This window comes from Rhodopseudomonas pentothenatexigens (assembly GCF_900218015.1).
In the GTDB taxonomy this organism is placed as follows: domain Bacteria; phylum Pseudomonadota; class Alphaproteobacteria; order Rhizobiales; family Xanthobacteraceae; genus Rhodopseudomonas; species Rhodopseudomonas pentothenatexigens.
In genome coordinates this window covers 1-44,406 of sequence record NZ_UFQQ01000034.1, presented here as the reverse complement: position 1 = coordinate 44,406, position 44,406 = coordinate 1, and the positions used below count along the sequence as shown (strand labels likewise).

Annotated in this window: 38 protein-coding genes and 2 pseudogenes; 24 read left to right on the top strand and 16 right to left on the bottom strand. The window is 65.3% G+C overall.

Features of this window, described 5'->3' with window-relative positions; genetic code table 11:
* Positions 1-320 precede the first annotated feature (320 nt).
* Complete coding sequence (locus DWA33_RS22300) at positions 321-824, bottom strand: GNAT family N-acetyltransferase (protein ID WP_114360703.1); 504 nt, start codon at positions 822-824, stop codon at positions 321-323.
* A gap of 343 nt (positions 825-1,167) precedes the next feature.
* Between DWA33_RS22300 and DWA33_RS22295 the strand changes: the two genes are divergently transcribed.
* The 5 genes from DWA33_RS22295 (at position 1,168) to DWA33_RS22275 (ending at position 6,729) form a co-directional block, all read left to right on the top strand.
* A complete protein-coding gene (locus tag DWA33_RS22295; protein WP_114360695.1) occupies positions 1,168-1,752 on the top strand; it encodes a hypothetical protein in 585 nt (194 codons plus the stop codon).
* 232 nt (positions 1,753-1,984) lie between these two features.
* A complete protein-coding gene (locus DWA33_RS22290) occupies positions 1,985-4,315 on the top strand; it encodes a TonB-dependent siderophore receptor (protein WP_114360702.1) in 2,331 nt (776 codons plus the stop codon).
* A 4-nt stretch (positions 4,316-4,319) separates the two neighbouring features.
* Positions 4,320-5,483 carry a PepSY-associated TM helix domain-containing protein gene (locus DWA33_RS22285; RefSeq protein ID WP_114360694.1) on the top strand — a complete coding sequence of 388 codons (1,164 nt, stop codon included), beginning with the start codon at positions 4,320-4,322 and terminating at the stop codon, positions 5,481-5,483.
* Between the two features lie 93 nt (positions 5,484-5,576).
* Positions 5,577-6,125, top strand: coding sequence for a glycosyltransferase (locus tag DWA33_RS22280; protein WP_114360693.1), 549 nt, complete (start codon positions 5,577-5,579; stop codon positions 6,123-6,125).
* Positions 6,126-6,186: 61 nt separating this feature from the next.
* Positions 6,187-6,729, top strand: a complete 543-nt coding sequence (locus DWA33_RS22275; RefSeq protein ID WP_114360701.1) for a methylated-DNA--[protein]-cysteine S-methyltransferase — start codon at positions 6,187-6,189, stop codon at positions 6,727-6,729.
* Positions 6,730-6,747: 18 nt separating this feature from the next.
* Here DWA33_RS22275 and DWA33_RS22270 read toward each other — a convergent pair whose 3' ends face one another.
* From DWA33_RS22270 to DWA33_RS22260, 3 genes are all read right to left on the bottom strand, one after another.
* On the bottom strand, positions 6,748-7,365 hold the full coding sequence (locus DWA33_RS22270) for a glutathione S-transferase family protein (protein WP_114360692.1): 618 nt from the start codon (positions 7,363-7,365) through the stop codon (positions 6,748-6,750).
* A 134-nt stretch (positions 7,366-7,499) separates the two neighbouring features.
* Positions 7,500-8,342 (bottom strand): fumarylacetoacetate hydrolase family protein, encoded by an 843-nt coding sequence (locus DWA33_RS22265; protein ID WP_114360691.1) that lies wholly within the window; start codon positions 8,340-8,342, stop codon positions 7,500-7,502.
* Positions 8,343-8,447: 105 nt separating this feature from the next.
* Positions 8,448-9,296, bottom strand: a complete 849-nt coding sequence (locus DWA33_RS22260; protein WP_114360690.1) for an MBL fold metallo-hydrolase — start codon at positions 9,294-9,296, stop codon at positions 8,448-8,450.
* A gap of 140 nt (positions 9,297-9,436) precedes the next feature.
* Here DWA33_RS22260 and DWA33_RS22255 point away from each other — a divergent pair, with 140 nt between their 5' ends.
* From DWA33_RS22255 to DWA33_RS22245, 3 genes are all read left to right on the top strand, one after another.
* The gene (locus tag DWA33_RS22255; protein ID WP_114360689.1) at positions 9,437-9,850 is read left to right on the top strand and encodes a DUF3775 domain-containing protein; all 414 of its coding nucleotides are present in this window, start codon (positions 9,437-9,439) and stop codon (positions 9,848-9,850) included.
* A gap of 158 nt (positions 9,851-10,008) precedes the next feature.
* Complete coding sequence (locus DWA33_RS22250) at positions 10,009-10,674, top strand: Crp/Fnr family transcriptional regulator (protein ID WP_114360688.1); 666 nt, start codon at positions 10,009-10,011, stop codon at positions 10,672-10,674.
* Between the two features lie 309 nt (positions 10,675-10,983).
* A complete protein-coding gene (locus DWA33_RS22245; protein ID WP_114360700.1) occupies positions 10,984-12,522 on the top strand; it encodes a class I adenylate-forming enzyme family protein in 1,539 nt (512 codons plus the stop codon).
* 153 nt (positions 12,523-12,675) lie between these two features.
* Here DWA33_RS22245 and DWA33_RS22240 read toward each other — a convergent pair whose 3' ends face one another.
* A complete protein-coding gene (locus DWA33_RS22240; RefSeq protein WP_114360699.1) occupies positions 12,676-12,891 on the bottom strand; it encodes a SlyX family protein in 216 nt (71 codons plus the stop codon).
* A 248-nt stretch (positions 12,892-13,139) separates the two neighbouring features.
* Between DWA33_RS22240 and ggt the strand changes: the two genes are divergently transcribed.
* Positions 13,140-14,726, top strand: coding sequence for a gamma-glutamyltransferase (ggt, locus tag DWA33_RS22235; protein ID WP_114360686.1), 1,587 nt, complete (start codon positions 13,140-13,142; stop codon positions 14,724-14,726).
* Between the two features lie 90 nt (positions 14,727-14,816).
* Here ggt and DWA33_RS22230 read toward each other — a convergent pair whose 3' ends face one another.
* On the bottom strand, positions 14,817-15,032 hold the full coding sequence (locus DWA33_RS22230; protein ID WP_114360685.1) for a CsbD family protein: 216 nt from the start codon (positions 15,030-15,032) through the stop codon (positions 14,817-14,819).
* Between the two features lie 378 nt (positions 15,033-15,410).
* On the opposite strand from DWA33_RS22230, the gene DWA33_RS22225 reads away from it, so the two are divergent.
* The 6 genes from DWA33_RS22225 (at position 15,411) to DWA33_RS22200 (ending at position 24,277) form a co-directional block, all read left to right on the top strand.
* The gene (locus DWA33_RS22225) at positions 15,411-18,032 is read left to right on the top strand and encodes a hybrid sensor histidine kinase/response regulator (protein WP_114360684.1); all 2,622 of its coding nucleotides are present in this window, start codon (positions 15,411-15,413) and stop codon (positions 18,030-18,032) included.
* A 105-nt stretch (positions 18,033-18,137) separates the two neighbouring features.
* Positions 18,138-18,617 (top strand): VOC family protein, encoded by a 480-nt coding sequence (locus DWA33_RS22220; RefSeq protein WP_114360683.1) that lies wholly within the window; start codon positions 18,138-18,140, stop codon positions 18,615-18,617.
* A 129-nt stretch (positions 18,618-18,746) separates the two neighbouring features.
* Positions 18,747-19,853, top strand: a complete 1,107-nt coding sequence (locus tag DWA33_RS22215) for an efflux RND transporter periplasmic adaptor subunit (RefSeq protein WP_114360682.1) — start codon at positions 18,747-18,749, stop codon at positions 19,851-19,853.
* Between the two features lie 21 nt (positions 19,854-19,874).
* Positions 19,875-23,009: an efflux RND transporter permease subunit gene (locus DWA33_RS22210; RefSeq protein ID WP_114360681.1), complete on the top strand. Its 3,135-nt coding sequence runs from the start codon at positions 19,875-19,877 to the stop codon at positions 23,007-23,009.
* A 17-nt stretch (positions 23,010-23,026) separates the two neighbouring features.
* Positions 23,027-23,644 (top strand): TetR/AcrR family transcriptional regulator, encoded by a 618-nt coding sequence (locus DWA33_RS22205; RefSeq protein ID WP_114360698.1) that lies wholly within the window; start codon positions 23,027-23,029, stop codon positions 23,642-23,644.
* A gap of 15 nt (positions 23,645-23,659) precedes the next feature.
* On the top strand, positions 23,660-24,277 hold the full coding sequence (locus DWA33_RS22200) for a flavin reductase family protein (RefSeq protein ID WP_114360680.1): 618 nt from the start codon (positions 23,660-23,662) through the stop codon (positions 24,275-24,277).
* A gap of 1,495 nt (positions 24,278-25,772) precedes the next feature.
* Here DWA33_RS22200 and DWA33_RS25630 read toward each other — a convergent pair.
* Positions 25,773-25,907 carry a hypothetical protein gene (locus DWA33_RS25630; RefSeq protein ID WP_283808615.1) on the bottom strand — a complete coding sequence of 45 codons (135 nt, stop codon included), beginning with the start codon at positions 25,905-25,907 and terminating at the stop codon, positions 25,773-25,775.
* A 48-nt stretch (positions 25,908-25,955) separates the two neighbouring features.
* Here DWA33_RS25630 and DWA33_RS25560 point away from each other — a divergent pair.
* From DWA33_RS25560 to DWA33_RS22155, 9 genes and pseudogenes are all read left to right on the top strand, one after another.
* Positions 25,956-26,097 (top strand): annotated as a pseudogene (locus tag DWA33_RS25560) (flavin reductase family protein); the annotation flags it as partial.
* Between the two features lie 270 nt (positions 26,098-26,367).
* Positions 26,368-27,165 (top strand): DeoR/GlpR family DNA-binding transcription regulator, encoded by a 798-nt coding sequence (locus DWA33_RS22190; protein ID WP_114360678.1) that lies wholly within the window; start codon positions 26,368-26,370, stop codon positions 27,163-27,165.
* Between the two features lie 188 nt (positions 27,166-27,353).
* A complete protein-coding gene (gene glpD, locus DWA33_RS22185; protein ID WP_114360677.1) occupies positions 27,354-28,895 on the top strand; it encodes a glycerol-3-phosphate dehydrogenase in 1,542 nt (513 codons plus the stop codon).
* Positions 28,892-29,971: an ABC transporter ATP-binding protein gene (locus DWA33_RS22180; RefSeq protein ID WP_114360676.1), complete on the top strand. Its 1,080-nt coding sequence runs from the start codon at positions 28,892-28,894 to the stop codon at positions 29,969-29,971. Before glpD ends, DWA33_RS22180 begins: the two co-directional genes overlap by 4 nt.
* 12 nt (positions 29,972-29,983) lie before the next feature.
* A complete protein-coding gene (locus DWA33_RS22175; RefSeq protein WP_114360675.1) occupies positions 29,984-31,084 on the top strand; it encodes an ABC transporter ATP-binding protein in 1,101 nt (366 codons plus the stop codon).
* A complete protein-coding gene (locus DWA33_RS22170) occupies positions 31,084-31,986 on the top strand; it encodes a carbohydrate ABC transporter permease (protein ID WP_114360673.1) in 903 nt (300 codons plus the stop codon). Before DWA33_RS22175 ends, DWA33_RS22170 begins: the two co-directional genes overlap by 1 nt.
* Entirely contained in the window at positions 31,986-32,792 is an 807-nt protein-coding gene (locus tag DWA33_RS22165) for a carbohydrate ABC transporter permease (protein WP_011159940.1), read from the top strand. Before DWA33_RS22170 ends, DWA33_RS22165 begins: the two co-directional genes overlap by 1 nt.
* Before the next feature lie 10 nt (positions 32,793-32,802).
* The gene (locus DWA33_RS22160) at positions 32,803-33,129 is read left to right on the top strand and encodes a DUF2160 domain-containing protein (RefSeq protein ID WP_114360697.1); all 327 of its coding nucleotides are present in this window, start codon (positions 32,803-32,805) and stop codon (positions 33,127-33,129) included.
* 118 nt (positions 33,130-33,247) lie between these two features.
* Positions 33,248-34,990: an ABC transporter substrate-binding protein gene (locus DWA33_RS22155; RefSeq protein ID WP_167443263.1), complete on the top strand. Its 1,743-nt coding sequence runs from the start codon at positions 33,248-33,250 to the stop codon at positions 34,988-34,990.
* A gap of 254 nt (positions 34,991-35,244) precedes the next feature.
* On the opposite strand, the gene DWA33_RS22150 is transcribed toward DWA33_RS22155, so the two are convergent.
* The 9 genes and pseudogenes from DWA33_RS22150 to DWA33_RS22105 form a co-directional block, all read right to left on the bottom strand.
* Positions 35,245-36,345 carry an alkene reductase gene (locus DWA33_RS22150; protein ID WP_114360669.1) on the bottom strand — a complete coding sequence of 367 codons (1,101 nt, stop codon included), beginning with the start codon at positions 36,343-36,345 and terminating at the stop codon, positions 35,245-35,247.
* Positions 36,346-36,600: 255 nt separating this feature from the next.
* Positions 36,601-36,909 carry a reaction-center light-harvesting complex 1 protein PufW gene (pufW, locus tag DWA33_RS22145; RefSeq protein WP_114360668.1) on the bottom strand — a complete coding sequence of 103 codons (309 nt, stop codon included), beginning with the start codon at positions 36,907-36,909 and terminating at the stop codon, positions 36,601-36,603.
* A 371-nt stretch (positions 36,910-37,280) separates the two neighbouring features.
* The gene (locus DWA33_RS22140) at positions 37,281-38,348 is read right to left on the bottom strand and encodes a branched-chain amino acid ABC transporter permease (RefSeq protein ID WP_167443262.1); all 1,068 of its coding nucleotides are present in this window, start codon (positions 38,346-38,348) and stop codon (positions 37,281-37,283) included.
* Positions 38,345-39,370 carry a branched-chain amino acid ABC transporter permease gene (locus DWA33_RS22135; protein ID WP_430707908.1) on the bottom strand — a complete coding sequence of 342 codons (1,026 nt, stop codon included), beginning with the start codon at positions 39,368-39,370 and terminating at the stop codon, positions 38,345-38,347. The genes DWA33_RS22140 and DWA33_RS22135 overlap by 4 nt, the downstream gene beginning before the upstream one ends.
* 145 nt (positions 39,371-39,515) lie before the next feature.
* The gene (locus DWA33_RS22130; RefSeq protein WP_114360665.1) at positions 39,516-40,238 is read right to left on the bottom strand and encodes an ABC transporter ATP-binding protein; all 723 of its coding nucleotides are present in this window, start codon (positions 40,236-40,238) and stop codon (positions 39,516-39,518) included.
* A 193-nt stretch (positions 40,239-40,431) separates the two neighbouring features.
* A complete protein-coding gene (locus tag DWA33_RS22120; protein WP_114360664.1) occupies positions 40,432-41,196 on the bottom strand; it encodes an ABC transporter ATP-binding protein in 765 nt (254 codons plus the stop codon).
* Positions 41,197-41,453: 257 nt separating this feature from the next.
* Positions 41,454-42,638, bottom strand: coding sequence for a substrate-binding domain-containing protein (locus DWA33_RS22115; RefSeq protein WP_114360662.1), 1,185 nt, complete (start codon positions 42,636-42,638; stop codon positions 41,454-41,456).
* Between the two features lie 81 nt (positions 42,639-42,719).
* Positions 42,720-44,051: a lytic murein transglycosylase gene (locus DWA33_RS22110; RefSeq protein ID WP_114360661.1), complete on the bottom strand. Its 1,332-nt coding sequence runs from the start codon at positions 44,049-44,051 to the stop codon at positions 42,720-42,722.
* Between the two features lie 255 nt (positions 44,052-44,306).
* Positions 44,307-44,406 (bottom strand): annotated as a pseudogene (locus tag DWA33_RS22105) (IS481 family transposase); the annotation flags it as partial.

The window sequence follows — 44,406 nt, the reverse complement described above, 5'->3', positions numbered from 1 at the left end:
AACTCCTCAGCGCCAATGGTACTCCGTCTCAAGACGCGGGAGAGTAGGTCGCCGCCAGGCCTGCAAAGAACAAGAGATCCTCAAACACCACGATGACAAACACACACAAAACGCCGCCTCAAAACCGAGGCGGCGTTTTTGCGTTCGGCGATGCGCGCGTCTCTCGGGCACAGGCCTCGTGGCGAGGAGGCGCCAAGCGCCGTCTCGAACCGTGAGACACCGCATCCCGGATCTTTTCATCCGCCGAGACGCCAGGCCTCGCCTCGCTCCCCGGTGCTCGGGATCCTCCGGTCGTTGCCGACCGTGGTGTCCTGGCCGGTTCAGAACTCCAGCATCATCGCAACGCGCCGCAGCGGGTCGAGCCCATTTTCGATCTCGGTCTCCAGGATCCGGCGCAGGCGGAGCGAAGCGTTCTGCTGCTCGATGAGGCGGAATCCCAACGTCGCGTAGAATGGTGCATTGAACGGGACGAGACGATCCGTGGTCAACGTGGCCCCGTCGAGCTTCCGGGCTCGCCCCTCAGCCAGCAACGTCGTCACCAGCACCCGACCCAGGCCCTGTCGCTGATAATCGGGATGAACGTCCAGCTCCCCGATGTGCAGAAAACCGTCGGCGATGTAACCGCCACAGAAACCGACGGCAGCGTCGTTCCGATCGCCAGCCAGATAGAGCAAGCCGTGGTCGAGATAGTGCTGCAAATCCTGGTGGGCGCTGGCCGACGCCGGGCCGCGAACCGCGCCGGCCTTTCGCAGGGTCTCGAAAGCGGCGAGCTCGACTTTCCGAAGCGCGTCAAAATCCTCGGACGTCGCCGGTCTGATGTGCATTCCGTCCACCGGTTAGTGCGCCGCCTGGGACTGCGACGCGATTTCCCGAGTAGAATGCGACATCATCCGCTGCGCGCAAGACGTCCTCCAACATCCACGACAGCAGACCGGGCGAGTCACCGCGGCATCAAGACGATGCGGCCGCTTTCACGTGCGAGGAGTTGGATGGCGCCAGTTCCTTGTGGGTTCTGCGCGGCATTTCGCAGCGGTTCATCTCGATCAGTCTAGTCTCGCCCCCGTTCCGACTCGATCCGGCGCCAGATTGGCTCGTGAACCGCGACGCCTGCGCCGACGACTCACAGCGGTTGCTGCGCGCGCCTTGGTCCCACTCGAGGAGACAGTCATGCCCCTTAGCTTTCGTCCGGTCGTCGTTGCTCTCGGCGTCGGTGTGTTCGCGGTCGCAGTCGCGTCGGTGTCCAGTTCTGCCGTGTTCGCTCAGGCCAACAAGGCGGCGCCGGCTGCACCGGCCGTCGCCGAGCCGGCGATGAAAGAGATCACGCTCACCGAGAAGCAGGTCCAGGGCGTCCTCGCCGCGTACAAGGACATCGATGCTGTCGCGGCCAAGCTGCCGGATGATCAGGACACCAAGCCGGATCCGAAGGTGCTGAAGCAGCTCGACGATGTCGCCAAGAAGCACGGCTTTGCGTCCTACGACGAATACAGCGACGTGATCGAAGCGATCGGCATGGTCCTTGCGGGCGTCGATCCCAAGACCAAGACCTATGTCGGTCCGGCCGCAGCCCTGAAGGATCAGATCGCGGCGGTCGAGGCCGACACCAAGATGTCTGCCGACGACAAGAAGCAGGCGCTGGCCGACCTCAACGAGGCGGCGAAGGACCCCGGACCGGCGGTGACCAACAAGACCAATATCGAGTTGGTGCTGAAGAACTACGATGCGCTGTCCCAGGCGCTGGATGACGACGAATAGCCCGTCACCGGAAAATTCGAGCTCGCTCAACGCCGCCCCTCATCCGAGAGGCGGCGTTGTCGAGTCGGGTGTCCGCGCACTGGTTGCAAAGGTTGGGTCGCTGGGCTGGCGGTGACCTGTGCCGAGACGTCGCGGCCGGTGCCCTTAGACCGATTCCACGCCCGCGCGAATTCTCTTGGTGGACTGCTTCTGCTAGGCGATCGCATCTATTGCGATGCAGCAGAAGAGCCAGATGTCACACCGATCCACTGCCTGCCGCCGAGCCCATCGGGCTCTCCTGACCAGTTGCGGCGCTGTCGTCGTCCGTGTCGCATTCGGCTCCGCGGTGTTCTGGGTGGCGATGCTGCCGCGAGTCGCGGACGCGCAGGCGCAAACTCAGCAGTTGCCGAGCGTCACCGTCGAGGCGCCGAATCGTGCGGTCGCGACGCGGCCGGCGCCCGCCTCGCAGCGGAACACCCGCGCTCCCGTCCGAAGGCAGGCCCGCCGCACCCCGGTTGCGGCGCCGCCGAGCCCCTCCGAGCGGCCCGCGGCCGCCGCCGCGCAACTGAACGAAGCCAAACTCGGCTACCGCGCGATGCCGAGTCCGACGACGCTGCGGACCGGCGCGTCGCCCCTCGACTCGTCGCAGGCCGTCGCGGTCGTCCCCGAGCAGGTGCTCAAGGATCAATTGCCGCGCAATCTCGACGATGCGCTCGCCAATGTCAGCGGCGTCACTCAGACCAATACGCTGGCAGGCTCGTTCGATGCCGTGATCCGCCGCGGCTTTGGCGAGAACCGCGACGGCTCGATCATGCGCAACGGCATGCCGCTGGTGCAGGGACGGAGCCTAGGCGCGACCGTCGAAAGCGTCGAGGTGCTGAAGGGACCAGCGTCGCTGCTGTACGGGATTCAGTCGCCGGGCGGAGTCGTCAACACCATCAGCAAGCGGCCGGAGCTGTATCAGCACGGATCGCTCACCGTGATCGGTTCGACTTTCGGCGGCGGCCACAATGGCGCCAATGCGATCTTCGACCTCACCGGCCCGCTCGGCACCCAAGGCCTCGCCTATCGGGTGATCGGCTCGGGGCTCGACGAGGATTACTGGCGCAACTTCGGCGCCAACCGCGAACGGCTCTTGGCGCCGTCGCTGGCCTGGTACGGCGAGTCGACCACGGTGCAGTTCTCCTATGAGCACCGGGATTTCAGCTATCCGTTCGATCGCGGCACCGCCTTCGTCAACGGCGCTCCACTGGCGATCCCGGCGACGCGCCGGCTCGACGAGCCGTTCAACCGCACCTGGGGCCAATCGGATCTGCTGCAGGCATCGGTCGAGCAGCGCCTCGACGATACCTGGAAGCTGACCGCCGCCTACAGCTACAACCGCGAGATCTACGAAGCCAACCAGCTTCGCATCACCGCCGTCGATCCGGTCACCGGTGTCGAGAAGCGCAGCAACGACGGCACCCATGGCGCGCTCGCTTATGTCGGCTACGGCACGTCCTATCTGCGCGGCGATCTCTGGATCGGCGGGGTGCGCCACGAAGTGCTGATCGGCGGCGAGGCGCAGCGACGGCTGATCTATCGCCAGGACCTGATCCGCCAGGCGACGCCGACCTTCAATTTCTACGATCCGGTCTATGGCCGTGTCGGCCCGGGCACCACGGTGTCGGCATCGGACAGCGACCAGACCGACCGGCTGGAAACCCGCGCGGTGTTCGCCCAGGACACGCTGCACCTCACCGACCGGCTTTCGCTGGTCGGCGGCCTGCGCTGGATGGACTATGAGCAGCTTGCAGGCCGGGGACGGCCGTTCAGCGCCAACACCGACCTCAGCGGCAACAAGCTGCTGCCGCTCGGCGGCGCCGTCTTCAAGCTCACCGATCAGGTCTCGCTCTACGCCAGCTACACCCAGTCGCTGCAGCCGACCTCGACCATCGCACCGCTGAGCGGCGGCTACGTGATCGGCTCCAGCGTCGCGCCGGAGGAGGGCACGCAGTACGAAGCCGGCGTCAAGTTCGACCTCGACAAGCGTCTCTCCGGCACGCTCGCATTCTATGACATCGAGAAGAAGAACGTGCTGGTATCGCAGTTCAACGCCGCGACCGGCCTCAACGAATATCGCGCCGCAGGCAAGGTCCGTTCGCGCGGTGTCGAGTTCGACGTCACCGGCCGGCTGAGCGAGCATTGGAGCACGATCGCGAGCTATGGCTACACCGATGCGATCGTCACCGACGATCCGGTGCTCACCGGCAAGCGCCTGCAGAATGTCGCAATGAACACGGCGTCGCTGTTCCTGGTCTACGATTTCGGCACAACGCTGCCTGGTCGGCTCCGGCTCGGCGGCGGCGCTCGCTACGTCGGCGACCGGCCCGGCGACAGCACCAATTCCTTCGTGCTGCCGTCCTACACGGTGGCCGATCTGTTCGCAACCTACGAGGTCAAATACGGCCGCACGCCGGTGATCTACCAGTTCAATGTCAAGAACCTGTTCGACACCGTGTACTACCCGTCGGCGGTGAACACCCTGAACGTCGCGCTCGGCGACGCGAGGCGCTTCTCGCTGGCCGCTACCGTCAAGTTCTAGCCCGATGCGGGCGCCGGCGCTCAAAGCCATCCTGCTGCAACTCCATTCCGTCGCGGGATTGGTGCTCGCGGCGGTGCTGGTGCTGGTGGCAGTGACCGGCGCGGTGATGAGTTTCGAGGATGAGATCCGCGGGGCGTTGGATGCCGGCCGCGTGCAGCTTGTATCGGACGCCGCGCCGAGGATGCTGCCGGACGCGCTGATCGCGAAACGGCAGGCCGGCGGCGATCCGGTCGCATCGATTACGATGCCGCGGGTTGCGACGTCCGCCATCGAGGTTCGGTTCGCCCGCAAGCCGGATCACACCCGGCCGGCGCCGCTCTATCTCGATCCCTACACCGGCGACAGTCTCGGTCATCCTGCCGCCGACGCGTTCTTTGTGACGGTCCGCAAGCTGCACCGCTGGCTGCTGCTGCCGGGCGACGGCAACGGTTACGGCCGGATCGTCACCGGCGTTGCCGCGCTCGGATTGCTGACCATGCTGCTCACCGGCCTGGTGCTGCGATGGCCGCATCGGCCCGGCAGCATCAAGGTGTGGCTGAAACCGCACTGGCAATTGCGCGGACGCGGACTGCACCGGTCGCTGCACGCCGTCATCGGAACCTGGGTGTTGCTAGTCTACCTGATCATGACGCTGACCGGTCTGTGGTGGTCGTTCGACTGGTACAAGGCCGCCGCAACCTGGCTTCTGGCGCGATCGCCGGTCACGACACAGCGTACGCATCGTCCCGCGGTGCCCGCCCCGCCGTCCGCAGAGGTCTCGCTGGATCGCGTCTGGGCGGCGTTTGTGACCGAGCGTGGGGACAGGTTCGCCGCCGCCCGGCTGACGCTGCCGTCTGGACGCGACAGCACCGTCCGGGTCCGCGCCTGGCTGACCGACGCCCGCGACGGCGTGCATGACGATTTCCGGATCGACGGTCGGACCGGCCAAATCCTGTCCGCTGACCTCTATGTCGACAAAACGATCGGCGAAAAGCTATTGGCGCGCCTGCTCGACATTCACCGCGGCAGCATTTTCGGCTGGCCCGGTCAGCTGGTGTTCATGCTGGCAGCGGCGGCGATGCCGTTGTTCGGTGTGACCGGCGTGCTGCTGTATCTGTCGCGTCGGCGTCACAAGCGGATGCAACTCGCCGCCCGCGGCACCGCCGGCCAGCGCCGATGTCGGGGATGAGCCCGGCGGCCGAAATGTTGCGCCGCGCCGATCTGCCGCGTTATAAGCCCTCGGTCAAATCACCCCGACCCGTCGCGAACCAACCGCCGCGTCATGAAAATTCTGCTGGCGGTCTTCCAACTCGAAAAGCAGAGCGGCAAGGAGCGCGATTGCCTCGCTATCGCGAGCCATCTCGCAGGTCGCGGCCACGACGTCACCATCGTCACCACGAGCCCGTCGCCCGAACCGCTCGAGCGCATCGCGGTCGTTCAAGTGAAGGCCCGCGGCCTGACCAATCATCGGCGGGCGCGCAATTTCGCCCGCGCGGTCCGCGAGCACCGCCGCCAACAACAACCGGACGCGCTGCTTTCGTTCGAACTGGTGCCGGGAGCGGACTTCCACTACGTCGCCGACGATGCGGCGATCCTGCGTGATAGGCTGTGGGCTTGGCCGCCACGACAGCGGATCCGGCTGGCGCTGGAGCGCGGCGTTTTCGCCGCGGCCTCGCGCACCGAGCTCTGGTTCCTGCGGCAGGACCAGCACGATGCCTATCATATCGCTTATGATTTCGATCCCGCGCGCGCCGTGGTGCTGCCGGCCGATCCGGACAAGCTGCTCGCGACCGTCGCCGCGCGCCTCGAGCAGCACGTTCCGGCGTCGTGAATCGGGTGGCCTCGCCACGCTACGCCGCGTAGGCTCGTCCGCCTGGCACCGGATGGTCACGATGAGCGAGTACCGCTACGCATTGTTCGACACAGCGATCGGTCGCTGCGGCATCGTCTGGGGGCCGCGCGGGATCGTCGCCGTGCAGCTGCCCCAGCCGACCGAAGCGCAGACCCGCGCCCGCATTACCCAGCGGCATGCCGACAGCCTCGAAATAGCGCCGCCGGCCGACGTGCAGCGCGCGATCGACGGTATCGTTGCTCTGCTTGAAGGTGCCGCGTTCGATTTCGCGGGCATTCAGCTCGATCTCGACGGCACCTCGGCGTTTCAGCGCCGGGTCTACGACATCGCGCGCGCCATTCCGGCCGGCAGGACGCTGACCTATGGCGACATCGCCAAACAGCTCGGCGGCGTCGAACTGTCGCGCGAGGTCGGACAGGCTCTGGGGCGCAATCCGTGCCCGATCATCGTGCCGTGCCACCGCGTTCTCGCCGCCGGGGACAAGCCCGGCGGCTTTTCGGCCAATGGCGGAGTCGCCACCAAGCTGAAGCTGCTGGCGATCGAAGGCGCGGCGGTCAACTACACGCCGAGCCTGTTCGACTGATCTCGATCAGGCGGCGGCTCAGGCCGCCGGCGGCACCGACACCTTCACCGACTCGCGCTCCGACATCCGCTGGAAGAACGCGTCGAGATTGGGATAGGCCGCACGCCAGCCGCAGTCGGCAAAACGGAAATCGGCGTAGCCGAGCACGCAGGCGAGCGCGATCTGCGCGATCGTGAGCGGTCCGTTCAGCATCGCGGTGTCGCGATCGAACCGCGCCATGCCGGCCCAGGCGCGCGCCCAGTGGTCGTCGTACCAGCCCTGCCAGAACAGCTCCTTCGGACGCACCAGCTTCTCGTAGCGGCACAGCAGCATCGAATCCAGCATGCCCTGCAGCAGCGAGTGGTCGCTCTTGACCCGCCAGCGCTCCTGGCCAGAAGCCGGGATCAGTCTGCCTCCGCCGGCGAGCTCGTCGAGATATTCGGCGATCACGTAGGAGTCGACGATCACCTGGCCATTGTCGAGGATCAGCGCCGGCAGCTTCTTCAGCGGGTTGACCTCGCGCATGTACTGCTCGTTGGCCTGCGCCGGGATCACGGTCGCGGTCACGAACTCGATCTGGTCGATCAGTCCGAGTTCGATCGCCGCGATCCGCACCTTGCGGGCGAACGGCGAGGCTTGGGAGAAGGTGAGTTTCATCAGATAAGGTCCTCAGGGACGAAGCGTTGTTTGCTTTCGCCGTCATTGCGAGGAGCGAAGCGACGAAGCAATCCAGTCTCGCTCGAATGGCCCTGGATTGCTTCGCTTCGCTCGCAACGACGGCGTGGATAACCTTACGCCGCGACGATGGTCTGTTTCTGCTCGCCAAGGCGGTCGATGCCGAGCGTGACGACGTCGCCGACTTCGAGGAACTGCGGCGGCTTCTTGCCCATGCCGACGCCGGGCGGCGTGCCGGTGGTGATGATGTCGCCGGGCATCAGCGTCATCAGCTCCGACAGATACGATACGATCTTCGGCACCTTGAAGATCATGGTCGCGGTCGAGCCGGTCTGGCAGCGCCGGCCGTTGACGTCGAGCCACATGTCGAGCTTGTGGACGTCGGCGATTTCGTCCTTGGTGACGACCCAGGGACCGAGCGGGCCGAAGGTGTCGTGCGACTTGCCCTTGGTCCACTGCCCGAGCCGTTCGATCTGAAAGTGTCGCTCGGAGACGTCGTTGCACACCGCATAGCCGGCGACGTAGTCCAGCGCATCCGCCTCGCTGACATATTTGGCGCGGCTGCCGATGATCACCGCAAGCTCGACTTCCCAGTCGAGCTTGGTCGAGCCGCGCGGCTTCTCGACGTCGTCGTTCGGCCCGCACAGCGCATTGTTGGCCTTCATGAATACGATCGGCTCGGCCGGAATCGGCATGTTGGATTCCGCCGCATGATCGGCATAGTTCAGTCCGATCGCGATGAATTTCGGCGCACCGCCGACCGGTGCACCGAGGCGCGGCTGACCGGGCACCACCGGCAGGCCGTCGACGTCGAGGGCGCCGAGCCTGGCGAGGCTCGCGGGCGAAAATGCATCGCCTGCAAGATCGGCGATCTGCCCCGACAGATCGCGTAGCTGGCCGGACCTGTCGATCACCCCCGGCTTTTCGTGGCCGACCGCACCATAACGAACGAGCTTCATCCCGCTTGTCCTCCGCAGTTTTGCAGGCTGTCCCAACCGATGGATCAATGGTGGATTGAATTCAACACATGCCGGCGCCGGCGCCCCATGCGTGGCGCGGCTGAGTCATTGCAGCGGGACGAGGCGGAAGGCGTCGCCGTCGCGGACGATCCGGCCCGGGCCGAAATGCCCGCCGAACAGCAAAGCGGGTGTCTCGGCGAAGCGTGAGAACAATTGCCGCCGGCTTTCGATCGATTGCAGCGGATCGGAGTCGAAGCTCGACGACCAATCCAGCCGCGCCATCTGGCAGGGATGATGTGCGACGTCGCCGGACAGAACCGCTTCTTCGCCGTCGGAGCGAATGTGCAGCGCGACATGGCCGGGGCTGTGGCCGGGCGTCGGAATCAGCGTGATCTCGTCGGCGATCTGCGCCTCGCTGCCGACCAACTCGACGACGCCGGCCTCGATCACCGGCTGTACCGAGTCGGCGAACACCGCGGCGTGCACCGGATCGGTCGAATGCGTCTTCCAGTACTCGTACTCGATGCGGCCGAACAGATAGCGTGCGTTGGGGAAGGTCGGCACCCACTGGCCGTTTACCAGCCTGGTGTTCCAGCCGACGTGATCGACGTGCAGATGGGTGCAGATCACCGTGTCGATGCTGTCCGCCGCATAGCCGGCGTTCGCCAAGTCCTGCAGAAACGGTTTGTCCAGGCCGTTCCAATGCGGCACGCCGCGGCCCTGTTTGTCGTTGCCGAGGCCGGTATCGACCACGATGCGCCGGGTCGGCGTTTCCACCACCCAGCTGTGGATCGACATCGTCAGCCGGCCTTCGGCGCTGGCGAACTGCGGCGTCAGCCAAGGCATGGTCTGGATTTCCTGAGGGGGCGCTTGCGGCAGGATGAACCGGGTGCCTCCGGTCATTTCCATCTCGACGATTTTTGTGATTTTGACCTTGCCGATCGTCCAGGCCATCCCACGTTTCTCCCGGGCTCTTGCTGTTTTGCCCGAACATGCGGGTTTTGCGGTGGCGGCGCAATGGATCATCTCGCGCCGCGACGCGTTGGCTTGCTCGCGGAGCGTGCCGTGAGCGGCGCGAAGACGGAGGAACGACGATGCCCGAGCTCGCGATTTCGACCGACAAGGTCGCGTTTCTGATCGAGAAGGCGCGCGAATTCGACGTCAAGGAAGGCGTCAGCGACGCCGATTCCGGCTCGAACGCCGCCGACGACAACATGATCGACGTGCTCGAGGACACCGGCAACGACCCGGTCGTTCAGGAGATCACCAGTTTCATCAACGCCATGACCGAAGAGGAGCAGATCGACCTGGTGGCGTTGATGCGGCTCGGCCGCGGCGACGGCAGCATCGAAGAATGGGACGACCTGCGCCGCGAGGCGGCCGATGGCCGCAACGGCCGCACCGCGCGCTATCTGCTCGGCGAGCCGCTGCTCGGTGATTACCTCGCCGAGGGGCTCGAGGCGTTCGGCCTGTCCTGGAACGACGAGCGCACCACACCCGTAGTTTGAGCGCGAAGCCGCAATCACGACGGGTGCTGCGCGCGGCAGCCGCGCTCCCGTAGCATTCCGAGGGAAACCGATTTACCAGCGATTTCAGCGCTGTGCGGTCTAATCTGGGGGCGACTTGACCGGCACGAGCGGATGCCGGTCGACCCGTGGAGGCGACCATGAAGCAGGAGGCTGGTTTCGATCCCCGTGACCTGTTGCGCAAGCTTGGTCAGGGCCATTCGATCGCCAAATTCGCCAAGAACCAGACGATCTTCGCGCAAGGCGATCAGGCCGACAGCGTGTACTTGCTGCTGCAGGGACGTATCAAGGTCGTGGTTCTGTCGGCGGAGGGCAAAGAGGCGGCGACCGGGATGGTTGCGCCCGGCCAGTTCTTCGGCGACGGCTGTCTGGTCGGGGAGGCGATACGCACCACCACTACGATCGCGATGCAGGATTGCCTGGTCGCTTCGATCGCCAGTGCGCGACTGATCGAGATGTTGCGGGCCGAACCCGACTTCGCCGAGCTGTTCGTGCGGCATTTGTTGCTGCGCAATCGGCGCATTGAAGAGGATCTGCTCGATCAGCTGCTCAACTGCAGCGAGAAGCGGCTGGCGCGGCTGTTGCTCCGCCTCGCGGAATTCGAAGAGGGAGGTCGGCCACAGCCGATTGGGCCGCACATCAGCCAGGAGACGCTGGCAGAGATGATCGGCACCACCCGCTCGCGGGTCAGCTACTTCATGAACAAGTTCCGCAAGCTCGGCCTGATCAGCTACGACCGCACCATCGAGGTGCATCCGGCGCGGCTCGCTGCCGTGCTGCACGATCGGGCAGAGGCGCGAAGCTAGCTTTCCGCCGCTAGCAGTCCCGTGCTGGAGAACGTTGCACCGCAACGTCGCGATGCTGTTCTGCGGAATGATGCGCCTGATGCAAGCGTTGCGCCGTCTGCCACACAGAATACGCTGTCCCGACAGTCTCCGATCGAACGAAAAGCCGAACTCGACAGGCGATTCCCTCGAACGTCTGTACGCGAGCGGCGCGAAGTGGTTGAAAGGCGAGCGCTGGATCGCTGACGCCAACTGCGTCAGTGGTCCTTTCGCTCCTCGCAACGACGCGCACTTATTCGAGTTCGATAACCAAGAAACGTGGAGACCGAAATGCCCGACTTCATCACTCTTCCTGCCCTGGTTCGCGACACCGCGCAGGCGCGGCCGGACCGGATTGCGGTGATCGACGGGGAACGGCAATTGCGCTACGCGGAATTCGATGCGCTGATCGATCGCATCGCCGCGACCTTCCAGCGCGACGGTCTGAAGCCGACCGACACCATCTCGATCTGCGCGCTGTCCTCGATCGAATATGCGGCGACTTTCCTCGGTGCGCTGCGCGCCGGTATCGCGGTCGCGCCGCTGGCGCCGTCGTCCACCGCCAAGGACTTCTCCGCGATGGTGCGGGACTCCGGCGCCAAGATCCTGTTCACCGACGACTTCGCCGCCAATGCGATGAAGGATGCCGAGATCGATGCTGCCGTGAAGCGCGTTGCGTTCGACGATGGCACGAGCGGCGAAGCGTTCACACGCTGGCTGGCGCCGGAAGGTACCAAGCCCGCACCGGTAACGATCGATCCGGAATGGGTGTTCAACATCATCTATTCGTCCGGCACCACCGGGACGCCGAAGGGCATCGTGCACAGCCATCAGATGCGCTGGGCGCAATATGGCAAGCTCGATCCGATCGGTTATGGACCAGACGCGGTGACGCTGTTGTCGACGCCGCTCTATTCCAACACCACGCTGGTCTGCTTCAACCCGACGCTCGCCGGCGGCGGCACTGTCGTGCTGATGAAGAAGTTCGATGCCCGCGGCTTCCTGGAGCTGGCCCAGAAGTATCGCGTCACCCACGCGATGCTGGTGCCGGTGCAGTATCGCAGGATCATGGCGCTGCCGGAGTTCGGTCAGTTCGACCTGTCGTCCTTCCAGATGAAGTTCTGCACGTCTGCGCCGTTTGCGCCGGAGTTGAAGGCCGACATCCTGAAGCGCTGGCCCGGCGGTCTGACCGAGTATTACGGCATGACCGAGGGGGGCGGTTCGTGCACGCTGCTCGCACACGAATTTCCGAACAAGCTGCACACCGTCGGCCAGCCGCGGCCCGGCCATGAAATCCGGATGATCGACGAGGACGGCAACTTCCTGCCCAATGGCGAGGTCGGTGAAATCGTCGGCCGCTCCGACACCATCATGAAGGGCTATCTCAATCAGCCGGAGAAGACCGCCGAAGTGTTCTGGACCGACAAGGACGGTAACCTCTGGGTGCGCAGCGGCGACGTCGGTCGGTTCGATGCCGACGGCTTCGTCACGCTGATGGACCGCAAGAAGGACATGATCATTTCCGGTGGTTTCAACATCTATCCAAGCGATATCGAGGCCGTGGCGGCCAAGCACCCCGACGTGCTCGAAGTCGCTGTGGTCGGCATGCCGTCGGAAGAGTGGGGCGAGACCCCGGTTGCATTCGTGGCGGCGCGCCCCGGCCGCAGCATCGATCCGGCCGAGCTGAAGAGCTGGACCAACGGACAGGTCGGCAAGACTCAGCGCCTTGCCGACGTCGTCCTGGTCGACTCGCTGCCGCGCAGCGCAATCGGCAAGGTGCTGAAGCGCGAACTCCGCGACCAGCGCCTCGGCATGAAGGCGGCGTCGTAACTCCTCGGCTCAACGTCATTCCGGGGCGCTCACGAAGTGAGTGAACCCGGAATCTGGAGCTTGTGGAAATGCGGTGCCCGCTAATTCGAGATTCCGGGTTCGCCGCTACGCGGCACCCCGGAATGACCAAGCGGAGAGGCCGGAGGCCTTTCCTCAATAATGCGGCGGGCGCTCGTTGGCCGGAGCGCCGGCGCCGCTCTCGGCCTGGTCGAGCCGTTCGCTCAGCGCTGCGAGTTGCCGGGTCAGCGCGTCGATCTGCTTCCACTGCGTGGTGACGGTCTGGTTCAGCGCCTCGATCGTCTCGTCCTGGTATGCCAAGCGGACTTCCAGCGCCTCGACGCGTTCGTTCAGATCCTTCTCGCCGGCCATCGCCCGCTCCATTTCGGCTCGGTCTTCCCGCTCACGGCCGGCAAGACGCAGGTTGTTGCCGGCCCGAATACGCGAGCGCGGCATTGCACGGGCGGTTTAACAGCGCGGGTGCCGGCGGGAAACCGACGCTTTCCGGGCAAATCACGGCCGCCCACTCCGGGCGCGGCGAGGATTGCTCGGCGGCCGTGGAATATGCCAACTAGGCCGGCGCCGGAGCGCGGCGTAACCAACCCAACGAGCTTGTGCCTATGAGGAATTTCCATCTCGCCGGCCGGTCCACCGTGCACGCCCGCAACGGCATGGTTGCGACCTCGCACCCCCAGGCGGCGCTGGCCGCGATCGAAATCCTGAAGGCCGGCGGCACCGCCGCCGACGCCGCGATTGCCGCGTCCGCCCTGCTGGCGGTGATCGAGCCGCAATCCACCGGCATCGGCGGCGATTGCTTCGCGCTGATCCAGCCCAAGGGCACCGGCAAGATCACCGCCTATAACGGTTCGGGCCGGGCCCCGGCAGCCGCCAAGGCCGAGTGGTTTTTGGAAAACGGCATCGACGCCATCCCGCTGACCAGCCCGCATTCGGTGACAGTGCCCGGTGCGATCGACGCATGGGCGACGATCCTGCGCGATCACGGCCGTTTCGGGCTCGACAAGGTGCTGCAGCCGGCCATCAAGGCCGCGGCGGAAGGCTACGTGGTGGCGCCGCGGATTGCGTTCGACTGGGCCAACGGCTTCGCCAAGCTGAAGAAGGGCGCCAACACCGAGCGCTACCTGCTGCCGCACGGCGCGGCCGCCAAGACCGGCGACGTGATCACCCAGCCCGAGCTGGCCAACACGCTGAAGCTGATCGCCGACAAGGGGCCGGATGGCTTCTACAAAGGCCCGGTCGCTGAAGACATGGTCGAGACGCTGCGTGGGCTCGGCGGTCTGCACACGCTGGAAGACTTCGCCGAGCACTGCACCGAAACCACCTCGCCGATCGGCACGATCTACAAGGGCCTCGACGTCTGGCAGTGCCCGCCGAACGGCCCGGGCATCACCATGCTGGTGATGCTGAACATCCTCAGCCGGTTCGATCTCAGCAAATTCGATCCGCTCAGCGTCGAGCGCTTCCATCTGGAAGCCGAGGCGGCTCGGGTCGCCTACATGATGCGCGAGCAGCACATCGGCGATCCGCAGCATGTCGAGGTCGATGTCCTGCGCATCCTGGCCAAGGAATTCGCCGACGAGCACTGCAGCAAGATCGCGCTCGACAAGCTGCTCGACCTGCCGCACGTCGCGCCGCCGATGAATCCGTCGACGGTGTACATCACCGTGGTCGACGAAGAGCGCAACGTTTGCTCGTTCATCAACTCGATCGCGCATTCGTTCGGCTCGGCGATCGTGTCGAACAAGACCGGCGTGCTGCTGCAGAACCGCGGCGCCGGCTTCCGCGTCCAGCCCGGCCATCCGAATTGCATCGCGCCGAAGAAACGCCCGCTGCACACCATCATTCCGGCACTCGCGACCGAGAACGGCCGGGCCCGGATGTCGTGGGGCGTCATGGGCGGTCAGTACCAGCCGGTCGGCCAGGTGCATGTGCTGACCAACATCCTCGACTACGGTCTCGACGTGCAGGAGGCGATCGACCTGCCGCGCGGGCTGCACTACGAAGGCGAGTATCAGCTCGAGGACGGCGTACCGTCCGAAACAGTGGAGGGCCTCAAGGCGCTCGGTCACAAGGTCGTGCCGATCGGCACGCCGCACGGCGGCGGCCAGGGTATCTGGATCGATTGGGACAAGGGCACGCTCACCGGCGGCTCCGATCCGCGCAAGGACGGCTGCGCGCTCGGCTACTGAGCCGCTGGCGAACTGCCGCAGCCGGACTCCAGACATGCGAAGACCGGCCCGAGGGCCGGTCCTGCATTGATCTGACGCTTGCGCAGCGGATCACAGATTCTTGTGCGCGGCGCCGGCCGCCTTGTCGGCGGTATCCTTCACGGCTTCCTTGGCATCGCCGAGCGCCTGCTGGCCGTGACCCTTGGCTTCCTGCATCACGCCTTCGCCCTGCAGCTTGTCAGAACCTGTGGCTTCGCCGAGGCCCTGCTTGCCCTTGCCGGCGAGTTCGTTGGCCTTACCCTTGACCTTGTCCATCGTGCTACCCATCGGATGTTCTCCTTTGCTTCGTGAGCTTCGCAGGGACAACCGGTTGGAGCCTGGGATGTTCCGGCTGTTTCGGGTTGCAACAAGTCGTGACCACGTCTCTCCATCGGAATACTAATTTACCGTAAGGTAGGGTGTTTCGCGGATTGTTAACCGAGGCGCCGTCGTGCTGTAGCTTCCGCAGTCGAGTTAACGGTCGCTAAGCACCCGCGCAGCATGGTCGATACCAGTCTTGTGCCGGTCATCGATCACCAAGGAGGCGGCACAGGGGGCCGCATGCGAGCGAGACTCGGTCTTCTCGGGCGGTTACACTGTCCGGGCGAGGCCGCGCTCGAGATGGCGACGACCTGGATCTGACGACGGCCGAGAGAGCGCTTCGAGATGTCCGGCCTGTGGCAATCGATGACAACGGCCTGGCTGTCCCGAACCGACGGGGCCGCATTGTTGGACTTCTGGCTCGGTGGGCGCGGTGCCGGTACGCTGGTCCAGCAAACCGATATCGACGAGCACGAGATGCGGCGGATTCGCGCCGCACAGGTCGACAGCGTCACCCGCCTTACGCCGGTGACGATGAGTATCAACGTCGCCAATGCATCCCTGATCCTGTTCACCTTCTGGGGCAGCGAGGCGCGCCCGCAGTTGTTGGCCTGGATGGCGATGATCGTATTCGCCGCCGCCATGGCGGTGAGGTCCTGGCTGCAGACCAGGCACGAGCCGAGAATGGAAGCTTCGGCTCATGCGATCCGGCGGATGACGTTGCACGCATTGCTGCTCGGTCTGATCTGGGGGGCAATGCCGGTGATGGTGTTCATCACCGCCGAACCGGGCGACCAGCTGATCGTCGCCTGCGTCGCGGCTGGCATGATCTCCGGCGGCGCGTTCACGCTGTCGACGGTGCCGCGGGCCGGCCTCGCCTACACCTGGGCGCTGGCGGCCGGCTCGGCGTTGTCGCTGGCGCTCAGCGACGGTACGGCGTACCGCATCACCGCGGTTTTCCTGCTGCTCTACGCCGGCTTCATGTCGCGTAACCTGATCTCGCACGGCGAGATGTTCTTCGACAATCTGCGCGCGAAGTTCGAACTGGAACGGCAGACCGAGATCATCTCGCTGCTGCTGAAGGATTTCCAGGCCAACGCCAGCGACTGGCTGTGGCAGACCGACGCCCAGGGCCGGCTGGTGCATGTGCCCGAGCGGTTCGTCGAGGTCGCCAAGCTGCCGCCGGCGCTGATGACGGGCGCGCTGCTGTCGGACGTGATCGGCATGCTGTGCTCGGAGGATGGGCGCTGCGCGATGGGCGTCGCGGCGAAGATGGCGCAGCGCGAGCCGATGAACGATCTCGTCGTGCACGTGGTGATCGGCGGCGGGGTACGGCTGTGGTCGCTCACCGCCAAGCCGATGTTCGATTCGAACGGCGAGTTCACCGGCTATCGCGGCGTCGGCCGCGACGTCACCGAGCGCTGGCGCGCCGAGCAGGCCGAAGCCGAGAACCGCGCCAAGTCCAGCTTCCTGGCGATGATGAGCCACGAAATCCGCACCCCGATGAACGGCGTGCTCGGCCTCGCCAACTCGCTGCTGGAGACCAAGCTCGATCCCGAGCAGCAACAGGCCGTCACCACCATCCGCGATTCCGGCGACGATCTGCTCCGCATTCTCAACGACATTCTCGACCTGTCGAAGCTGGAATCCGGGCGGCTCGAGTTCGAGCAGGCCGATTTCTCGCCGGCGACGCTGGTCGAATCGGTTCGCGCCATCATCGAGCCTGAGGTCAGGGGCAAAGGCATCGAGCTGAAGATCGACATCGATCCGCGGCTGCCGCCGTCGCTCAGCGGCGACGCGGCGCGAATTCGCCAGGTCCTGCTCAACCTCGCTTCGAACGCCGTGAAGTTCACCGAGCACGGTTCGATCGCGATCGTGCTGACTTGCGTCAAGCGCAACGACAGCCACGCCACGGTCGAGTGGCAGGTCACCGACACCGGAATCGGAATTTCGCCGGACCGGGTCGGCAGCCTGTTCACTGACTTCGCCCAGGCCGATGTGTCGATCAATCGAAGGTTCGGTGGCACCGGACTCGGCCTGGCGATCAGCCGGCGGATCGTCGAACAGATGGGTGGCGACATCGCCGTCACGTCGCGCGAGGGCGCCGGCTCGACCTTCCGTTTCAGTCTCGACCTGCCGTGGAGCAACGCCTGGATCGCCGACCACCGGCTCGACCGGCTCGGCAGCGACGATCTGCGCACCCGCATCGTCATGCTCGGCCGGCCGCTGCGTGTGCTGATCGCGGAGGACGACGCCACCAATCAGATGGTGGTGAGGAAGATGCTGCAGGAATTCGCCGCCGAGATCACCATCGTTTCGGATGGAGCCGATGCAGTGCAGGCCGCCGGCGAGGGCGAGTTCGACGTGGTGCTGATGGATGTGCGGATGCCCAACATGGACGGCCTCGCCGCCACCAGCGCGATTCGCAACAAAGGCGGCGCGCTCGCCAAGCTCCCGATCATTGCTCTGACCGCAAATGCGTTCCCGGACGACGTCAAAGTCTGCCGCGAAGCCGGAATGAACGACTTCCTTGCCAAGCCGCTGCGCAAGCCTGCGCTGGTTGCGGCGGTGTTGCGCGCGTTGCGCGGTGCGCCGACGCCCGCCAAGGTGGTGGCGCCGCCAATGCAAATCGATCTCGACACGCTGGCGGAGCTGACCGAGGAGATCGGCCGCGATCAGGTCAACGAGATGGTGACCCTGTTCTTCGCGGAAACCGAGCGGCGGATCGCGCTGTTTCGGCGTTGCGTCGACCACCTCGACCGCGAGGCCGTCGAGGTCGAGGCGCATTCGATGAAGGGCGGCGCGCTGACGCTCGGCTTCCACGCGATTGCCGAGATCGCCCGCACGATCGAGCGCGAGTCGGGTTCGCTCTCGGCGGAGGCGCTCGATTCCCTGGTCGGCCAGTTGGCCAAGACCCTGGCCGAACTCCGCCGGCAATGTGAAGGCGGCTTGAAGCTGGCGAGCTGAAGCTCACCGATCGCCACATTCGCAATATTCGGCGCTGCCTGTCGGCTGGCGGCGCTCGAGATCGTCCTTGGTGCAATGCAGATGCATTGTGCGGGAGGATGTGGGATGTCGAAGATCGTTCCTTGCTTGTGGTTTGCCGGCGACGCGGAGCAGGCGGCCGAGTTCTACGTGTCGTTGCTGCCGGACTCGCGGATCGACAACGTCCAGCGCAGCGTCGTCGACACCCCTGGCGGACCGGAAGGCTCGGTGCTGGTCGTGGAGTTCACGGTCGCCGGCCAGCCGTTCATGGCGCTGAACGGCGGCACGCCGCTGCCGTTCAATCATGCGGTGTCGTTCAAGATCGATTGCGTCGATCAGGCCGAGGTCGACCGGCTGTGGGACCGGCTGCTCGCGGATGGCGGCGAACCGGTGGTGTGCGGCTGGCTGCGAGACCGCTACGGCCTGTCGTGGCAGATCGTCCCTGCCGCCGCCCTCAAGCTGTTCGCCGGCCCCAACCGCGAAGGCGCCAAGCGCGCGATGCAGGCGATGATGCAGATGGTGAAGCTCGACGTCGGCGCCCTGCAGCGCGCCTATGAGGGGGCGTAGCCAGGCAGCGACCGAGCCGGAGCGGAGTCCCGGGCGCAGCTCCATCCATCACGAACACATGATTTCTGACGATTATTGACAATCGTCAGAGATCATTCGACAGTTCCGGTGGTCGCAACGGAGGCTGTCATGCGGGCGATTCCACTTTTTGACGGACTTTTCAGACTGTTGGCGGGTGCGCTATTGGCCGTCGCGTTGGTCGGCCTGGCCGGGTGCAACGGAAAGGACGCCAAGCAGGAGCTGTCCAAGCGTCCGGTCCTCGTCACCGCCGTCCATTACGTCCCGCAGGCGCCGGAGCGCAGCTTCGTCGGCACCATCAAGCCGCGCACCGAGACCGATCTCGGCTTCCGGGTCGGCGGCAAGGTCGCCAAGCGCCTGGTCGACGTCGGCCAGAGCGTCGAAGCCGGCCAGAAGCTGGCGGTCCTCGACCAGACCGATCTGAAGCTGCAGGCGGAGCAGGCGGAGGCGGAGCGCAGTGCCGCCAAGGGCGTGCTGGCGCAGGCGATCGCTTCCGAGAACCGCGCCAAGGACCTGCGCGCCAAGGGCTGGGCGACCGACGCCCAAATGGACCAGGCCCAAGCCGCAGCGGACGAAGCCCGCTCCCGTTTCGCCCGCGCCGAGCGCTCTGTCGAACTGACCCGCAACGCGCTGTCCTACGCGACGCTCGAAGCCGACGGCCCCGGTGTCGTCGCGGCCGTGATGGTCGAACCCGGGCAGGTGGTGGCGGCCGGTCAGGCCGCGTTCCGTCTCGCCCGGATCGGCGAGAAGGAGGCCGTGGTGGCGATCCCGGAGACGCTGATCACGCGCGCCACCAAGGGGCTGGCCGATGTCACGCTGTGGTCGGAGCCAGGCCGGCACTATGCCGCCAAGCTGCGAGAGGTCGCGCCGCTCGCCGATCCCGCGACCCGCACATTCCTCGCCAAGTTCTCGCTGCCCGATGCCGATGACCGTGTGGTGCTCGGCATGACCGCGACTTTGACCCTCACCGACCCGGACAAGATCCGTATCGCGCGGGTGCCGCTGTCGGCGCTGTTCAACCAGGGGAGCCAGCCCTCGCTTTTCGTCGTCGATTCCACCGGCGAGGTGAAGCTGAAGCCGGTCGCGGTGAAGGCCTTTGAGAGCGAAGACGTCCTGATCGCCGGCGGCGTCGATGAAGGCGAGCAGGTCGTCACGCTCGGCGTGCAGAAACTCGATCCTGCCGAAAAGGTGCGGGTGGTGTCGGCTCTGACGTTCTGATCTGCGCTGGGGAGTGCGGCGATGCGTTTCAATCTGTCGGCCTGGGCGGTCCGACATCCGGCGCTGATCCTGTTTCTGATCTGCGCGCTCGGGCTCACCGGCATCTATTCGTATCAGCGGCTCGGTCGCGGCGAAGACCCGTCGTTCACCGTCAAGGTCGCGGTGGTGTCGGCGATCTGGCCCGGCGCCACCGCCAAGGAGATGCAGGAACAGGTCGCCGACCCGATCGAGAAGAAGCTGCAGGAACTGCCGTACTTCGAAAAGGTGCAGACCTACTCGAAGGCGTCGTTCACCGCCATGCAGGTGACGTTCCGCGACTCGACCCCGCCGGCGGAAGTGCCACATTTGTTCTATCTGCTGCGCAAGAAGCTGTGGGACGTCGCGCCGCAACTGCCGGACAATCTGATCGGGCCGTCGATCAACGATGAATACGGCGACGTCGATTCGATCCTGTACATGATCACCGGCGACGGCGCGAACTATGCGCAGCTCAAGAAAGCCGCGGAAGGGCTGCGGCAGCGGCTGCTCAAGGTCGCCAACGTCACCAAGGTCAATATCTACGGCACCCAGGACGAAAAGATCTACGTCGAGTTCTCGCACGCCAAGCTGGCGACGCTCGGCCTGACGCCGCAGGCGATCTTCGATTCGCTCGCCAAGCAGAACGCGGTGGTGCCGGCCGGCACGGTCGAAACCTCGTCGCAGCGCGTGCCGCTGCGTGTCACCGGTGCGCTCGACGGCGTCCAGGCGGTGGCGGAGACACCGGTCGAGAGCGGCGGCCGGGTGTTCCGGCTCGGCGACGTCGCCGAGATCCGCCACGGCTATGTCGACCCGACCGACTACCAGGTCCGTCAGAAGGGCAAGCCGGCGATCGGCATCGGTGTCGTGACCGCCAGGGGCGCCAACATCCTGCAGCTCGGCGAGCAGGTCGGCGCGGCGACTGCATCGTTCATGGCCGACGTGCCGCAGGGTATCGACATCGAGCAGATCGCCGACCAGCCCGAAGTGGTGAAGCACGCGGTCGGCGAATTCATGCGCTCGTTCGTCGAGGCGCTGGTGATCGTGCTGTTCGTGTCGTTCCTGGCGCTCGGCTGGCGCACCGGCATCGTGGTGGCGCTGTCGGTGCCCTTGGTGCTGGCGATCGTGTTCATCGTCATGAACGCGATGTCGCTCGACCTGCACCGGATCACGCTCGGCGCCCTGATCATCGCGCTCGGCCTGCTGGTCGACGACGCCATCATCGCGGTGGAGATGATGGTGGTGAAGATGGAGCAGGGCTGGGACCGCGCCAAGGCGGCGTCGTTCGCCTGGGAGTCGACCGCATTTCCGATGCTGACCGGCACGCTGGTCACCGCGGCCGGCTTCCTGCCGATCGGCTTCGCCAATTCGGGCGTCGGCGAATATGCCGGCGGCATCTTCTGGATCGTGGCGATTGCGCTGATCGCCTCGTGGTTCGTCGCGGTGATCTTCACGCCGTATATCGGCGTCAAGCTGCTGCCGGACTTCGCCGGCAAGAAGGGCCACAATCCGGACGAGGTGTATCACACCCGGATCTATCGCGCGCTGCGTGCCGCGGTGACGTGGTGCGTGCGCTGGCGCGGCACGGTGGTGATGGCGACGGTTGCGATCTTCGTCGCCGCGGTGGTCGGATTCGGCCACGTGCAGCAGCAGTTCTTCCCGCTGTCGGAGCGGCCCGAGCTGTTTCTGCAGCTGCGCCTGCCCGAAGGCACCGCCTTCGACGTCACCATGAAATCGGTGAAGGAGGCGGAAACGCTGCTGAAGGACGACGGCGATATCGCGACCTACACGGCCTACGTGGGCAAGGGCTCGCCGCGGTTCTGGCTCGGCCTCAATCCGCAGCTTCCGACCGAATCGTTCGCCGAGATCGTGATCGTCGCCAAAGACGTCGCGGCGCGCGAGCGGATCAAGGCGCGGATCGAGCAGGCTGCGCACAGCGGCCGGCTCGCGGCAGCGCGAGTGCGGGTCGACCGCTTCAATTTCGGCCCGCCGGTCGGCTTCCCGGTGCAGTTCAGAGTGATCGGTCCGGACACCGCGAAGGTCCGCGAGATCGCCTATCAGGTCCGGGACGTGGTGAAGAAGAACGCAAACGTCGTCGATCCGCATCTCGATTGGAACGAGCAGTCGCCGTACCTGAAGCTGGTAGTCGACCAGTCGCGTGCCCGTGCGCTCGGCCTGACGCCGCAGGACGTCTCGCAGGCGCTGGCGATGCTGATTTCGGGTGCTCAGGTCACCACGGTGCGGGACGGCGTCGAAAAGATCGGCGTCGTTGCGCGCGCGGTGCCGAACGAGCGGCTCGATCTCGCCCGGATCGGCGAACTCACCATCACGGCCCGCAACGGCATGGCGGTGCCGCTGTCGCAGGTCGCGAAGGTCGAGTATTCGCACGAGGAGCCGATCCTGTGGCGGCGCAATCGCGACATGGCGATCACCGTGCGCGGCGACGTCGTCGACGGTGTTCAGGCGCCGGACGTCACCAATGCGATCTGGCCGCAACTCGAGAGCATCCGCGCCAATCTGCAGCCGGCCTACCGGATCGAAACCGGCGGCGCGATCGAGGAATCGACCAAGGGCAACGCCTCGATCTTCATCCTGTTTCCGGTGATGGTGATCGCGATGCTGGCGCTGCTGATGATCCAGTTGCAGAGCTTCCCGCGGTTGCTGCTGGTGTTCCTCACCGCGCCGCTCGGCATCATCGGCGCCTCGCTCGGTCTCAACGTCGCGGCCGCGCCGTTCGGCTTCGTGGCGCTGCTCGGCCTGATCGCGCTCGCCGGCATGATCATGCGCAACGCGGTGATCCTGGTCGACCAGATCGAGAGCGACGTCGCGCACGGCTCGACCCGGCGCGAAGCGATCGTCGAGGCCACGGTACGCCGGGCGCGGCCGGTGGTGCTGACGGCGCTGGCGGCAATTCTGGCGATGATCCCGCTGTCGCGCTCGGCGTTCTGGGGCCCGATGGCGATCACCATCATGGGCGGCCTGTTCGTCGCCACCTTCCTGACGCTGTTCTATCTGCCGGGCCTGTACGCGCTGTGGTTCCGCAACAGCCTGGACGAGCGCGGTGCCGGCGATATCGATCTTGCGCCGCAACATGGCGCCGATCTCCAGAGCAGCTTTCCGCTTGCCGCTGCGGCGGAATAATTGAATATCGGGACATGATGACTCTTGTGACTGACGCCACCGAAGCCGACATGCGCCGCCGTATCCTGGTGGTGGCCGAGCGGCTGTTCCGCGAGATCGGCTACCAGAAGACCACGGTGGCCGATATCGCCAAACTGCTGCAGATGAGCCCGGCCAACGTCTATCGCTTCTTCGATTCGAAGAAGGCGATCCACAAGGGCGTGGCGCGGCACCTGATGGGCGAGGTCGAGCAGGCGGCGGAAACGATCGCGCGGGCGCCCGGCTCCGCCCGGCAGCGGCTGTGTGATCTGCTCACGACCGTGCACCGGATGAACTGCGAGCGCTACATCGGCGACGCCAAGTTGCACGAGATGGTGGCGATCGCGATGGAGGAGAACTGGGATGTCTGTATCGCCCATATGGAGCTGGTCACCGGCACCATCGGCGAGGTGATCGCCCAGGGAGTCGAGAGCGGCGAATTCGAAGTGTCCGACGTGCCGCAGGCGGCGAGCTGCACCTGCGCGGCGATGGTCCGGTTCTTCCATCCGCAGATGATCGCGCAGAGCTTCACCAAGGACCGGCCGACGCTGGAGCAGATGATCGATTTCGTGCTGACCGCACTTGGTGCTAAGAAGCGCGCTCCGTCTTCCCCGTAAAGCAGGGACCCTAGCGTGAGCGATCTGCATTCCTACCAGCCCGCGAGCGGCCACGGCCTCAAGCACGACCCCTTCAACGCCATCATCGCGCCGCGGCCGATCGGCTGGATTTCGTCCTGCGATGCCGAGGGCCGGGTCAACCTCGCGCCCTACAGCTTCTTCAACGCGTTCAACTACACCCCGCCGCTGATCGGATTCTCCTCCACCACCTGGAAAGACACCGTCGCCAACATCCAGCGCACCGGCGAGTTCGTCTGGAATCTGGTGACGATGGATCTGGCGCAGGCGATGAATGCGACCTCCGCCACCGTGCCGCACGACGTCGATGAATTCGCGCTCGGCAATCTCACCAAGCTCGATAGCAAGCTGGTCAAGCCGCCGCGCGTTGCCGAGAGCCCGGTGTCGTTCGAATGCAAGCTGTCGGAAATCGTCCGGCTGAAGGGTGCCGACGGTGTCGAGGTCGACGCCTGGCTGACGATCGGCGAGGTGGTGATGGTGCACATCGACAAGCGCTTGATCCAAGACGGCGTCTATCAGACCGCGGCGGCACGGCCGATCGTGCGCGCCGGCCGGCGCGGCGACTATTTCGAGATCCGCCCCGACGCCATGTTCGAGATGCCGCGGCCGGCCTGATCTGCCTTCCGATTCCAGCAAAGAACTTCGCTTACGTCATGGCCGGGCTTGTCCCGGCCATCCACGCCTTTTCTAAACTCTATATACCTGTGTGACCCGTTGACGGCGGATGTTTTCAGTAGTTCGATTTCATTTGGATGATCGATTCGGTCGTCGAATAAGTCGATAGCTGCCAACTAGGGAAAACGCATCATCCAATCAGCCACGTTGGGAGACACCCTTGGTGCCGCCCAAAGTGCGAAGCTTTTGCCAGTGCTCGGGTGCGCCTTGATGCTCGCCTGATGTTGGCGGGTGCTTGCAGGTCCACGACCGCAGCAACCGCTTACGCCTGCCGGCCTATTGGGCGGGGCACAACACCCGGTTTTGGGTGATTGGGAAATGTTGCCCGAAAGGAGGCATATCGGACCTTTAGAACTTCAGTGCCGTCCCCGGCCACTCCTAATGTCACCAGCACATGCTGGCTCTCGGCGCCGGTCTGCATATGGGCAGACGAGCGGCGGAATAACCGCCTGACAGAAGGAGCCGATGCCATGGGCAAGATCCACGGCAAAGGGCCCAGAGACGTGTTTGTTCGTTCGTATTCGCGTTGGAGAAACGGTAAGAGGCATAAGGTGCCCTCTGGGCGCCGGTCCAATCGCCTCACCACCAGCCTGCGTAGATCGAAAGACCAGCTCGACTTTGGGTTCTGACCTATCAGCCCCGGGCTGAGAGGGGTCCGGGGACGGCGCTGATCCTTGTTTACGTAGAGAACCATCAAATCAGGTGATGGCACGCCACGCGAGTTAGCGTCCCGTGCCAAGACCGAACAGATCAAGTTTCAATGCCCCGCTGTGCGGGATTCCTACCTCTAGTCTGTTCGGCGGCGATGAATATCGCTCACCAAAGGCGGAAGCCGCGTAAAGAGCGGTTTCGGCCATTTGGAGAGAATTGCCTAAAAGAAACGGTGTGTAAGGGCACCCACTTTGGAGTCCGTGCCCTGAGATCGAACAGGACGGATCGACCCCGCGATCTTCGAACTATTCGACGGCAGGGAGACTTGCTCACCAGGGTGAGTGGATCTGACCGATCCAGTTGCCCGAAAGCGAAGCTATCCCCGTCGTTTTAGCGCTAGTTTCCCAAAAGCCCGGCCTTGTGCCGGGCTTTTTCATTCAAGGATCAGGAGGCTTTGCCGCTGACACGGCACACCTCCGAAAGCCCTCAAAATTAGTTCCGAGGCCGCACGGTGCACTGGTCCACCAACGATCAGATGCGCCGTCGCGCGTGGCGTTTGCGTTCCGTTCAACCTCAGAAAGGAACTGCCCATGATCGCAAATGGTCGCATTTGGATTGAGCCGTACTATCGCATTCGCGATGGGAGGCTGCAGCATGTCCGAGGCCACTGGCGGCGGATGCCGTTCGGTCGCAGATCAGCAGCCGTGATTCCGTTTCTGTTTCCGAGTCCGCCTGTCGCGTAAGGAAACTAGGTTGGTCTGATCAACATCGCCGTCGGACGAGGTCATTCGCCCGGCGGCTTTTTCTTTCTGGCTCGCTTGATGCCGAGATATTGAAGGGCGCGCGCCTCGTCTGAAATCAGACGGGCGCCGCGCTGGACGTTCGCAAGGACGTGATCCTTCATTTCGCTGGTGGTCACACAAGCATAAAATCCCCTCTTCTGCGTTTCCGTCAGCAAGACGTGTATGCCTGGCTGACGATCGGCGAAGTGGTGATGGTGCACATCGACAAGCGCCTGATCGAAGACGGCGTCTATCAGACCGCCGCGGCGCGGCGACTATTTCGAGATCCGTCCCGACGCCATGTTCGAGATGCCGCGGCCGGCATAGCGGCTTGTGAGTCCAGACGGCCGTCGCCTCCGTTTTGGCCCGTCATGCGGCCTTGCTGCGGTCACTGAGTCCTCACCCTGAGGAGCCCGGCGCAGCCGGGCGTCTCGAAGGGTGGGCCGCGCAGTACCAGCAGCCCATGGTTCGAGACGGCGCTTCGCGCCTCCTCACCATGAGGCCGTGCGTGTTGCGGAGCGAAGCCGTCTCGCGCCGCGCGTTGACCTGAGGCGCGAACCGCCGCACCATGGCGCATCAACGTTGCAAGGTGCGTGCGTGACGGCCCTGACCCATCGCCAGTCTGAAATCCTGAATATCGCCCGCGCCTCGGGCCGGGTGATGGTCGAGGATCTGGTGCGGCGCTTCGAAGTGTCGGCGCAGACCATCCGCAAGGATCTCAACGATCTGTGCGACCAGCGCTCGCTGACGCGCATCCACGGCGGCGCGATCATCGCCTCCGGCGTCGCCAACCTCGCCTACGAGGCGCGCCGCTTCGTCGCCGCCGAGGAAAAGAAGGCGATCGGCGCAGCGGCCGCGGCGCGGATTCCCAACGGCTGCTCGCTGTTCATCAACATCGGCACCACCACCGAAGAAGTCGCCGGCGCGCTGTCGTCGCACCAGGATCTGCTGGTGATCACCAACAACCTCAACGTCGCGATGCTGCTGTATCGCCACCCGCGGATCGAGGTGGTGGTCGCCGGCGGCACCGTGCGCCGCGCCGATGGTGCGGTGATCGGCTCCACCGCCACCAGCCTGATCGGCCAGTTCAAGGTCGACTACGCGATCATCGGCGCCTCGGCGATCGACGAGGAGGGCGCGTTGCTCGACTTCGACTACCGCGAAGTCCAGGCGTCGCAGGCGATCATCGCCAATGCCCGCAGCGTGATGCTGGTGGCGGATTCGACCAAGCTGGAGCGCAACGCGCCGGTGCGGATCGCCCATCTCAGCCAGATCCAGACCTTCGTCACCGACCGGGCGCTGCCGCCGTCGCTGCAGGCGATCTGCGATACGAACGGTATTGAGGTAATCGAGGCCTGTCCGGCGAAACCCGAGCTCGACGAATCCGCGGCCTGAACGGCGTCTCCACCTCGCCAGTTGTGCCTGTCTCCCAGCGTTCGGGCGCGATTTCGTGCCGGAAACGCGATCCCGTCGCAGATCATAGTTGCTTTCGTTTCGGTTTGTGATTTATTCGCTTTCCAGCGTAAATCGACAGAAGCGAAAGTGCATTGCAGCAAATTGTTGCAATGCGGTGAGGAGCGTCGGTGGGAACGGTGTACGACCTCGCGATCATCGGGGGCGGGATCAACGGCTGCGGCATCGCGCGCGATGCGGCCGGCCGCGGACATTCCGTGTTCCTGTGCGAGATGAACGACCTCGCCAGCGGCACCTCGTCGTGGTCGACCAAGCTTATCCATGGCGGCCTGCGCTATCTCGAATATTTCGAGTTTCGCCTGGTGCGCGAGGCGCTGATCGAGCGCGAGCGGCTGTGGCAGATCGCGCCGCACATCATCGGGCCGCTGCGTTTCGTGCTGCCGCATCACGACGGTCTGCGGCCGGCGTGGCGGCTGCGGCTCGGGCTGTTCATGTACGACTATCTCGGCGGCCGAAAGCTGCTGCCGCCGACGCGTTCGGTCGATCTGGCGCATGACGAGGTCGGCAAACCGCTGATCCCCGGCCGCTACACCAAGGGCTTCGAGTATTCCGACTGCTTCGTCGACGACGCCCGGCTGGTGGTGCTCACCGCGCGCGATGCCGCCGAGCGCGGCGCCAAAATTCGCACCCGCACCCGCGCCGTCCAGGTCAGCCAGCAGGGCGGCATCTGGCAGGTGACGCTGGAAGACGTCGGCAGCGGCGCGCGCAGCACGATCCAGGCGCGGGCGCTGGTCAATGCCGCCGGACCGTGGGTCGAAGGCGTGCTCGGCTCCGGTGCCGGGGTCGATGCGCGCTACAAGGTGCGGCTGGTGCAGGGCTCGCACATCGTCACCCGCAAGCTCTACGACCACGACCGCGCCTACATCTTCCAGAACGCCGACGGCCGCATCGTGTTCGCGATTCCGTATCAGGGCGACTTCACCCTGATCGGCACCACCGACCGCGATTATCACGGCGATCCGTCGCAGGTGAAAGCGACGCCGGAAGAGATCGACTATCTGTGCAAGGCGGTGAGCGGCTATTTAGCCAGGCCGGTGACGCCGGCCGATGTGGTGTGGACGTTCTCCGGCGTGCGGCCGCTGTACGACGACGGCGCCAGCGAAGCCAAGGCGGCGACCCGCGATTACGTGTTCGAGCTCGACACCCCGGGCGGCGCGCCGCTGCTGTCGATCTATGGCGGCAAGATCACCACCTATCGCCGGCTCGCCGAAGAGGCGCTGGAGAAGCTGTCGTCCTACCTGAAGGGCGGAACCGCCAAGCAGGGCTGGACCGCGCATCAGCCGCTGCCGGGCGGCGATTTTCCGGTCGACGGCGCGCCAGTGCTGATCGGCGATCTGTTGCGCGATTATCCGTTCCTCGCCTCGGCTCATGCCTCGCGTCTGGTGCATGCCTACGGCACCCGGGCGCGTGACGTGCTCGGTTCGGCCAGGTCGGCCGCCGACCTCGGCCGCGACTTCGGCGCCACATTGACGGAGGCCGAGGTCCGCTATCTGATGAGCCGCGAATGGGCCTGCAGCGCGGACGACATCGTCTGGCGGCGATCCAAGCTCGGTCTGCGGCTGACGCCGGCCGCGATCGCCGCGCTCGACGAGTGGGTCACCGTCCATCGCGCCGCCGAGAAGCCCCAGCAGCAAGCGGGAGCAGGGGCATGAGCGTCAGCCTGGAGAATGTCACTCGCGTGCTGGACGGCGTTCCGGCGATCCGCAACGTCTCGCTGACGCTGGAGCGTGGGACGCTGAGCGTGCTGCTCGGGCCGACGCTGTCCGGCAAGACCTCGATCATGCGGCTGCTCGCCGGCCTCGACAAGCCGACCGAGGGGCGCGTGCTGGTCGACGGCAAGGACGTCACCGGCGCCGACGTGCGCAGCCGCTCGGTGGCGATGGTGTATCAGCAGTTCATCAACTACCCGTCGCTGACGGTGTACGAGAATATCGCCTCGCCCTTGCGGGTGCAGCGCAAGCCGCGCGCCGAGATCGAGCGCCGCGTCGCCGAGGCCGCCAAGCTGCTGCAGCTCGAACCGTATCTGCAGCGCACCCCGCTGCAGCTCTCCGGCGGCCAGCAGCAGCGCACCGCGATCGCCCGCGCGCTGGTGAAGGGCGCTGACCTGGTGCTGCTCGACGAGCCGCTCGCCAACCTCGACTACAAGCTGCGCGAAGAGCTGCGCACCGAGCTGCCGAAGATCTTCGAGGCCTCCGGCGCGATCTTCGTCTATGCTACGACCGAGCCGTCCGAAGCGCTGCTGCTCGGCGGCCGCACCATCTGCATGTGGGAAGGCCAGGCGCTGCAGGTCGGGCCGACCCCGCAAGTGTATCGCCAGCCCGACACCATGCGTGTCGCCCAGGTGTTCTCCGATCCGCCGCTCAACATCGTCGGCGCCGAGAAGAAGGCCGGCACCGTGCATTACTCCGGCGGCGTCACCGCGCCGGCGACCGGCGTGTTCGCCGGGCTCTCCGACGGCGCCTACCGGGTCGGCTTCCGCGCCCATCAGATCGCGGTGAAGCGCGCCGATCCGGAGCGGCATGCGTTCCAGGCGACCGTGGCGGTGACCGAGATCACCGGCTCGGAGAGCTTCGTGCATCTGAAGCGCGGTGACGATTATTGGGTCGCGGTGCTGCACGGCATCCACGAATTCGAGCCGGGCCAGACCCTCGACGCCATCCTCGATCCCGCCAATCTGTTCGTGTTCGACGCGGCCGATCGCCTCGTCGCCGCGCCGAAGCCGATCTGAGGGGACAGCCCGATGGCGCGCATCGATCTCGTCGATCTCGCTCACTCTTATCTGGTCGGTGACGACCTGCCGCCCCAGGCTTATGCGCTGAAGCCGGTGTCGATGACCTGGCGGCAAGGCGGCGCCTATGCGCTGCTCGGCCCCTCCGGCTGCGGCAAGACCACGCTCCTCAACATCATTTCCGGGATCGTGACGCCGTCGCGCGGCAAGATCCTGTTCGACGGCCAGGACGTCACCAGGCTCTCCACCCGCGAACGCAACATCGCGCAGGTGTTCCAGTTTCCGGTGATCTACGACACCATGACGGTGCGCGAAAATCTGGCGTTCCCGCTGAAGAACCGCGGCGTGCCGAAGGCCGAGATCGACAGGCGGGTCGCCGAGATCGCCGATCTCTTGGATCTCACCCCGAACCTGACGCGCAAGGCGACGCGGCTCACCGCCGACGCCAAGCAGAAGATCTCGCTCGGCCGCGGCCTGGTGCGCAGCGACGTCGCCGCGATCCTGTTCGACGAGCCGCTGACGGTGATCGATCCGCACCTGAAGTGGGAGCTGCGTAGCAAGCTCAAGGCGCTGCACCGCGCGCTCGACCTGACCATGATCTACGTCACCCACGACCAGACCGAAGCGCTGACCTTTGCGGATACGGTGGTGGTGATGCACGACGGCCGCGTGGTGCAGAGCGGCACGCCGGAGGAGCTTTTCGAGCGCCCGGCCCACACCTTCGTCGGCTACTTCATCGGCTCGCCCGGCATGAACATCGTGCCGGCCGAGGTGAAGGGCCGCGAGGCGCTGGTCGCCGGCCACCGCGTGCCGCTCGCCCGCAGCTACGAGAAGCTGCCCGCCGGCAAGATCGAGATCGGGGTGCGGCCGGAATTCGTTCACCTCACCGCCAAGGCGCCGGGCCTGATGACCGGCCGGGTCGAGCGGATCGACGATCTCGGCCGTATCCGCTTCGCCTCGGTGCGGGTCGGTGACGTCAAATTCGCCGCGCGCGTCCCGGACGGTTTCTCGCCGAGCGGGGACGAGGCCGCGCTGCGGTTCGAGCCTTCCCGCATCCACGTCTATGCCGACAGCGAGATCGTCGAAGGCAGCTCACTGGAGCAGGTCGCCTGATGGACAAGGTCGTCAACCAGAAAGCCTGGTTCCTGGTGCTGCCGGTGTTCGCCATCGTGGCGTTCTCGGCGATCCTGCCGCTGATGACGGTGGTGAACTATTCGGTGCAGGACACCTTCGGCAACAATCAGTTCTTCTGGAACGGGGTGGGCTGGTTCAAGGAGCTGCTCGATCCGTCGACCGATCTCGGCGGCCGGTTCTTCGCCTCGCTGTGGCGCAATCTGGCGTTCTCGGCGATCATCCTGGCCATCGAGGTGCCGCTCGGCATCGTGGTGGCGCTGGCGATGCCGCGCCACGGCTGGTCGGTGGCGTTCTGCCTGGTGATCATGGCGCTGCCGCTGCTGATCCCGTGGAACGTGGTCGGCACCATCTGGCAGGTGTTCGGCCGGCCCGACATCGGCCTGCTCGGCTACACGCTGAACAGCCTCGGCATCGATTACAATTACGTCGCCAACGAGTTCGACGCCTGGGCCACCGTGGTGGTGATGGACGTCTGGCACTGGACCAGCCTGGTGGCGCTCTTGTGCTACGCTGGCCTGAAGTCGATCCCGGACGCGTATTACCAGGCGGCGCAGATCGACGGCGCCTCGCGCTGGGCGGTGTTCAAGGCGATCCAGCTGCCGAAGATGCACCGCGTGCTGCTGATCGCCGTGCTGCTGCGGTTCATGGACAGCTTCATGATCTACACCGAGCCGTTCGTCGTCACCGGCGGCGGGCCGGGCAACTCGACCACCTTCATCTCGATCGAGCTGGTCAAGATCGCGCTCGGGCAGTTCGACCTCGGCAAGGCCGCGGCGCTGTCGATCGTCTACAATCTGATCATCATCATCGTGTGCTGGGTATTCTACACCGTGATGACCAACGCCGGCGCCGAGCGGCGGCCGGCCGAAGGGGGCATGTGATGCATTCGATCCCCGGCCGCCGCATCGTCATGGCGCTGTATCTGCTGTTTCTGATGTTGCCGATCTACTGGCTCGTCAACATGAGCTTCAAGACCAATGGCGAGATCGTCTCGACGATGACGCTGTGGCCGCACCAGCCGACGCTGGAGAACTACCGCACGATCTTCACGGATCCGAGCTGGTATTCGGGCTATATCAACTCGCTGCAATACGTCGTCATCAATACGGTGCTGTCGATCTCGTTCGCGCTGCCGGCCGCCTACGCGTTCTCGCGCTACCGTTTCCTCGGCGACAAACATCTGTTCTTCTGGCTGCTGTCGAACCGGATGGCGCCGGCCGCCGTCTATGCGCTGCCGTTCTTCAATCTGTATTCGGCGCTGAACCTGTTCGATACGCCGTGGGCGGTGGCGCTGGCGCACTGCCTGTTCAACGTGCCGCTGGCGGTGTGGATCCTCGAAGGCTTCGTCTCCGGCGTGCCGAAGGAGATCGACGAGACCGCGTTCCTCGACGGCTACTCGTTCCCGCGGTTCTTCGTGAAGATCCTGATGCCGCTGATCGCCAGCGGCATCGGCGTCGCGGCGTTCTTCTGCTTCATGTTCTCCTGGGTCGAGCTGCTGCTGGCCCGCACGCTGACCTCGGTCAACGCCAAGCCGATTTCGGCGGTGATGACCCGGACGGTGTCGGCCGCCGGCATGGACTGGGGCCTGCTCGCTGCCGCCGGCGTGCTCACCATCATCCCGGGCGCGCTGGTGATCTGGTTCGTCCGCAACTACATCGCGCGCGGCTTCGCGCTCGGACGGGTGTGAGGGCACGATGATGGACTCCTTCGCCTGGATGGCCTGGACCTGGCCGACCGCGATCTTCTTCATCGCGCTGGCCGGCACGCTCGCGACCATGACCTGGCTGGCGGTGGCTTATCCCGAGGTCGAGCGCGTCGGAATCTTGCGGATTCCGACGACGCGCGGCGACCGGCTGTTCGTTTCGCTGATCCTGGCCGCGGTGATCCATCTGGTGTGGATCGCGCTGGTCGGGAGCGATCCGATTGCGACGCTGCCGATCGGGGAAGGAGTCGAAGTGTCGAGCCTGTGGCTCGCCACGCTGCTGTCGCTGGTGTCGGCCGCTGCGATCTTCCGCACCGTCTGATCCCGGCGAACGAGGAACAGATCCGGGAATCAACCCGGGCCTGAATGGTGTCGCTCAACGGAGGAAACGAACGATGACTGGACCAAAACCCCACCTCGGCCGTTCGCGGCTGATGACGATGGCGAGCGCTGCGGCGCTGATCGCGGCGTCGATGATGGTGTCGCCGGCCCGCGCCGCGGACGATGCGGTGCTGAAGAAGTGGATCGACGAGGAATTCCAACCCTCGACGCTCTCGAAGGAAGACCAGCTCAAGGAGCTGCAGTGGTTCGCCAAGGCGGCCGAGCCGTTCAAGGGCATGGAGATCAACGTCGTCTCCGAGACCATCACCACCCACGAATACGAAGCCAAGACGCTAGCAAAGGCGTTCAGCGAGATCACCGGCATCAAGCTGAAGCACGATCTGATCCAGGAAGGCGACGTGGTCGAGAAGCTGCAGACCCAGATGCAGTCCGGCAAGAACGTCTATGACGGCTGGATCAACGACAGCGACCTGATCGGCACGCATTTCCGCTACGGCCAGACCATCGCGCTGTCGGACTACATGAAGGGCGAGGGCAAGGACGTCACCGATCCGATGCTCGACATCGACGACTTCATCGGCAAGTCGTTCACCACCGGCCCCGACAAGAAGATGTACCAGCTGCCGGATCAGCAGTTCGCCAACCTGTACTGGTTCCGCTACGACTGGTTCACCAATCCGGAGTACAAGGCCAAGTTCAAGGCGAAGTACGGCTACGATCTCGGCGTGCCGGTGAACTGGTCGGCCTACGAGGACATCGCCGAGTTCTTCACCAACGACATCAAGGAGATCAACGGCGTCAAGGTCTATGGCCACATGGACTACGGCAAGAAGGACCCGTCGCTCGGCTGGCGCTTCACCGACGCCTGGCTGTCGATGGCCGGCAACGGCGATCGCGGCATTCCGAACGGCCTGCCGGTCGACGAATGGGGCGTCCGCATGGAAGGCTGCCGTCCGGTCGGCTCGTCGATCGAGCGCGGCGGCGACACCAACGGCCCGGCGGCGGTGTATTCGATCGTCAAATATCTCGACTGGATGAAGAAGTACGCCCCGCCGCAGGCCCAGGGCATGACCTTCTCCGAATCCGGGCCGGTGCCGGCGCAGGGCAACGTCGCTCAGCAGATCTTCTGGTACACCGCCTTCACCGCCGACATGGTGAAGCCCGGCCTGCCGGTGGTGAACGCCGACGGCACGCCGAAGTGGCGGATGGCGCCGTCGCCGCACGGCGCGTACTGGAAAGAGGGCATGAAGCTCGGCTACCAGGACGTCGGCTCCGGCACGCTGCTCAAGTCGACGCCGCCGGATCGCCGCAAGGCCGCCTGGCTGTATCTGCAGTTCATCACCTCCAAGACCGTCAGCCTGAAGAAGAGCCATGTCGGCCTCACCTTCATCCGTGAGAGCGACATCTGGGACAAGTCGTTCACCGAACGCGCGCCGAAGCTCGGCGGCCTGATCGAGTTCTATCGCTCGCCGGCCCGCGTGCAGTGGTCGCCGACCGGCAACAACATCCCGGACTATCCGAAGCTGGCGCAGCTGTGGTGGCAGAACATCGGCGACGCGTCGTCCGGTGCCAAGACGCCGCAGGCGGCGATGGACTCGCTGGCGGCCGCGCAGGACTCCGTGCTGGAACGCCTCGAGCGCTCGAAGGTGCAGGGCGACTGCGGTCCGAAGCTGAACAAGAAAGAGACCGCCGAGTACTGGTACGCCAAGGCCGAGAAGGACGGCAACATCGCACCGCAGCGCAAGCTGGCGAACGAGAAGCCGAAGGGCGAAACCGTCGATTACGACACCCTGATCAAGTCGTGGCCGGCGACCCCGCCGAAGCGCGCCGAAGCGAAGTAAGCGCTCTGCCGACAGGCACCAGCAACGCGAAAGGCCGGGAGCGATCCCGGCCTTTTGTTTGCTGAAGGTGAATTGACCCGCTGAGGCCGCCGAGCTGTGAGCGCGCTCCCTCGCCCCGCTCTTGCGGGGAGAGGGGTGGGGTGAGGGGCGGACGCGAGCACTGAGTCTCGGCCGCGTGGACGCGCCCCCTCACCCGACCGGCCTCGCTGCGCGATGCCGGTCGACCTCTCCCCGCACGCGGGGAGAGGTAACAACTACTGCGCCGCCTGCGCCGACTCCAGCGTCGGATAGTCGGTGTAGCCCTTGGCGCCGCCGCCGTAGAACGTCGACTTGTCGGGCTCGTTCAGCGGAGCGTTCCGCTTCAGGCGCTCGACCAGGTCGGGGTTGGAGATGAACGGCTTGCCGAACGCGATCAGGTCGGCCGCATCGGCGTCGAGCTGCTTGTCGGCGAGCGCGAGGTCGTAGGCATTGTTGCCGATGTAGCTGCCGCTGAAGCGCTTGCGCAAGGAGGCGTAGTCGAACGGCGCGATATCGCGCGGACCGCCGGTGGCGCCTTCGATGACGTGGATGTACATCAGCTTGAGCTTGCTCAGCTCGTCGACGATGTAGTCGAACAGCGCCTGCGGGTTGGAATCGGAGACGTCGTTGGCCGGGGTCACCGGCGAAATCCGGATGCCGGTGCGGTCCGGTCCGATCTCCTTGGCCACCGCCGCGGCGACTTCCAGCATCAAGCGCGCGCGGTTCTGGATCGAGCCGCCATAGTCGTCGGTGCGCTTGTTGGAGCTGTCGCGGGCGAACTGGTCGAGCAGATAGCCGTTGGCGCCGTGAATCTCGACACCGTCGAAGCCCGCCGCGATCGCATTGGCGGCCGCCTTGCGGAAGTCCTCGATGATCCCGGGAATTTCAGTCAGCTCGAGCGCCCGCGGCTCGGACACGTCCGCGAACTTGCCGCCGACGAAGGTCTTGGTGTTGGCGCGGATCGCCGAGGGTGCGACCGGGGCGCCGTGGTTCGGCTGCAGGTCGACATGCGAGATGCGGCCGACGTGCCAGAGCTGGATGAAGATCTTGCCGCCGCGCTTGTGCACCTCGTCGGTGATCTTGCGCCAGCCTTCGACCTGGGCCTGCGAGTAGATGCCGGGGGTGTCCTGATAGCCCTGGCCCTGCTGCGATACCTGGCTGGCCTCGGTGATCAGCAGTCCGGCGCTGGCGCGTTGGCCGTAATACTCCGCCGCGAGCGGGCTGGGGACGAGGCCCTCGGGCACGGCGCGATTGCGGGTCAGCGGCGCCATCACGACGCGATTGGCGAGGGTGATCGGGCCGAGCTGGTAGGGCTCGAAAAGCTTGGAATTCGACATGGGGGCCGTCCTGGACAGTTATGATGCCTGGAACTTGGGGCGCATAACCGGAAACACAATGGCCCTGCCGAAAAATAGATGCATCGGCATGAAATTGTGAAGGACGGATCTCGACAATCCAGCTCGATGCGAAAGCGAGTTGCCGGACATGCGGCTCAGCCGGGACGATGTTCACCGGCCCTGATGTTCGGCGGCGTGGGATCGCCGCCGAACCAAGCGCCACGAACGCAGTCGGTTCGTGGCGCTTGGTGATCCTCAGGCCGCCGCAACCGTGCGGCGCTGGCGGCGGAACAACCAGAACGCGATCGGGCCGACGAACAGCGTGCCGAATGCCGGCAGAGCCGCGGCGCGCAGGGTGGCGGCGACGTCGAGCACTTCGCCGCCGATCCCGGCCTTGCCGAGCACGAAGGCGGCGATCAGCGTGATGAACGGCCCGACCACCATCGAAGCGGCACCTGCCGCCTGGCAGTACAATTTGCCTTCCGGCGCAGAGGCGGCCAGCACGCGCGCAACCACGGCGGTGGCGACGAAGGCGATCGCGGTAAGGACCAAGAGCAGCATCATTCCAACTTCCTGTTTGGTCGGACGATCCTCGCCTGCCGCAGCAGAAAGTGGTGCTGGAGGAGGGAGGATATCCGAGGTCGACAAAGGCGCGACTACGGAAGGGCGCCTGTTCAGTGGCAACAGGATACTTTGTGCGCTGCACATGAGTATTGATCGAGCGCAGAAATTGCTTCTCATTTTACCGCGGCGGGTAAATGCCAGAGAGGTATCGCAACACGCGAAGAGGCAATTAAATACCGTAAATTTGCAATCATTCGCTGAGTTACGGCGTTGTCCTCAACTCCTGGGGGCGTAAGCGGCAACCACCGCGCGAGGCTGGAATTGTTCGGCACGATCCGCCTTGATGCTCCGCTCCTAAGACTTTCGTCGGGTTACTCCGCCGGCTTCGGCGCCCCGCGCAGCCGGCCGACGATGCCGGTCGGGAAGAAATACACGCTGGCGACGAACAACAGCCCGAGCCACAGCAGCCAGCGGTCCGGATGCAGCAGGTTCGGCAGCAGTGGCAGGCCGACGGCCGCGGTCGCCTCGGAAGCGGCGCCCATCAGCGCCTGCAGATAATTCTGCGCCAGAATGAAGATGGTGGCGCCGATGATCGCGCCGTAGATCGTGCCCATGCCGCCGATCACCACCATCAGCAGGATGTCGAGCATGATCGAGAAGCTCAGCGAGGTGTCCGGTCCGGCATAGCGCAGCCACATCGCGTTGAGCACGCCGGCCGCGGCCGCGACCAGCGCCGCGATCACGTTGGCATAAGTGAGGTGGAACACGGTGCGATAGCCCAGCGCCTCGGCGCGGAAGCGGTTTTCGCGGACCGCCTGCAGCACCCGGCCGAACGGCGAATTCACCACCCGCAGCAGCGCCAGGATCATGCCGGCGCAGCCGACCAGGATGATGTAGTAGGTGAGGGTCCGGCCGTTGATCCGCACCCCGAAGAAGTCTTTGACGAACACGGTGCCGGGCCGCAGCAGCTCGGGGAGGCTGAAGCTGCGGCCGTCCTCGCCGCCGGTCAGCCACGACAATTGCGACGCCAGCACCAGGAACGCCGAGGCGACCGCGAGCGTGATCATCGCAAAGAAGATCGCCTCGACCCGCAGCGAGAACAGCCCGATGCCGAGCGCCAGCAGCGCCGCGAGCGGCAGCCCGATCGCGATGCCGGCAGCGATCGCGGCCCAGCTCGGCCCCATCCCATACAGCGCGATCGCCACCGCGTAGGAGCCGATGCCGTAGAACATGGTGTGGGCGAACGACACCGTGCCGGTGTAGCCGAGCAACAGGTCGTACGACGCCACTAGCGCCGCGAAGATGCAGATCTTGGCGGCGACGTTGAGCGGCTTGGCGCCGGGGAACAGGAACGGCGTGAGCGCCAGCACCACCACGATCGCGACCAGGATCAGCGACAGCACCCGGCTGCGCGGCGGATCGCCCGACAGGATCATCATCGACTTGTCACCGCATAGAGCCCGCGCGGCCGCCACATCAGGATCGCGACCATCAGCAGGATGTTGGACACCAGCGCCAGCTTCGGCACCAGGAAGCCGCCGTAATTGGCGACCATTGCGACCAGCAGCGCGCCGATGAAGCAGCCGCCGACCGAGCCGAGCCCGCCGATGATCACCACGATGAAGATCAGCACGGTGAGCTCGTTGCCCATCGAGGCGTGAACCTGTTCGCGATACAGCGCCCACATCACGCCGCCGAGCCCGGCGAGTGCCGAGCCGACCATGAACACGCCGAGGAACAGCCGCTTGACGTGATAGCCGAGCGCCTCGACCATCTCGCGGTTCTCGACGCCGGCGCGGATCAACAGGCCGATCTTGGTGCGGTTCAGCGTCAGCTGGATGCCGACGAACACCACGAGGCCGACCAGCATCACCAGCAGGCGATATTTGGCGATGGCGATGTCGCCGATGATGAACGAGCCGCGCAGCGATGTCGGCAGCGGCAGCGGGATGATCTGCGGCCCCCACAGCGCGTACAGCGCCTGCTCGGCGACGATCAGCCCGCCGGTGGTCATCAGGATCTGCTTCAGATGCTGGCCATACACCGGCAGGATCAGCACGCGCTCGACGACAAGGCCGAGCGCGCCCGACACCGCCATCGCGGCCAGCACCGCCGGCACCAGCACGGCGAGGTTGGTCAGCAGCGAATCCGCCCCCGACATCGCGGCGAGCGGTAGCAGCACCAGCGTCGCCACATAGGCGCCGACCGCGATGAAGGCGCCGTGACCGAAATTCAGCACGTCCATCAGCCCGAACACCAGCGTCAGGCCGGACGCCATGATGAAGATCATCATCCCCATCGCCAGCGACGCGATCGTCAGCGTCACCCAGGACGAGAACGAGCCGACCAGCGGCAGCATCACCAGCGCCAGGATCGCCGGCAGCAGCACGGGAAGAAGATCGCGCTTGGCCTGCGGCAGCGGATCGGACGCGGAGGGGGCGGGGATGTCGGTGGTGGTCACTGATGCGCCTCCAAGCCGAGCGCGTAGCCCGCATGAGCGAAAGCGACATGCGGGGGGGAGGCGACAACCCGCATATCGCTGCGCTCATGCGGGCTACGCATTTCGCCCTCGGTTCGCAATGACGGGGAAAGGGTGGTGGTGATCATCACTGATGCGCCTCCAGGCTGAGGCCGAGCAGGCGCTCCTGCAGCGGCACGTCGGCGGCAAGCTCGGCCATGGCGCCGCGATGCACGATGCCGCCATTGTCCATCACCACGACGCTGTCGCCGATCTGTTGGGCGACGTGGAAGTTCTGCTCGACCAGCAGGATGGTGGCGCCGGTGCGCTTGAGTTCGGCGAAGCACTCGATCAGCGATCCGATGATCGCCGGCGCCAGCCCCTTAGTCGGCTCGTCGATCAGCAGCAGCTTGCGCGGCTCGACGATGGCGCGGGCGATCGACAGCATCTGCTTCTGCCCGCCCGACAATGAGCCGGCGCGTGACAGCCAGAACTTTCGCAGCGCCGGGAAGAAGCCGAAAATCCAGTCGAGGCGTTTTGTGTCCATCTCGCCGTCGCGCGCCGCGAGGATCAGGTTCTCCTTCACGGTGAGATCGGAGAACACCGCCATGGTCTCCGGCACGTAGCCGACCCCGAGCCGGGCGATGTCCGGCGTCGCCATCGCGTCGATCCGTCGGCCGGCCAGTGTGATCTCGCCGCGCGAGGCCGGCCACAGCCCCATGATGGTGCGCAGCGTCGTGGTCTTGCCGGCGCCGTTGCGGCCGAGCAGCATCGTGGTCTGCCCTTCAGGCACCACGAAATCGACGCCCTGCAGGATGTGATAGCGCCCGATATTGGTGTGGACGCCGGAGAGAGACAGCAACTCACTCATGCAACGCTCGCCATGTCACGAGGCGCCTCTGCTCCCCTCCCCCTTGCGGGGAGGGGTCGGGGGTGGGGGTGCCCCAAGGATGGCGTCCCGTTGCGGACCCCCACCCCAGCCCTCCCCGCAAGGGGGAGGGGGCGCACTGAAGCAAGGGGAGAGGTCGCGAGCAACATCCGCGCTAAATCTATCATCATCACTCTCACGCCGCACTCCTGCCCGGCGCGATGCCGAGATAGGCTTCCTGCACGATCGGTGAGGCGATCACCTCCGCCGGTTTGCCGTCGGCGACCAGCTTGCCGTGGTGGAGCACGATGATGCGGTCGGCGAGCGAGCGGACGACGTCCATCTTGTGCTCGACCAAGAGGATGATCTTGCTGGGATCGGTCTTCAGCCGCGCGATCAGGTCGAGCACCACCGGGACCTCGTCGACGCTCATGCCGGCGGTCGGCTCGTCGAACATGTAGACCTTGGGCTCCAGCGCCATCATCAGCGCGACCTCGAGCTTGCGCTGGTCGCCGTGCGACAGCGCGGTGGCGGCGACGCTGCGGCGGCTGCCGAGCGCGACGCTGTCGAGGATGGCGTCGGCGCGCTCGATCAGGTCGCGCCGGGTGCGCCACGGCCGCAGCATGTCGTAATGCGTGCCGCTATGCGCCTGCACGGCGAGGCGAACGTTCTCCTCGACCGACAGATTGGGAAACAGATTCGTGAGCTGGAACGCGCGGCCGAGCCCGGCGCGGGTGCGCAGCGGCGCGGTCATTTGGGTGATGTCCGCGCCGTCGAACAGGATGCGGCCGGCGCTCGGGCGCAGCTGGCCGGAGATCAGATTGAAATACGTCGTCTTGCCGGCGCCGTTCGGCCCGACGATCGCGGTCAGCTCGCCGGGGCGAAATGCACAGCTCACCGCATCGACCGCGACATGGCCGCCGAACCGAATGGTGAGGGATTGGGTTTCGAGGGTGGTCATGGGGGCACGTCATCATCGTTGAGCCAGAGCGTCCTCGAGCAGTCGTGAAGCGGGCGGCCGCTTACACGACGTCGAGCGGCAGTGTGGTCCACCGCGCTGACCCCAAACACGCCGTCATCCTCCGCGAATGCGGAGGATCCAGTACGCCGCAGCGTTGCGGTCTTTTCACCGACGCTCTGGGATACTGGGCCACCCGCTTTCGCGGGTGGTGACGTTTGTGAATGAGGATGGCGACGTGCACCAAATCCGGAGCCGAGCTACTTCTTGTTCCGGATCGGGATCTCCATCTCCTCGATCTTGAGTTCGCGCACCGGCTCGAGCACCGCCCAGGCCAGCGCCGGGTCGACCTTGACCTTGAAGTGATACATGCTCTGCAGCGCCTGATGGTCTTCCTTGCGGAACACCATCTTGCCCTTGGGCGTGTCGAACTCCATGCCCTCCATCGCGGCGATCAGCTTCTCGGTGTCGGTCGACTTCGCCTTCTGCACGGCGGTGACCACCGCCATCGCGGCCGAGAAGCCGCCGGCGGTGAAGAAGTCCGGCGGGGCATTGAAGCGCTTCTGGTGCTCCTTCACAAGCCAGTCGTTGATCGGGTTTTTCGGGATGTCGTAGTAGTAATAGGTCGCGCCTTCCATGCCGGGCAGGCGCTTATAGGCGGCGAGCGCGGGCAGGATGTTGCCGCCGGTCGACAGCTCGATGCCGTAGCGCTTGGGGTCCATATCCTGCAGCTTGGTCAGCGGATCGCCGCCGCCGGCCCAAATCACCCAGATGATTTTCTTGCCCGGCTTGTCTTTGAGCGCATCGAACAGCCGCTGGCCGACCGCGGTGAAGTCGGTGGTGGTGGTCGGCACATATTCTTCGGCGGCCAGCGTTGCGCCGGTCTTGGCCAGCGCTTCCTTGAAGGCGGCGACGCCGTCGCGGCCGAACGCGTAGTCCTGCGCCAGCGTGGCGATGGTGACGCCCTGCTTGCCGATCGCGACCGCGTTGGAGATCGCGTCCTGCGACGAGTTGCGGCCGGTGCGGAAGATGTAGCGGTTCCACTTCTCGCCGGTGATCTGGTCGGCGACCGCCGGCTCGACGATCAGGATCTTCTTGTTTTCTTCGGCGACCGGCAGATCGGCGAGCGCTGCGGCCGACGACGAGGTGCCGATCGCGATGTCGGCGCCGTCGTCCTGATAGGCTTCGGCGAGCGCGGCCTTGGAGAGGTCGGGCTTCGACTGATCGTCCTTGGTGATCACCACGATCTTGCGGCCGTCGAGCGTCATCGTGCCCTTGGTGGCGTATTCCAGGCCCATCATCAGGCCGGTCTCGGTCTGCTTGGCGTAGGCCTCGAGCGGGCCGGTCTTGCCGTAAATCAGCGCGATCTTGAGATCGTCGGCGGCATGGACCGCGGTGGTGGCGAGCGCGACAGCCGCGGCTGTCATGATCAACAGATGACGCACGTCGTTTCCTCCAGGATGTTATTGCGTCGCACCCTAGAGCAAGTCGGCGGAATTTGAAAAGCCGTGGGACGGATTTTTCCGTTATTGCGGCAGCGGCGCGACCGGCCGGGCTCGTCTGGCGCGCCGCGGTTCGGCGGCCGGCTCCGGTTCGGCGGAGGCCGACGGAGCCGATACCGTGCCGCCCATCCGGGCGAGCAGTTCGGCGGTCGGCCAGGAATCCGCAGGCAGACGATATTTGATCTGCATCGCCTTCACGGCGCTGCGGGTGTTCTGGCCGAGCACGCCGTCGACCTTGCCGACGTCGTAGCCGGCGCGCACCAGAAGCTGCTGCAACTGCTTCATCTCGTTGAACGACAACTGCGCCACCGCGGCACGCGGCTTCTGCATCGGCGGCGCTCCGGCGATCCGGGTCGCCAGGTAAGCGGCTGTGGTGGCGTAGATCAGCGAATTGTTCCACTCGGTATAGGCGTCGAAATTGGCATAGGCCAGGAACGCCGGGCCGTGCCGTCCCATCGGCAGCAGCAGCGAGGCCGGCAGGGCATCGCTTTGCAGCGGACGCCCGTTTGGGTAGGTCACGCCCCATTGCGCCCATTGCGAGCGCCGATGCTTCACGGTGAGATCCGCCTGATCCCACGGCAGGTTGTCCGGAGCCTGCACCTCCTGCAGCCACGGCTCGCCGCGCCGCCATTTCAGCCCGGTGGCGATGTAGTGCGCGGTCGAGCCGATCACGTCGGGTGCGCTGCGCAGCATGTCGCGGTGGCCGTCGCCGTCGTAGTCGACCGCGTAGTCGTAATAGTGTCGCGGCAGAAATTGGGTCTGGCCGAGCTCGCCGGCCCAGGAGCCGATCATTTCTGCCGGCGTCAGGTCGCCGCGGTCGATAATCTTCAGCGCCGCGATGGTCTCGTCCTGGAACATCTCGGAGCGGCGGCAGTCGTAAGCCAGCGACACCAGCGAGCGCAGCGTCGACAGGTTGCCCTGCACCGCGCCGAAGTCGCTCTCCAGCGCCCAGAACGCCGCGATCACCGCCGGCGGCACGCCGTATTCCTTCTCGGCCCGCGCGAATGCGTTCGCGTATTGCCTGATCAATTGCTGGCCCTTGACCCGGCGGCCTTCGGACGCCATCCGCCCGGCGAACACCGTGAAGATCTGCCCGAACACCCGCTGGCCGCGGTCGCGATTGACGATGCCCTGGTCGTAGACGAGATACGGCGAAGCCTCCGCAATCGCCCGCTGCGACACCCCGGCGGCGACCGCCTTCTGCTTCAGCCCGGCGAGGAACTGCGGAAAGCTCTGTCCGCCATGGCACGACGCGCCGCGCTGGGCGAGGGCGGGGGAGGCGAGCGCGGCAGTCACCAAAAAAGCAGCACAGGCTGAGAGCTTCCCTTGCCAACCCTTACGGGAATCACATGTCATCTTCGCCTCGTCCCTAATGGAGATCGCGATCGGTAGAAATTCACCGCGAGGTAGCTAACATGGATTTCGACGACGTCAAAAAGCGGTACGTCTGGAACCAGAAGACGATTCCTGTGGTCCTCAGACGGAATAAGACTGGTCAGCTCTTGCGGCTAAGACTGGCCTACGGACCCGACAACAGAAGCTGGCTCAAAAGCATCCGACCGAACGGCCATGCTCCCATTTGGAAGAGTGTAGATCGGTATTGGGAGCTTCCTAGATGTGGAGCCTCAACAGGTTGTCCTCGGACAGGCCGAGGCGGCTGATGGGTATTTGTGACTTTATGCCGCCGTGGGGCCGGTGCCAATTGTATCGA

What these genes read in the sequence shown, in the direction of transcription:
- DWA33_RS22300 (WP_114360703.1), bottom strand. Translation starts at nt 824, where the DNA reads ATGCACATCAGACCGGCGACGTCCGAGGATTTTGACGCGCTTCGGAAA.
- DWA33_RS22295 (WP_114360695.1), top strand. Translation starts at nt 1,168, where the DNA reads ATGCCCCTTAGCTTTCGTCCGGTCGTCGTTGCTCTCGGCGTCGGTGTG.
- DWA33_RS22290 (WP_114360702.1), top strand. Translation starts at nt 1,985, where the DNA reads ATGTCACACCGATCCACTGCCTGCCGCCGAGCCCATCGGGCTCTCCTG.
- DWA33_RS22285 (WP_114360694.1), top strand. Translation starts at nt 4,320, where the DNA reads ATGCGGGCGCCGGCGCTCAAAGCCATCCTGCTGCAACTCCATTCCGTC.
- DWA33_RS22280 (WP_114360693.1), top strand. Translation starts at nt 5,577, where the DNA reads ATGAAAATTCTGCTGGCGGTCTTCCAACTCGAAAAGCAGAGCGGCAAG.
- DWA33_RS22275 (WP_114360701.1), top strand. Translation starts at nt 6,187, where the DNA reads ATGAGCGAGTACCGCTACGCATTGTTCGACACAGCGATCGGTCGCTGC.
- DWA33_RS22270 (WP_114360692.1), bottom strand. Translation starts at nt 7,365, where the DNA reads ATGAAACTCACCTTCTCCCAAGCCTCGCCGTTCGCCCGCAAGGTGCGG.
- DWA33_RS22265 (WP_114360691.1), bottom strand. Translation starts at nt 8,342, where the DNA reads ATGAAGCTCGTTCGTTATGGTGCGGTCGGCCACGAAAAGCCGGGGGTG.
- DWA33_RS22260 (WP_114360690.1), bottom strand. Translation starts at nt 9,296, where the DNA reads ATGGCCTGGACGATCGGCAAGGTCAAAATCACAAAAATCGTCGAGATG.
- DWA33_RS22255 (WP_114360689.1), top strand. Translation starts at nt 9,437, where the DNA reads ATGCCCGAGCTCGCGATTTCGACCGACAAGGTCGCGTTTCTGATCGAG.
- DWA33_RS22250 (WP_114360688.1), top strand. Translation starts at nt 10,009, where the DNA reads ATGAAGCAGGAGGCTGGTTTCGATCCCCGTGACCTGTTGCGCAAGCTT.
- DWA33_RS22245 (WP_114360700.1), top strand. Translation starts at nt 10,984, where the DNA reads ATGCCCGACTTCATCACTCTTCCTGCCCTGGTTCGCGACACCGCGCAG.
- DWA33_RS22240 (WP_114360699.1), bottom strand. Translation starts at nt 12,891, where the DNA reads ATGGCCGGCGAGAAGGATCTGAACGAACGCGTCGAGGCGCTGGAAGTC.
- ggt (WP_114360686.1), top strand. Translation starts at nt 13,140, where the DNA reads ATGAGGAATTTCCATCTCGCCGGCCGGTCCACCGTGCACGCCCGCAAC.
- DWA33_RS22230 (WP_114360685.1), bottom strand. Translation starts at nt 15,032, where the DNA reads ATGGGTAGCACGATGGACAAGGTCAAGGGTAAGGCCAACGAACTCGCC.
- DWA33_RS22225 (WP_114360684.1), top strand. Translation starts at nt 15,411, where the DNA reads ATGTCCGGCCTGTGGCAATCGATGACAACGGCCTGGCTGTCCCGAACC.
- DWA33_RS22220 (WP_114360683.1), top strand. Translation starts at nt 18,138, where the DNA reads ATGTCGAAGATCGTTCCTTGCTTGTGGTTTGCCGGCGACGCGGAGCAG.
- DWA33_RS22215 (WP_114360682.1), top strand. Translation starts at nt 18,747, where the DNA reads ATGCGGGCGATTCCACTTTTTGACGGACTTTTCAGACTGTTGGCGGGT.
- DWA33_RS22210 (WP_114360681.1), top strand. Translation starts at nt 19,875, where the DNA reads ATGCGTTTCAATCTGTCGGCCTGGGCGGTCCGACATCCGGCGCTGATC.
- DWA33_RS22205 (WP_114360698.1), top strand. Translation starts at nt 23,027, where the DNA reads ATGACTCTTGTGACTGACGCCACCGAAGCCGACATGCGCCGCCGTATC.
- DWA33_RS22180 (WP_114360676.1), top strand. Translation starts at nt 28,892, where the DNA reads ATGAGCGTCAGCCTGGAGAATGTCACTCGCGTGCTGGACGGCGTTCCG.
- DWA33_RS22175 (WP_114360675.1), top strand. Translation starts at nt 29,984, where the DNA reads ATGGCGCGCATCGATCTCGTCGATCTCGCTCACTCTTATCTGGTCGGT.
- DWA33_RS22170 (WP_114360673.1), top strand. Translation starts at nt 31,084, where the DNA reads ATGGACAAGGTCGTCAACCAGAAAGCCTGGTTCCTGGTGCTGCCGGTG.
- DWA33_RS22165 (WP_011159940.1), top strand. Translation starts at nt 31,986, where the DNA reads ATGCATTCGATCCCCGGCCGCCGCATCGTCATGGCGCTGTATCTGCTG.
- DWA33_RS22160 (WP_114360697.1), top strand. Translation starts at nt 32,803, where the DNA reads ATGGACTCCTTCGCCTGGATGGCCTGGACCTGGCCGACCGCGATCTTC.
- DWA33_RS22155 (WP_167443263.1), top strand. Translation starts at nt 33,248, where the DNA reads ATGGCGAGCGCTGCGGCGCTGATCGCGGCGTCGATGATGGTGTCGCCG.
- DWA33_RS22150 (WP_114360669.1), bottom strand. Translation starts at nt 36,345, where the DNA reads ATGTCGAATTCCAAGCTTTTCGAGCCCTACCAGCTCGGCCCGATCACC.
- pufW (WP_114360668.1), bottom strand. Translation starts at nt 36,909, where the DNA reads ATGATGCTGCTCTTGGTCCTTACCGCGATCGCCTTCGTCGCCACCGCC.
- DWA33_RS22140 (WP_167443262.1), bottom strand. Translation starts at nt 38,348, where the DNA reads ATGATGATCCTGTCGGGCGATCCGCCGCGCAGCCGGGTGCTGTCGCTG.
- DWA33_RS22130 (WP_114360665.1), bottom strand. Translation starts at nt 40,238, where the DNA reads ATGAGTGAGTTGCTGTCTCTCTCCGGCGTCCACACCAATATCGGGCGC.
- DWA33_RS22120 (WP_114360664.1), bottom strand. Translation starts at nt 41,196, where the DNA reads ATGACCACCCTCGAAACCCAATCCCTCACCATTCGGTTCGGCGGCCAT.
- DWA33_RS22110 (WP_114360661.1), bottom strand. Translation starts at nt 44,051, where the DNA reads ATGACATGTGATTCCCGTAAGGGTTGGCAAGGGAAGCTCTCAGCCTGT.